We start from the raw sequence: 54,875 nt of genomic DNA, 5'->3' as shown, positions 1-54,875 counted from the left end.
GCACACCGAGGGCCCCGCCCCCCGCTTCGAGGACGAGTGGCACCCGCACGACCGGCTCTACGCGCCGATGTACGCGCCCAGCGTGCGCACCTCCCACCCGGGCGGCTCCGGAGGCTCCGGCGCGGGCTCCGGCCGCGAGCTGCTCGGCGTCATCTCCGTCGACCGCCCGCGCAACGGCCGCCACCCCGGCCCCTGGGGCTGCGAGGCGCTCCAGATGTACGCCTCCCAGGCCGCCATCGCGATCAGCAACGCGCGCCTGCGCTCCAACATGCAGCGCGCCCTCATCCGTCTGGAGCGCGAGCAGCAGGCCCTGCGGGCCAGCGAGGAGTCCTTCCGGCAGGCGTTCGAGTACGCGCCCTCCGGCATGGCCATCGCCGAGATGGGCGGCGACCAGCACGGCCGCCTCCTCCGCACCAACGACGCCCTGTGCCGGCTTCTCGGCCGCCCCGCCTCCGTCATGCGCCGCTACAGCTTCGCCGACCTCGTCCACCCCGAGGACATAGGCACCCTGCTCCGCACCTCCGCCGAGGGCGGCCGGGCCGAGCTGCGCCTCGCCCGCCGCGACGGCACCTACGTCTGGGTGTCCCTCCGCAACTCCGTCGTCGCCGACACCGCCGACGGCCCCCGCTTCCTCCTCACCCACGTCGAGGACATCGAGGAGCGCAAGCGGCACGAGCTCCAGCTCGCCCACCGCGCCTCGCACGACGCCCTCACCGGCCTCCCCAACAGCGCCGAGCTCCGCTCCCGGCTCTCCGCCCGGATCTGCGAGCGCCCCTTCGCCGGCGCGGGCGACACCGCCCCCGGACCGCGCGAGGCCGTGTACGAGCCCGCTCACGACGGCGAGCACGGGTCCGAGTACGGGAACGACTACGGGACGGACTACGGGTACGACCACGAGCACGGTTTCGGCTTCTCCCCGGTCGGCGGCGCCGGCGGCGCGTACGACCACCACGTGCACACCGTCGCCCCCACCGGCGGCGAGGTCGACGACGGGACCAAGGGCCTCGCCGTCCTCTTCTGCGACCTCGACGGCTTCAAGTCGATCAACGACCGCTTCGGCCACCACACCGGCGACGCCGTCCTCATCGAGGTCGCCCGCCGGCTCACCACGGGCGTACGGGACGGGGACACGGTCGCCCGGCTCGGCGGCGACGAGTTCGTCGTCCTCGCCGACGGCCTGGGCGCGGCCGACGCCGCCGACCTCGCCGTGCGGCTGCGCAACGCGATCATCCCGCCGATCCGGGTGGACGGGCGGGCCGTGCGCGTCGGGGCCAGCTTCGGCATCGGCTGGGCGGAGTGCGGCATGACGGTGGAAGAGGTCCTGAACAGCGCCGACCAGCGGATGTACATCGAGAAGCGGTCGCGCTCGAAGGTGCACCGCAGGGCCGGTTGAGAGTCCGCCGAACACCGCGCCGCGGGTTCGTTCACCGCTCGTACACACGCCACCAGACCGGCCGGAGGGCCGTTCGAGGTAGGCTCGGCCGGTCGGCGACGGCTGGCGAGCAGGGAAAAGGAGTGAGACCCGGATGGCTGCCGGTAACGACGGCGCGAAGACGCCCGAGGACGACGATCCGTTCGGTTATCTGTACGCGGACGGACAGGCGGCGGGAGCCCAGCCGCCTCAGGGCGGCGGTTACGGCTACCCGGGTCCGGCGGCACAGCCGGGCGTTCCCCGCACCTCGTACAACCAGGTCCGCGCGGTCGGCGAGCGTCAGTACGGCGGCCACGCGCACGCCGCCCAGGCGCACGTGCCGCAGCAGCAGGCGTACGGGCAGCAGCCGGGCGGCTACGGCCAGCCGCACCCGCAGTACGCGGCCCCCGAGACCTACCCCGGCGGCTCCCCGACCCGTCCGACACCGCCGGTCCCGGCCGGGCGCGGTGGCTCCGGCCGCGGCCCCAACACCAAGGGCCTGCTCATCGGCGCGGTGGCGGTCCTCGCGGTCGTCGTGATCGGCATCGCCGCGGCCGTGATCACCAACACCGGTGACGAGAACGCCACCACGGGCGCGAACGGCACGCCGACGGGCTCCCCGACCCAGGTCTCCGAGTCCCCCTCGACCGACCCGAGCCCCTCCTCGCAGGCCCCGCAGGAGCTGCCGAAGCAGGACGCGGCGACGCTGAAGCTGGGCGGTTCGGCGGCGCTCGCCAAGGACATCAAGGGCGCGGAGGGCGCGGACGGCGCCTACGTCACCGGGTTCAACGCGATCGGCTCCTCGGTGACCTGGCAGGCGAACGTGACGACGGCCGGCAGCTACCGGCTGTACGTGCGCTACGCGATTCCCGCCGTGGACGCGAACGCGACCCTGACGGTCAACGACGAGGCGAACAGCAACCCGATAGGCCTGAAGAACTTCGTCCACTCCTCGGACCCGAACCTGGAGAAGAACTGGCAGACCACCTGGGCGCCGGTGACCCTCAAGGAGGGCATGAACACGATCAAGTTGTCGTGCGAGCAGGGCAACCAGTGCAACGCGATCTTCGACTGGCTGGAGATCCGCACCGGCTGAGCCGGGATCAGGCCCTGAGGCCCCGGAGGCGCGCGTCGCCTCCGGGGCCTTCGTCGTCCTCGGCCGACCGGGCTACGCCGCCGTCGCCGGCTCGTGCAGCCTGACGCGGGGGAGCAGGGCCTCGTACGCCGTCTCGTCGAACTCGCCCGCGACCGGGGAGAGTACGGTCGCCGCGGACAGGGCGACGGCGTGGGTGAGGCGGGTGGGCCAGTCGGCGCCGTCGACGAGACCGGCGAGGAGCGCGGCGACGGCCGAGTCGCCCGCGCCGGTCGGGTTGCCCTGGACGGGGGCGGGCGGGGCCGCCTGCCAGAGGCCGTCGGGGGTGGCGGCGAGCAGGCCCTCGGGGCCGAGCGAGGTGACGACCGCGTGGGCGCCGCGGCGGCGCGCGTCGCGGGTGGCGCGGTGGGGTTCGCGGGAGCCGGTGAGCTGGGCGAGTTCCTCGGCGTTGGGCTTGACGATGTCGGGGCGGGCGGCGATGCCGCGGCGCAGCGGTTCGCCGCTGGTGTCGAGCAGTACGGGGACGCCGGCGGCGCGGGCGAGCCGGACGAGTTCGGCGTAGGCGCCGACGTGGATGCCCGGCGGGAGGCTGCCGCACAGGGCCACCGCCCGGGCGCCGGCGAGGAGTTCGGTGAAGCGGGCGGTGAACGCGGCCCATTCGGCGGGGGTGATGGCCGGGCCGGGTTCGTTGAGCTGGGTGGTGTCGCCGCTGGCGGCGTCGACGACGGCGACGGTGCGGCGGGTGGCGCCGCGGGTCGGCACCAGGGCGTCGCGGACCCGGCCGGGCAGGTCGGCGGCGGTGGCGGCGAGCAGGCCGCGCAGCACGTCACCGGTGGGGCCGCCGGCGAAGCCGGTGACGACGGTCTCGTGGCCGAGCGCGGCGAGCACGCGGGCGACGTTCAGGCCCTTGCCGCCGGGGCGTTCGATGACCTGGGTGACGCGGTGGGAGGCGTGCGGGACGAGGGCGGGCACCCGGTAGGTGAGGTCGAGTGCCGTGTTGAGGGTGACTGTGAGGATCACCTGGTCCACCCCTGTCGTGTCGTCCCGGCTGTTCACCGGCTGTCTTGGCGCCCCGATCATGCCAAACAGAAGGCGGTTGGCCCAGACCCGGGACCAACCGCCTTGAGACAACCTGCCGCACGTCGTGCCGCTGTGCCTTCCGGGGGGACACCCCCGAGGCCCCTCAGCGCACTCGGGGATCGACCAGCCACTCGCCCTTGCGCATCACGCCCCTGACCTCGAACTCCGCGTCGAGGACGACGATGTCGGCGTCCTTGCCGGCCTCCAGGGAGCCCACCCGGTCGTACATGCCGAGCAGCTTCGCCGGGTTGGCGGAGACGGCCTGGACGACGGACTCGACGGGCAGTCCGTCGATGGTCACCGCGCGCTTGAACGCCCGGTCGAGCGTCAGGGTGGAGCCCGCGATGGAGCCGCCCTCGACGAGTCGCGCCACGCTGTCCTTCACCTCGACCTCCAGCGGGCCGAGCATGTAGCGGCCGTCGCCGAAGCCGGCCGCGTCCATGGCGTCGGTGATGAAGGCGACGCGCTCCGGGCCGGCGTGGTGGAAGGCCAGCTCCAGGGCGGCCGGGTGCAGGTGGGTGCCGTCGTTGATGAGCTCGACGGTGACCCGCTCGTCCTCCAGGAGCGCGGCGACGGGGCCGGGCGCGCGGTGGCCGAGGCCGGGCATCGCGTTGTAGAGGTGGGTGGCGACGGTGGCGCCGGCGTCGATGGCCGCCCGCGTCTGCTCGTACGTGGCGTCCGTGTGGCCGATCGCGGCGATCACGCCGTGCTCGGCGAGCAGCCGTACGGAGTCGAGGCCGCCGGGCAGTTCGGTGGCGAGGGTGACCATGCGGGCCTGGCCGCGGGCCGCGTCGACGAGCTTGCGGACCTCGGCCGGCTCGGGGTCGCGCAGCAGGGTCTCGTCGTGGGCGCCCTTGCGGCACGGGGAGATGAAGGGGCCCTCGAAGTGGATGCCGGCGATGTCGCCCTGCTCGGCGAGCTCGGAGAGCAGGCCCGCGCGGGCGGTGAGGAAGTCCATGTCGCCGGTGACGAAGGAGGCGACGACGGTGGTCGTGCCGTGCAGCCGGTGGGTGCGGACGCCGTGGAGGACCTCGTCGATGGTGCCGGAGGTGAAGGACGCGCCGCCGCCGCCGTGGTTGTGCAGGTCGACGAAGCCGGGCACGAGCCAGTGGCCGGAGAGGTCGACCGTGGGGGCTTCGGCAGGGGCTCCCCCAAGCTCTCGGCTTCGCTCGAGCAGGGAGGTACCCCCATCCACGACGCGGCCGTTCTCGACGATCACTCGTCCGTTCTCGACGACTCCGGTCGGCAGCACCACGCGGGCCCCGGCGAGAACTGTGGAAACGGCCATCAGGCGGATACCTCCGAGTCGGCGGACGAGGCCGGTGAGTGGGCGATCAGGTCCCAGGCGAGGAGGCCCGCGCCCAGGCATCCGGCGGTGTCCCCGAGGGCCGCCGGGACGATGGCGGGCAGCTTCTGGAACGTGACGCGCTCCTCCACGGCGGCCCGAAGGGGTGTGAACAACGTTTCCCCTGCTTCGGCGAGACCGCCACCGATGATGAGCGTGCGGGGGTCCAGCAGGGTGAGGGCCGTGACCAGGCCGTCGGCGAGGGCGTCGACGGCGTCCTGCCAGACCCTTACGGCGGCCGGGTCGCCGGACTCGACGGCCTTGGCGCAGTCGGCGGCGTCGGCGGCCGGGTCGCCGGAGGCGGCGGCCCAGGCGAGCGAGACGGCGGAGGCGGAGGCGTACCGCTCCAGGCAGCCGCGCTGGCCGCAGCCGCACTCCGTACCGCCGGGGCGGACCACGATGTGGCCGATCTCGCCGGCGTAGCCGTGGGCGCCGGCCTCGATGGCGCTGCCGATGCCGATGGCGCCCGCGATGCCGGTGCCGAGGGGGACGAAGAGGAAGCGGTCGGCGCCGTTGCCGGCGCCGATGCGGCCCTCGGCGAGGCCGCCGGTGCGCACGTCGTGGCCGAGGGCGACGGGGATGCCGCCGAGGCGCTCGCTGAGCAGGGCGCGCATGGGGACGTCGCGCCAGCCGAGGTTGGCGGCGTAGACGGCGATGCCGTTCGCGGCGTCGACGATGCCGGGCACGGCGACGCCGGCGGCCGCGGCGGGCCGGCCGTACCGCTCCTGGCCCAGCGCGCGCAGCTCCTCGGCGAAGCCCAGGATCGTCTCCACGACGGCCTCGGGGCCGCGTTCGCGTCCGGTGGCCCGCCGCGCCTCGTGGAGCAGGGTGCCGTCCGCCCCGACGAGGGCGGCCTTCATGCCGGTGCCGCCCACATCGAGGGCGATGACGTGTCTCACGGGAACAGTCTCGCGTGTAGGGATCGAAAGGTCTAGTCCACTGTGGAGGATTGTTGCGCGCGGATACAAATCCCTGGCCGCAGCGTGCGGCGGCTCCTCCCTGCGTTGCAGAAGCGATACGCAAGTGGTGTAGACCTCCGGTGCCTACCCGCGAGAAACTTGCGGCCGAACATTGCCTCGACGATGAGCAAAGGGTGGGTTACGGCTGTGCAGCGGCGACGATTCCTGGGACTGGCCGCGGCGGCCGGAGCACTCGGCCTGACGGCCGGCCTCACCGGCTGCTCCGGCCTCACCGGCGGCGACGGCGACGTCACCCTCAAGCTGGTGGCCGCCGACTACGACCTGACCGGCGGCGACACCACCAGGAAGTACTGGGCCGGCCTCGTCGCCGCCTTCGAGGCGAAGAACCCCGGCGTGAAGGTCCAGGTCCAGATCGAGTCCTGGAACGACGTCGACCGCAAGGTCGCCGAGCTGGTCGAGGCCGGGCAGGCCCCCGACCTCGCGCAGATCGGCGCCTACGCCGACTACGCGGCCGCCGACAAGCTCTACGCCGCCGACCAGCTGCTCTCCATCCCCGTGCAGGCCAACTTCCTCGCCCCGCTCGTCTCCGCCGGCGAGTACAAGCGCACCCAGTACGGCATGCCCTTCGTCGCCTCCACCCGGCTGCTCTTCTACAACAAGGAGCTGTTCGAGAAGGCCGGCATCGACGAGCCGCCGACCACCTGGGACGAGCTCGCGACCGCCGCCGGGAAGCTGAAGAAGAAGGGCGTCACCTACCCCTTCGCGCTCCCGCTCGGCCCCGAGGAGGCCCAGGCCGAGACCATGATGTGGCTGCTCAGCGGGGGCGGCGGCTACACCGACGGCACCGACCGCTACAAGCTCGACGCCGAGGCGAACGTCCGCACCTTCGACTGGCTGCGCACCCACCTCGTCGCCGAAGGCCTCACCGGCCCCGTCGCCCCCGGCAAGCTCAACCGCAAGGAGGCCTTCGCCGCCTTCGCGCGCGGCGAGGTCGGCATGCTCAACGGCCACCCGTCCCTCATGCAGGAGGCCGAGAAGCAGGGCGTCAAGGTCGGCAAGATCGCCCTGCCCGGCAGCGACGGCAAGGCCAAGGCCACCATGGGCGTCGCCGACTGGATCATGGGCTTCAAGCAGAACGGCCACCGCAAGGAGATCGGCGCCTTCCTCGACTTCGTCTTCAGCGACGAGAACGTGCTGCGCTTCGCGGGCGACAACGACCTGCTGCCCGCCACCATCACCGCCTCCCTCGCCATGCAGTCCGACCCGGAGCACGAGGACCTGCGCGAGTTCCTGGAGGCGCTGCCCGACTCCCAGCTGCCGCCCGTCGGCAAGACCTCCTGGGCGCAGGTCAGCGGCAGCGTCAAGGCCGGGATCGGCAAGGCGGTCGAGCCGGACGCCAAGCCCTCGGAGGTCCTCGGCCGGCTCGCGCGCGAGGCCACGACGGCGGAGAGCGCGGAGTGAACGGCGCGGCATAAGTTGGTCAGTATGACCAGTGAACTCGGGGAGCTCGGGGAGCGGGAGCGGGCCGTCCTGGCCATGGAGCGCCGCTCCTGGCCCGGCCCCGGCGCCAAGGAACGGGCGGTGCGCGAACAGCTCGGCCTCTCCGCCACCCGCTACTACCAGCTGCTCAACGCCCTCCTCGACGACCCGCGCGCCCTCGCCCACGACCCGGTGACCGTGAACCGGCTGCGCCGGGTGCGGGCCGAGCGCGCGGAGCGCCGCTGAGCCCCGGCCCGGCCGCGCCTTCGCCCCTTCGCCCCGCTGACGGGACGGGGATCCCTGGGTAGGGTCGGAAACATGGTCAGCAGCCCTCCGCACCCGACCACAGCCGCCGGCCGCGACGGACTCGCCGCGCTCCTCGCGCGGCCCGAGAAGGCCGTCGTGGCACTCGACTTCGACGGGACGCTCGCCGACATCGTCCCCGACCCCGAGCGCGCCCGCGCCCACCCCGGCGCCGTGCCCGCGCTCGCCGCCCTCGCCCCGCGGGTGGCCGCCGTCGCCGTGATCACCGGCCGGCCCGCCGGAGTGGCCGTACGGTACGGGGGCTTCGCCGGCGTCCCCGGCCTGGAGCACCTGGTCGTCCTCGGCCACTACGGCGCCGAGCGCTGGGACGCCGTCACCGGCACCGTCCACGCCGCCGCCCCGCACCCGGGCGTCGCCACGGTCCGCGCCGAGCTGCCCGGCTACCTCGACCGGCTCGGCGCCTGGCCCGGCATCTGGATCGAGGAGAAGGGCCGCGCGGTCGCCGTCCACACCCGCCGCGCCGCCGACCCCGACGGCGCCTACGAGGCCCTCAAGGGCCCCCTCGCCGACCTCGCCGCCGCCCACGGCCTCGTCCTCGAACCCGGCCGCCTGGTCCTCGAGCTCCGCCCCCCGGGCATGGACAAGGGCGTCGCCCTCGCCGACTACGTCCGCGAGATCGGCGCCTCCTCCGTCCTCTACGCGGGCGACGACCTCGGCGACCTGCCCGCCTACGCCGCCGTGGAGAAGCTCCGCTCCGACGGCACCCCCGGCCTCCTCGTCTGCTCCGCCGCCGAAGCCCGGGCCGTCCCCGACCTCGCCGACCGCGCCGACCTCACGGTGGCGGGGCCGGCGGCGGTGGTGGAGTTCCTGGCGGGGCTGGCCCGCGAGCTGGCGGCATGACAGAGGGGCCCCGGTCCGGGGCCCCTCGTCATAGCGGTGTCGTCAGGAGGCCGGATTGACCACGTTCACCGTCAGGTCGTCGCCCGCGTCGCCGGTGACCGTGACCTTCACGCCGTGGCCCGCGACCTTCACGCTGGCCTGGGGGGCCGTCGGGTCGTAGTAGGCGTTCGGGTCGGTGTCGTCGAAGACCGGGATGCCGGGGACGGACGGGGCGCAGGCGGCCTTCGTCTCGACGGTCTGGTTGCCGCCCTTGCCGGTCAGGACCTCCTTGTGGAGGCAGGTGGCGTCGGTGGGCTCCAGGCCGAAGGTGGCGTCGAAGGGCTGGCGGCGGTTGCTGGGCGCGGTGCCGTCGTCGTAGCGGAACGGGGCCGGGCGGGCGTCCACGACCATCGACGCGCCGCCGCCCGGGTGGGCGCTGACGTTGTTGTCGTCGTAGGAGCGGTCGACGTACCAGACCAGCATGCCGTTCTGGTACTTGAAGAACTCCACCCAGTCGGGGGCGGTGATGCCCTTGCTGAACTGGTACGGGCCCTCGGCGAGCAGCTTGTCGCTGCCGACGTACTCGCGGTTCTCCACCAGGTAGTAGCGCGGCGAGGTGGCCGTCTCGGTGCCGGTGGAGATCTTCCACAGGCCCTGCGCGGTCCAGCCGTTCGCGCCCTGTTCGACGTCGTCGGTCAGCAGCGTGGTGCCGCCGGAGGACAGCGTGAGGTCGTCGAGGAACGAGCCCGCGAAGTGCACGCCGCCGTCGCTCTGGTAGCGGAAGCGGAAGAGGGACGGCTTGCCCTGGGCGTCGTAGGAGTAGCGCAGGGTGGTCCACTTGCCGCCGGAGGAGCCGGAGACGGACGCGCCGGCGCGCTGCCAGGTGGCGCCGCCGTCGAGGGAGTACTCGGCGAAGAGGTAGTCGAAGTCGGCCTCGATCTCGTACCAGGCGCTCGCCTTGACGGTCACGCGCGGGGCGGCGGGCACCGAGCGGGTGAGGGACTGGTTGAGGCCGTCGGCCGAGCCGGTCCACCAGGCGTGCGTGCCCGAGGCGGGCGTCGCGTAGACGGTGCTGCTGGTCTTGTCGGGGAGCGCGACCCGGAGGGCCTGCTTCTTGCCGGTGACCTGCAGCTGGGCGGGGTTCAGGGTGTACGTGCCGGAGGCGCCGAGCGGCGCGTCGGCGTAGTCCAGCCAGCCGAGGAACAGCTTCTCCTCGGCGCCCATCAGGCCCGGGTGGGTGCCGATGCCCTCGTTCGCGGCGGCGCCGTGGCTGAGCCAGGAGCCGGAGCTCATGAGGGTCCAGAAGGCGGTGGAGTTCTCGCCGCCGTCGGTGTCGTAGTAGTCCGGCAGGCCGAGGTCGTGGCCGAACTCGTGGCAGAAGACGCCGAGTCCGCCGTTCTCGCCCTCGGTGGTGTAGTCGCCGAGCCAGTACTTCGACTGTCCGATGCGGGCGCCGCCCTGCTTGTTCTGGCTGCCGGAGACGTCGGGGCCGGTCAGGCCGTAGGCGTCGCCGTTGACGTACCAGCGGTGCGACCAGATGGCGTCCTCGCCCTGCGCGCCGCCGCCGGCGTCCTCGCCCATGCCGGCGTGGACGGCCTGGAAGTGGTCGATGTAGCCGTCGGGCTCGTCGAAGTTGCCGTCGTGGTCGTAGTCGTTGCGGTCCCAGACGTCGAACTGGGCGAGGTACGCGTCGATCTCGGCGGGCGTCTTGCCGGCCGCGAGCTGGGCGTTCCACCAGGCGTCGCCGGTGTCCTGGATGAAGGCCCAGGAGCCGCCCTTGTCCTCGACGGCGTTGTCGCCGTAGTAGGACTCGTTGTAGGGGACCTTGACCCAGTCCTCGACGGTGTTGCCCACCGAGTAGCGCCCGTTGGACAGGTTCTCGTAGTAGGTCTTCATCGACTCGCCGGAGCCGTTGAACCTGTTCTCGTAGTACGCCTTGGAGAAGTCGGCCGTCCAGGCGTTGGAGTTGTCGGTGGTGCGGTCCGGCTGCGGGATCCGGTTGTGCAGCGGGCCGGGGACCGTGCCGTACTTGCCGGCGCTCTGGTCGCCGAACTCGGAGAGGATCGTGAAGATCTTCTCCTGGCGGACGGCGGTGGTGGTCGTCGTCTCGACGAACTTTCCGGGCGCGACCTGGACGACTCCCTTGGCGTTCGCCTTCGCCTTGCCCTTGGCGATCAGGTCGATCGCCTTCTCGCGCAGCTGGGTGCGCTGCCTCGTGAGCGGTCCGGGCCGGTTGTCCGGCCGCGCCGCGGGGGCGGCGGCGGGGCCGGTGGCCGGGTCCCGGGCCTCCTGCGCGGCGGCGGGGGTGAGCCCCGCGGCGAGGAGGGCGGTGAGCGCCGACCCTAGGGTCATGCCCACGACAATCTTTTTCACGTACGCGATCCTTCCGTAAGCCGTTCAGGGGGTTACGGATCGCCTGGGGGAACGATCGGCGCAGAGTCTGGCACGGAGTGACGGCCCGTGAGGAGAGGGCGACCCCGAGGAATGTCCGGTCCCGATACAGGGGCGGGGGGAGGGGTGGGGCAGGGTCGCGACGAGCGCCGCCCGCCCCGCCGGTCCGGTGGGACCTGGCCGGGGCGGGCGGTCGGGAGTGCGTCGGTCGGGCGGGTCAGCTCAGCTTGACCACCTTGTGCATGCCCTCGAAGGCGTGCGGGATGCCGGCCTCGTCGTCCGGGACGAAGCAGAGCAGGACGTAGGTGCCGGCCGGCAGGTCCTTCGCCTGGACGATGGCGGTGTGGTCGGGCGAGATGGCCCCCAGGCCGCTGGGCGCGCCGGTGAACGGGGACGGCGGCGGCTGCTGGCCGTGGGCGATCGCGTCGAAGTAGGCCTGGACGTCGGCGTCCGTGGTGCCCGGCTTGACCGGCTGGATCTCCATCTCGTGGATCTCGTCGGACCCGTTGTGCACCAGGATCGGAGCGCCGGCCCGGTTCAGGTCCTCGGTCTTGAAGCGCGGGCCCGCGGCCTGCTCCTCGGTGATCACGATGCCCTTGGGGAAGGGCGCCAGACCCTTGTCCTTGTCTCCGTCGCACAGCTCGAGGGACTTGAGGACGGGGTGCGCGGGGTCGGCGAGGAAGGCGCCGAAGTCGAGCAGGTAGACGGTGCCGTCCGAGATCGGCTCGGTGACGTCGACCGGAACCTTCGGCGACGCGAAACCGCCGCCCAGCGCCTCCGCGTCGGCGTTGAACGCGTTGATGCCGGCCGCCGCGTTCGCCGGGTCGGTCTCGTCGATCGCCTTGGTCAGGTCGGCGAGCACCTTGTCCACCGACACGCCCTTGTGCGGACGGAAGACCTGGAGCTGGCGGCCCTGTGGGTCGTCGGTGCTGATGTGGAAGTGGACGAGTCCGCCCTCGGCGGCGTCGGGCGCCTCGATGCCGTGCGCGGTGAGCCTGACGTCGACCGCCTCGTGCCGGTCCTTGTCCTTCGGCGTCGCGGCCTGGGCCGTGCCGACGCAGGTCAGCGCGGTGGCGCAGGTGAGGGCGACGGCTGCTGCCGCTCCCAGCCCGCGTCTCGGCGGAGCAGTACGCATGGAAGTCCTTTCGACGGGGTCCCCCGGCGCCAGGGCACCACGGGCTCGCCGGGCATCCCGTCAGCCACGCGGTCGGCACGCCCGTTCGGGCCCCGTCGATCGCCCGACCGCCCTACCGCCCCCGCAGCGCGTCCAGCTGGTTCAGGAACCACTGCCGCGGCGGCAGCGCCGTCGCCGCCGCGGCGAGCCGCTTCGTGCGGTCCGCGCGGTCCGGCGCCGGCATCGAGAGGGCCTCGTGCAGGGCGTCGGCCGTCTCCGTCACGTCGTACGGGTTGATCGTGAGGGCGTCGGCGCGCAGCTCCTCGTACGCGCCGGCCTCGCGGGAGAGGACCAGGGCGCAGCCCGCGTCGGAGACGACCGGGATCTCCTTGGCGACCAGGTTCATGCCGTCGCGGACGGGGTTGACCAGGGCGACGTCGGCGAGGCGGTAGGCGGCGAGGGAGCGGGTGAAGTCGTCCTGGACGGAGAGGAGGACGGGCTGCCAGTCGGCCGTGCCGAACTCGGCGTTGACCGCCTCGGCGAGTTCGGTGACCGAGGCGGTGTAGGAGCGGTAGACCTCCAGGTCCTGGCGGGACGGGTAGGCGGAGGCGAGGTGGACGACGCGGCCGCGCCATTCGGGGCGGGTGGTGAGCAGCTCGCGGTAGGCGAGCAGGCCGCGCACGATGTTCTTGGACAGCTCGGTGCGGTCGACACGGACGATCGTCTTCCGGTCCGCGCCCACCTCCTCCCGGAGCCGGGCCAGCCGCTCGTCGACCTCGGGCCGGCGCGCGAGCGCGCGCAGGTCGTCGCCGTCCACGCCGAGCGGATGCGTACGGACCCGGGTCTCGCCGATCGAGCGCGCCACGCGCGGATCGGCGAGGAAGGCGTCCGCCCAGGCCCGGGTGTGGAAGCCGACCTCGTCGGCGCCGAGCATGCCCGCGACCAGCTCCTCGTGGATGTCCTCCGGCAGCATCCGCAGATAGTGCGGGTGCGCCCACGGGGTGTGCGTGAAGTGCCCGATCCGCAGGTCGGGGCGGAGCTCCCGCAGCTGCCCCGGCACGAGCGCCAGGTGGTAGTCCTGCACCAGGACCGCCGCGCCCTCGTCCGCCGCCTCCGCGAGCGCCTCGGCGAAGGCCCGGTTGTAGGCGCGGTAGGACTCCCAGCGGCGCCGGAAGGCGGCGTCGAAGACGGGCTCGCGCGGGATCTCGTAGAGGTGGTGGTGGAGGAACCACAGCACCGAGTTCGCGATGCCGTTGTAGGCGTCGGAGTACACCTCCGGGTCGATGTCCAGCATCCGCACGCCCGGCTCGGCCACCCCGCGCCGCACCGCCTCGCGGTCCCCCTCGCCGAGCGCCGCGCACACCCACACGCCCGACGACACCGCGCTGAGGCCCGACACGAGGCCGCCACCGCCCCGCCGGGTGTCCAGTGAGCCGTCGGGGCGGACGGTGTACGAGACCGGGCCGCGGTTCGATGCCACGAGGACAGAAGCCATACGGCGAACCTAGCCCGTCCCGTAAACGCTCAAACGTACGGATTCCAGACAGGACGATTTCGAGACGGCCGGCTCACGGATCGAGACGGCGGCCGTCATGCCGCCGGCGCGTGCGGCGCGCCACGCCGTCACGCCACGCGGCGCCGCTCCGCGTACTCCGCCACCTCGACCATCGGCGGCCGCTCCTCCGTGTCCACCTCGTAGGTGTGAGGCGTGAACCCCTCCTCGGCCCGCTCGAACTGGGTGAGCCGCGGCCGTACGAGGTGCCCGCGCGACAGCCGCAGCTGCGCCGTGCGGTAGATCGCCGCCGCCATCCGGCCCAGCGCCTGGCCGTCCTGGTGGCGGTGCTTGCGCACCCCTACGTCCACCTGTGCGAGCGCGTCGAGGCCCACGGTGTGCAGCGCGTCCACGAGCAGACCCAGCTCCACTCCGTAACCGACCGGGAACGGCAGGCGTTCGAGCAGCGAGCGGCGTGCCGCGTACTCGCCGCCCAGCGGCTGGACGAACCCGGCGAGCTGCGGCCAGTGCAGATTGAGCAGCGGGCGCGCCACCAGCTCCGTCACCCGACCGCCCTGACCTGGGGCGTCGCCGAGCGGGCGGTCGTACATCGCCTTCACGAAGTCCACGTCCGGGTCGGTCAGGAGCGGCCCGACGATGCCGGAGACGAAGTCCGCCGAGAAGTCCCTCAGGTCCGCGTCCACGAAGCAGACCACGTCCCCGCTCGTCACCATCAGTGACCGCCACAGGACCTCGCCCTTGCCCGGCAGCGCCGGTATCCGGGGCAGGATCGCGTCGCGCGCCACCACCCGCGCGCCGGCCGCCGCGGCGACCTGGGCCGTACGGTCGGTGGAGCCCGAGTCGACCACCACCAGCTCGTCCACCAGCGGCACCGCCTCCGTCATCAGCTCGCGGCGGATCACCGAGACGATCGTGCCGACCGTGGCCTCCTCGTTCAGCGCGGGCAGCACCACGCTGACCTTCGTACCGCGCTTGGCGGCGAGGATCCGCTCCAGCGGACGGTCGGCCACGGACCAGGACCGCCGGGCGAGCCAGCGCTCCACTTCTTCCAGCAAGGTGATCTCCATCTCGCGGATCGGACGACCCTCTCAGGCTCCGAAGGCTTCGGTTACAGTCTTGAACAACGCGGATGCCCGATGCATGTCGGGGTGCCGACCGCGTTCCACAATCGAATACCGCTCATCCAGAGGGGCAGAGGGATACGGCCCGTTGAAGCCCCGGCAACCCTCCAGTCGGTTTGTCTCGTCCTCCAGCGAGGCCCCCGGCTAGGGAAGGTGCCAAATCCGTCTCATGGCGAAATGCGTCATGAGGAAGATGAGGAGAAAGGGCCTCGCCTCCATGGCTGTTCAGACCGTCGCATCCGCGACCACCTCCGTCGACCTCGGTCCCGCGTCCGGGCTCTCCTGTCGCGAATGCGGTGAGACCTTCCCGCTCGGCCCGATCTTCGCCTGCGAGCTGTGCTTCGGCCCCCTCGAAGTGGCCTACGACCTGCCGACCGGCGACCCCGAGGAGCTGCGCAAGCGCATCGAGGCCGGCCCGGCCAACGTCTGGCGCTACGCCCCGCTCCTGCCCGTCCCGGCCGACGTCGCCGAGAAGCCGAACCTGAACCCCGGCTGGACCCCGCTCGTCCAGGCCGACAACCTGGCCCGCGAGCTCGGTGTCGAGCCCGGCAAGCTGTTCGTCAAGGACGACTCCGGCAACCCGACCCACTCCTTCAAGGACCGGGTCGTCGCCCAGGCCATCGAGGCCGCCCGCGCCTTCGGCTTCACCACCCTCTCCTGCTCCTCCACCGGCAACCTGGCCGGCGCCGTCGGCGCCGCCGCCGCCCGGGCCGGCTTCCGCTCCTGCGTGTTCATCCCGCACGACCTGGAGCAGGGCAAGGTCGTCATGGCCGGCGTCTACGGCGGCGACCTCGTCGCCATCGAGGGCAACTACGACGACGTCAACCGCTTCTGCTCGGAGCTCATCGGCGACCCGCTCGGCGAGGGCTGGGGCTTCGTCAACGTCAACCTCCGCCCGTACTACGGCGAGGGCTCCAAGACGCTGGCGTACGAGATCTGCGAGCAGCTCGGCTGGGTCATCCCGGACCAGCTGGTCATCCCGATCGCCTCCGGCTCCCAGCTCACCAAGATCGACAAGGGTCTGCAGGAGCTCATCAAGCTGGGCCTGGTCGAGGACAAGCCGTACAAGATCTTCGGCGCCCAGGCCGAGGGCTGCTCCCCGGTCTCCGCCGCCTTCAAGGCCGGCCACGACGTCGTGCGGCCCCAGAAGCCGAACACCATCGCCAAGTCGCTCGCCATCGGCAACCCGGCCGACGGCCCGTACGTGCTCGACATCGCCCGCCGGACCGGCGGCGCCGTGGAGGACGTCAACGACGAGCAGATCGTCGACGCCATCAAGCTGCTCGCCCGCACCGAGGGCGTCTTCGCCGAGACCGCGGGCGGCGTGACCGTCGGCGTGACGCGGAAGCTCGTCGAGAACGGCGTCATCGACCCGTCGAAGACCACCGTCGTCCTCAACACCGGTGACGGACTCAAGACCCTGGACGCCGTGGCCGACACCTCTCAGGCGACCGCCACCATCCGCCCGAGCCTCGACGCGTTCCGCGACGCCGGCCTGGCCCACTGACCGCTCCGAGAAAGGCACGCACCGACATGGCCGTGAACGTCCGCATCCCCACCATCCTCCGCACCTACACCGGCGGCCAGTCCGAGGTCGCCGCCGAGGGCGCGACCCTCGCCGAGGTCATCGCCGACCTGGAGAAGAACCACGCGGGCATCGCCGCCCGCGTCCTCGACGACCAGGGCAAGCTGCGTCGCTTCGTCAACGTGTACGTGAACGACGACGACGTGCGATTCGAGCAGGGTCTGGAGACGGCCACGCCGGACGGTGCCGGCGTCTCCATCATTCCGGCCGTCGCCGGCGGCTGACCTTCAACACAGGGCCGGCGGCTGCTGAGCCTTACCCGCGGTCCTACCCGCGGGTACCGAAGTTCCCTGAATTGCCCCTTCCGCAGCAAGAAGCGGAAGGGGCAATTCTGCATGGTTGAGCGCGGTAGAGTTGGGGAAGTCCCCTCCGCTGCGCATGCCAGACGCATATGAGAATGCGCCTCGGCACGACAAGAAGCAGCCAAAGTGCCCGTGCCTTGTGTACCTTCTGCGCACTTTGCCGGGCCCGACTTGCCCCGGAATTCAGCGTAATCTCCCCAATTCCCCTTTCCGGCGTGCCCAGAATTCTCGTCCGATTGACCTGTTGCAGAGGGCAGTTGGGCAGATACATTCAGCCGCGGTCGACGCGTTCCGGCGCAGGGTCTGACCCGGGTCCGCGAAGTGCGGATCCGCGCAAGGGCCAGTAATAGGGGAGTTAGGCATGGCTCAGGGCACCGTCAAGTGGTTCAACGCGGAGAAGGGCTACGGCTTCATCGCGGTCGACGGTGGTGCGGATGTTTTCGTCCACTACAGCGCGATCCAGATGGACGGCTACCGCACCCTTGAAGAAGGGCAGCGGGTCGAGTTCGAGATCTCGCAGGGCCAGAAGGGTCCGCAGGCGGACATGGTCAAGCTCGCCACCGCCTGAGCGCGGCGCGATCGGCCACCGACGCACTTCCGTCGAGGGGCCCGCATCCTGACCGGGATGCGGGCCCCTCGCGCGTGCGCGGGCGCGTACGGGTTACGTGTACGGGTGCGCGTACGGGATCGGGAGCGCCGGTCGTGCGCCCGAGAGGTGGTCGATCCTCCGTAGTCGCTTGCACTCGCATGGGGCGAGTGCTAATCATTGGCGTTAGCACTCTCACGCTGAGAGTGCTTACGAGGATCGGGCAGACGAGGCCGCCGACCGCGTGGGGCAAGGAACCACGAGGACGCGCCGGCCGTCCGTCGCGGGCGTCGGCGCGGTCCTGGAGCGTTATCCACCCCATGTCCGGGAGGACCACTTCACATGGCCAAGATCATCGCGTTCGACGAGGAGGCCCGGCGCGGTCTCGAGCGCGGCATGAACCAGCTCGCTGACGCCGTCAAGGTCACCCTCGGCCCCAAGGGCCGCAACGTCGTCCTCGAGAAGAAGTGGGGCGCCCCCACGATCACCAACGATGGTGTCTCCATCGCCAAGGAGATCGAGCTCGAGGACCCGTACGAGAAGATCGGCGCCGAGCTGGTCAAGGAAGTCGCCAAGAAGACGGACGACGTCGCCGGCGACGGTACGACCACCGCCACCGTTCTCGCCCAGGCCCTGGTCCGTGAGGGCCTGCGCAACGTCGCCGCGGGTGCCAACCCGATGGCCCTCAAGCGCGGCATCGAGAAGGCCGTCGAGGCCGTCTCCGGTGCGCTGCTCGACCAGGCGAAGGAGGTCGAGACGAAGGAGCAGATCGCCTCCACCGCCTCCATCTCCGCCGCCGACACCCAGATCGGCGAGCTCATCGCCGAGGCCATGGACAAGGTCGGCAAGGAAGGCGTCATCACCGTCGAGGAGTCCCAGACCTTCGGTCTGGAGCTGGAGCTCACCGAGGGTATGCGCTTCGACAAGGGCTACATCTCGGCGTACTTCGCGACCGACATGGAGCGCATGGAGGCCGCGCTCGAGGACCCGTACATCCTCATCGTCAACTCCAAGATCTCCTCCGTGAAGGACCTGCTCCCGCTCCTGGAGAAGGTCATGCAGTCGGGCAAGCCGCTGCTGATCATCGCCGAGGACGTCGAGGGCGAGGCCCTGTCGACCCTGGTCGTCAACAAGATCCGCGGCACCTTCAAGTCCGTCGCGGTCAAGGCTCCGGGCTTCGGCGACCGTCGCAAGGCCATGCTGAACGACATCGCCATCCTCACCGGCGGCACGGTCATCTCCGAGGAGGTCGGCCTCAAGCTGGAGAACGCCGGTCTCGACCTCCTGGGCCGCGCCCGCAAGGTCGTCATCACCAAGGACGAGACGACCATCGTCGACGGTGCCGGTGACAGCGAGCAGGTCGCGGGCCGCGTGAACCAGATCCGCGCCGAGATCGAGAACTCCGACTCGGACTACGACCGCGAGAAGCTCCAGGAGCGCCTGGCGAAGCTCGCCGGTGGCGTCGCCGTCATCAAGGCCGGTGCCGCGACCGAGGTCGAGCTCAAGGAGCGCAAGCACCGCATCGAGGACGCCGTCCGCAACGCGAAGGCCGCCGTCGAGGAGGGCATCGTCGCCGGTGGTGGCGTGGCCCTGCTGCAGGCCTCCGCGGTCTTCGAGAAGCTGGAGCTGGACGGCGACGAGGCCACCGGTGCCAACATCGTCAAGCTGGCCCTGGAGGCCCCGCTGAAGCAGATCGCCGTCAACGGTGGTCTCGAGGGCGGCGTCATCGTCGAGAAGGTGCGCAACCTGCCCGTCGGCCACGGCCTGAACGCCGCGACCGGTGAGTACGTCGACATGATCGCCGAGGGCATCATCGACCCCGCCAAGGTGACCCGTTCCGCGCTGCAGAACGCGTCCTCCATCGCGGCCCTGTTCCTCACCACCGAGGCCGTCATCGCCGACAAGCCGGAGAAGGCCGCCGCGCCGGCCGGCGGCGGCATGCCGGGCGGTGACATGGACTTCTGATCCTGACGGATCGGACGTTCACGGCTTCATCGCTTCATCGCTGAACGCGACCGAGGGCGGCACCCCCACTGGGGGTGCCGCCCTCGGGCTTTGCCGGGCCGTCGGTCAGCGCACGTCGACGTAGTCGTTGTACGCGGCCGGCGCGTTGAAGTGCGTGCCGTCACCGCTGTGCCGGATGGTGTACGAACCGTCCACCGTCGCCGTCGTCCGGAAGGTCACGGCGCCGTTCGCCGCGGTGCGGCCGGTCGCCAGCTGCTTCCACGCCGTGGAGCCGCGCGCCTGGAACCACAGGGTCACGGGAGCGTTCCCGTATCCCTTCCACACGCCGCCGACCGCCTGCTGGAGCGTGCCGGTCACGGTCATGGCCGCGCCCTTGCGCACCGGTTCGGGGTTGGCGTTGACGCCGATGATCCGGGTGGCGGTGCGGGTGACGTAGAACGGCTTGCTGACGGAGTCCGCGTAGTAGTCCGACTCCAGGTGGTGCAGCCGGAACCAGCCGCCCCGGGTCCACACGGCGACGCCGAACGCCACGCGCGGGCTGGAGTAGTAGTTCGTCGAGCCGATCCTGCGCCAGCCGGTCCGCCCGTCCGGGGACCACTCCAGATCGGTGGTCTGCTGGGACGAGGTGCCGTTCCACCACTCGTACGGGGAGCGGAGCTCGCCGTACACCGAGAGCCTGGCGTCGGCGCCGAGCCGGTAGCCGAGGACGGTGGTGCGCGAGTCCTGCGGCAGCGCGAGCGGGCCGTGCGGGTAGCCGAAGCCCTGGAACGGGGTGGCCGGCTCGATCGACCAGCCCTCGCCGTTCCGGGTGGGCGCGGCGACGAGCCGCACGGAGAAGCGGCCGTCGGCGTCGGTGTTCACGGTCCTGGGCAGACCGCCGCCGAGGCGCGCCTTGATCGGCTCGTTCGGGATCGGGGCGCCGTTCGCCGCCGGGTCGGTGAGCCGGCCGCTGATCGTGACGGTCTGGCCGCTCGCCGCGCGCGCCCGGTCGGCGGCGGCGGTGAGCGTCATCGGCTTGGCCGACGCCTGACCGGAGGTCCACTGGTTGGTGCTGCCGTGGACGGTGGCGCTGTTCTCGCTGTAGGTGGCGTAGAGCCACGCGTAGCTGCCGGTCGCCGGGATCGGCTCGCCCGCGAAGTTGCCCTCGGCGTCGGAGACGGCGCTGCCGGCCGGCTCGCCGTCCGGGCCGCCCTGCTGGTACGAGACGGTGCGGCCGGACAGCGGCACCTCGTCGCCGGAGCCGGGCTGGATGCCGTACACCTTGCCCTGCGGCCGCCAGTTGGGGTCCTCCCAGGTGGCGGACTTGATCGTGAACGGCCAGAGCACCGGGCGCAGCGTGAAGTCGAGCGTGCCCGCGTTCGGCCGGGTGACGGCGTGGCCGAGCGAGTCGGTGGCGGTCACGTCGATCGTGTACGTGCCGAGGTCCGGGATGGTGCCGCCGTCCTCGGTGAGCTTGAGCGTGGCCTCGTCGGGGACGACGAAGCTGCCCGGGCTCTGCGGGTTCGGGACCAGCTTCGGGATGTCGGCGAGGACGGTGTCGCCCTGCCGGACCTTGGCGGACACCTCGGTGACGGTGGCCTGCGGCGCGTCCGTCCAGGCCGTCACGCGGAAGCTGCCGCGCTGGGCGTCGTTGGTGACGGCGCGGCCGATGCCGACGGTGGGCGCCGGGGCCGGGTCCTCGGCGAGGGCCGGAGTCGCGGCGGCGCCGAGCGCGAGCGCCGTGACGAGCGAGACGGCGGAGATCCGGCGGAGCTCGGAGCGCCGGCGGAGGTCAGAGCGCATCAACGTAGATGTCCTTCGACTCGCTGTAGAAGAAGCCGGCCTTGGACTGCAGGTACAGGCCCCAGGTGCCGTCGCCGTAGTTGGTGGTGCTGAAGCTGAAGTTGCCGTACGTGTTCGTCGGGACGTCCTTCTTCACCCAGTACCACTGCCGGTCGCCCTTGGGCTTGTAGACCAGCGTCACGCGCGCGCCGGGCAGCGCCTTCCACACGCCGTTGACCCTCTGCTGCACCGTGCCCTTGACGGTCATCTTGCCGTTGGTGCGCGGCCGGCTCGGGCTGATGACGAAGTTGATGATCCGGGTGGGCGTGCGGGCCAGGCGGACGTTGGTGCTCGGCTTGGCGACGAAGCGGTCCGACTCGGCGTGCCAGACGCGGTAGAGGGCGTTGGTGTAGCCCCAGGTCGAGATGGTGTACGAGCACCAGTCGGAGGCGAAGGCGCCCTTGAGGACGGTCCAGGTGCGCCCGTTGTCGAGCGAGGCCTGGAGCGTGAGCCAGTCGCCGCGCGCGCCGCAGCTGACGGTGCCGTTGCCGAGGCTGCCGGTGGCGGTGACCTTGCCGAACTCGTCGAGCGTCGTGCGGGCGTTGGTGAACGCGAACTGCTGCGGGACCGCGATGGCGGCCTTGTCGTACGTCCGGCCGGCGCCCTCGCCGAAGTACACGGAGGGACGCAGGCTGGTGTAGACGCCGGTGGTCGAGTAGCGGGGCCGGACCGGGTACGAGAAGGAGCCGTCGGCCGCCGTCGTGCCGGAGCCGATCGCGTCGACCAGGCTGGTGTCCCAGCTGTGCGGCTCGGTGCCGGTGGAGACCACCGGGGCGCCGCCGAAGCTCTGCCAGCCGTCGGCCGTCAGGCGCTCGGCGCGGCCGGTGACCTGGACGTCGGTGCCCGCGTTGACGCGGTACTTCGCGAGGTCCGAGGTGATCCGGTAGGTCAGCCGCTCCACGCCGACGGCGGGCAGCTTGCGGGCGTCGTCCGGGTCGACGTCGGGCGTGGCGGGCTGGACCTCGGCCCTGCCGCCGGAGATCTCGGCGTCCGGGGTGTACGGGAGCGAGAAGGTGCCGTCGGCGGCGGTGGTGGCCGTGGCGGTGGCGGTCCTCGCCTGGGCGAAGGCGTCCTTCAGGTCGAACGTGACCTTCACCGTGGTGCCGGCGGCGGCCGGGGTGCGCTCACCGGTCGCCGGGTTCCAGGTGGTGGCCGTGCCGGAGAGGACGACGTCGCGCTGGTCGTAGCTGGTGGTCGTGCGGTCGAAGGCGACCTTGGTGACACCGGTGTGCAGCTTGTAGCCGTACGAGCCGCCGGTCCAGTGCTCGACGACGCCGTTCGGCAGCCGGTAGTCGACGGCGACCGGGTAGTCGCCGAGGGCGGTGCCCTCGGGGAGCCTGACCGTCTCGTCGGTGGTCCAGGTGTCGTAGCCGGAGGCGGAGAGCGCGTCGGTCGACGCGAGCACGGCGGCGTCCGGGGCGGTGGAGGCGAGCACGCTCACCTTCACCCAGAGCGCGTTGACGGGCAGGCCGCGCAGGGCCAGCCGGCCGTCGTCGAGCGTGGTGGTGCTGCTGACGGTGACCGCGTACGCGGTCGGCGCCGCGACGACGGCGGGCAGGGCGACGCCCGCCGACAGCGCGAATACGGTTGCCGCGCGCACGAGGGCGCGCGGCAGCGTGCGCGTAGAGCGCATGAAAGGGACCCCCCACAGGTCATAAAGGGGCGGCGCGCGTGGTCGGTGCTGAGGTGGCGCCGCGTCGTAGGCACGATAGCGCTTGATCGTTGAACGTGTTCACTGGATTGCCGGGCGCGCGGTGGGCGGCCGTCGGGGCGATCCTGGTGGGAGGGGTGTGGTGGCCGAGGCGGGAGGCGAAAGAACGTCATGATCACGCTGCTGACCACTCCTGCGGACCGCGAGCTGGTCATCACCCGCACCTTCGACGCCCCCGTCGGGCGCGTCTGGGAGGCGTGGACGCGTCCCGAGCACGTACGCCAGTGGTACGGCGTCGCCGCGATGACCATGTCGGTCTGCGACATCGACCTGCGCCCGGGCGGCGCCTGGCGCTGGGGCCAGCGCACCCCCGACGGCCAGGAGATCGTCTTCTCCGGCAGGTACGAGGAGGTCGTCCCGACCGAGCGCCTCGTCTACACCGAGCTCTTCGAGCAGATGCCGGACGCCGCGCCGGTCCGCGTCACCCTCACCTTCGACGCCACCCCCACCGGCGGCACCGCCCTGACCAGCACCTCCTTCTGGCCGTCGTCGGAGGTCCGGGACCAGGCGCTGGCGGCGGGGATGGAGGCGGGTGTGCGGGAGCAGTACGACAGGCTGGCGGAGTACTTGAGGGCGATGGCTCAGGAGACGTAGTCCTTGAGCTTGTCGGTGTCGAGGGTGATGTCGACGGGGGCGGGGAGGGGGACGGCGGTGCCGAAGGGGTAGGACTCCTCGGCGCGGTAGGCGCCGCGTTCGGGCTCGGTGAAGACGTGGAGCGTGGTCGTCTCGCGGTCGACGAGGAGGTAGACGGGGATGCCGGAGGCGGCGTAGCCGTCGCGCTTGTCGACAAGGTCGCGGTTCCGGGCCTCGGCGCCGGGAGGCGTGACCTCGACGACCATGAGCACGCCTTCGGGGTCGCCCCACATGTCCGGGCTCGCGACGAAGTGGTCGAGCGGCGCGAGCGCGCCGTCCGCGATGGCCCTGCCGTTGCGGTAGGTGTCCACCTTCAGCTCCTGCTCCGGGTAGAACATGAGCTCGGGCCGCTGTTGCATGCAGACGCGCAACAGCCACATGACGATGGCCTTGTGGAGTTGGTCCGGCAACGGCTTGACCTTCAGCTTCCCCTTGATGAGTTCGAGCTTGACGCCGTCGGGCGCGACCCCGGCGAGCTCCTCGAAGTCCTCGACGGACATGTCCGGGCGGTTGTCAGCGGGTGCGTCAGTGGGCGCATCGGCAGGGCTGGGGGTCATGGCGTCGCCTCCTTCCCTCCATCGTGCCCCGCAGTGAGGTCGGACGAGCTGAACCGTCATGTGCGGGTCTCCTTCATCTCCTGGCGGATGGCGGCGACCCTGGCGCGGACGTCGGCCTCGGGCAGGTAGGCGCTCTGGGGCGCGGCGGGCGTGCCGCGGCAGGGGGCGCAGTGGCCGTCGACGAGGGAGTCGGTGTAGTCGGGGGCGCCGCACTCGGCGCATTCGAGCATGCGGCGGGGGATCTGGTCGCGGCGGATCGGCTCCGGCGGGAGCTTGTCGGTCAGCCGGCGCCGGGCGAGCGCGGCCGGGTGGTGGACGGGCGTCGGCAGGCCGCTGAGCAGCGCGTGTACGACGTCGTCCGCCTCGGCGTCGCGGGCGAACCACTCCTCGACGAGCGGCGCGAGGGACTGGCAGTCGGCGTGCGAGAGGGACATGGCGGAGTTCGTGCGCCCGAGCGCGGCGAGCAGGATGTACGCCCGCGACCGCGTCGTACGTTTCGGCTCGCGCGGTACGTCCCCGCGCCGGTACGCCGCCCACCAGACGTGGTCACGAGCCGTACGGGTGAACCACGTTCGGGTGATCCAGCGCCCGTCCAGGCACTCGCGTCCGCGCCGCAGATGCCCGGCCCGCTGGATGCGGTTGAGCGCGGTGCGCAGCGCGCACTGCCCGTACGGCAGGTGCTTGGCCAGCGTCTTCACCGAGATGTCGCTGCCGTCGGGCAGCCGGTCGATGTACGCGGCGATGGCCGCCTCGCGCGGCGGCAGGTGCGCGAAGTCGGCGGCGGCGCGAGGGTGTTCGTACCCGGTGGAGCGCTTGCCGTAGCCGGGGTTGGCGAGGGGATGGCGGGGAGCACTAAGCTCGGCATCAACCATGGTCGAGGGCCTAACTCGATTCGGTGGTGAGACCCCCTCCAGGTGTTGGCGCACCTGCTGGGGGTCGTTTGCGTTATGCACGACTATCGGACGCCACCGTAGAGGCATATGACGCTGCGTGGCAAGTCGGTCGCGAAGCGTCAACTCGCAGGGTGGGTGGGCGGGTTCATCCAGACCCGATCCCCTTCCGAAGTAACAGGGCCCGAATCTCGGTACTTGAGCTTCGGGCCGGTAGCCCGGGCCGTCAGCAGGGCCCCTCGCTGACGGAGGTGTGGAGCAGCCGCTGCGCGTAGACCTCGCTGACGGGATCCTTCTCGATCAGCGTCGCCGTGACCCGCATGCAGAACTTCGCCTCGGTGTCGGCGGTGCCGATCTCGTACCGGCCGTCCCCCTCCTCGCGGACGTCGACCCCCCGGCCAGGGCCCGTGCCGCTCTTCTCGATCGCGTCCTGGATCTGACCGCTGATGGAGAAGTGCCGGTACGGGTCGTGAATGCCGCCGTCGAGGGTGCGGTTCGCCTTGTGTACGGCGTCACGCAGCTCGCCCTCGCTCCACGTCGACTCGAACTCGTGGATGATCAGGGCGCCGAGCGCGACGACGAGCGTGAGGGCGATGAGTGCGAGACCAACCGGGTTGTTGGGGTTGTACACGTACCGGTTGGTCCCCCACTTGCTCCGTATGAAGACGGGCTCGTCGTCGCTCAACGAGCCGTCCTCACCTCCGTGATGAACTCGCTCCAGGCGGCGGCCCGGAACACGAGCTTCGGGCCGTCGGGGTTCTTGGAGTCGCGGACGGGGACGATGCCGGGATGGTCGTCGGAGACTTCGAGGCAGTTGCTGCCGTCGCCGGCGCTGTACGAGGACTTGCGCCAGGTGGCGACCTCGACGCAGTCGCTGCCGTCACCCGCGCTGTGGCTCGACTTGAACCACGTTGCCGTCGTCAGGTCGTACTCAAGAGCCGTGATCTTCATGGGCGTAATCCTCCATCGCGGACTCCATCAAGGCCAGAGACTCGCGCGGAGGCAACGCCGCAGCCGTGATGAGATCGCAGGTGAGCGTGTGGCGCGCGACGGTGGCCGGGTCGTCTTCCAGGCGGCCCGAGCCGAGACCTTGCAGGTACGCCAGCGGTGGGGCGTCCTCGAAGGTCATCAACTTGAGCGGGCCGCCCAGTGACGCGTGTGCACCTGCCGAGAACGGGAGCACCTGCGCGATCAGGCGATTGTTGCGCGCGAGCGTCGCCACGTGGCGGAGTGCCTCTGCCATCACTTGCGCTCCTCCCACCTTCTGCCGCAGCGCCGCTTCGCCGAGCACCACCCACAACAGCGGGCTTGTTGGCTTGTCCAGCAGGCGACCACGTGCGATTCGCGCCTCCACGAACTCGTCACTGTCCGCCTCGGAGGCCGTCGGCCGGTAGGCACGGAAAAGTGCCCTGGCGTACGCAGGTGTTTGGATCAACCCCGGGATCAGCAGAGGTTCGAACTCCTTGATCGCCGTCGCCTCGGCTTCCGCCTCCGCCGCCTCCGCGAAGTGGTCCGGGTACTTCGACTTGTTCGCCGCCTTGCAGTTGCGCTCGAAGAAGCCGTTCGTGCCCAGCACCTCGTCCAGTTGGACCGCCATCTCCGGGCGGATGCGGCGCGTGCCCGCCTCCATCTGGCCCACGTACGACCCGCTCACGAAGACCTGCTCGCCGAGGGCCTCCTGGCTCATGGCCCTGCTCTCTCTCGCGTGGCGGAGCTCCGCGCCGATTATCGCCCTGGGAGACATCGACGGTTCCTTGTTCTTTCCGGCGTCAGCCATATCAACTCCCGCTTGGGCATCTGGGGTTGTTGGGGCGAAGTCACTGTTCCCCAGCATGCCTCCGGCCGACACTCTCCGTAAGGGAAATCGATACACAGAGTGGAAAGGCCGTTATCATGACCCCCTCGCCCGTTCAGCCCGTCCAGGACGTCGTCGCCCAGCTCAAGGCGGGGCTCGCCGCCCACGGCATCACGCTCCCCTCCCTCGGAGTGGACCCCGTCACCCTCGCCGCGTCCGGCGGCGGCTTCACCCACCCCCTCGTCGAGCTCGGGCGCTGCAACCTCGACACCGCGCAGCGGCTCGTCGTCGCGCTCGCGTGCACGCGGGAGGACGGCCGGTGAAGGAGGGGGGCTACGTCATCGACACCCGCGACGGGCGGATCGGCCAGGTCATGGGGCGGGAAGGGCCCTGTCTCCAGCTGCGGCCGCCAGGCGGCGGGCGGGAGTGGGACTGCCCGCCCGAGGCGCTGGCGCCCGCGCCGCCGGGCGAGGTGCTGCGGGCGCGCGTACGGGCGCTCAACCGGGAGACGCTTGCCGCTGCCTCTGGGGCAGGGCTGAGGCCGGCCGGCATGAACAGCGAGGGCGACGGCGACGGCGAGGGGAGCCCGCCGGCCTCACGCGGCTGAGCCCCCAGACGCCGAGGGCGCGGCGCGGCCCGTCAGGGCAGGTCGTAGCGGAGGAGGGCGCGCGCGACCGGCTCGCCGGTGCGGCGGGCGTACGCGGTGCGCTCCTTGACCTCACGAAGGGTGCGGGGCCGCCAGCCGGGCCCGCCGCAGCAGCTCTTGTGGAACGCGATCCCCGCGTTCAGGACGACGGACAGCGACCGCCAGGCGTTCTTGTCGCCTCGTCGGGGCGGCGCGAACGCCGACCCCGCGTGGATCATCACCCGCGCGCACCGCGGACAGCGCCGCTCCCGCCAGGCGTCGTAGGGCTGCTTGTACGAGGCCCGGCACGGCAGACACACGTACGAGGTCTTCGCGTGGCTCATGGGGGCAGGCTAGGTCCGGGGACGGGTGCGCGGCGACGGAATTCTCGGCGGGGCGCAGGCGGCATTCCTAGGCTGGGGCCCATGGAGCTCTCCGCGATCACCCTCGACTGCGCCGACCCGCTCGCGCTCGCCGACTTCTACCACCGGGCCACCGGCCTGCCCCCGCACCCCGCCAACCACGCCGACTTCGCCGGCCTCCAGCGCGAGGGCGACCTCCTCCTCGGCTTCCAGCGCGTCGACGACTACCGCCCGCCGCGCTGGCCAGGCCAGGACGCGCCGCAACAGGCCCACCTCGACTTCGACGTCGACGACCTCGCGGAGACCGAGGCCCGACTGCTGGCCCTGGGCGCCACGCGCCCGGAGCCGCAGCCGGACCCCGACCGTTTCCTGGTGCTCATCGACCCGGCAGGACACCCGTTCTGTCTGTGTCCGCGGCGGGCGGGCTGACGAACAGGCCCGTCCAGAGGAAGGGTTCGCCGAAGCTCGGGGAGTCGGACGGTTCGTCGTGCATGCGGCGGAGGGTGAGTTCCCCGAAGCCGGCCGTCTCGGTGAAGAGGGTCCTCAGGGCCTCGGCGGTGTAGGCGAGGCCGCCGTGGAGGGAGCGGTCGCGGTAGAAGGCGGGGTCGGGGAGTTCGGAGCCCATGCCGCCTGGGCCGGCGGCGAAGCAGGTGAGGGCGAAGTGGGCGCCGGGGGCGAGGTGGCGGGTGAGGAAGGCGAGGTAGGTGGGGCGGCGGTGGGGCGGGAGGTGGTGGAAGCAGCCGGAGTCGTAGATCAGGTCGTACGGGCCGCGGTCGCCGATCGCGTCGAGGGTGAAGGCGTCGCCGTGCAGGTAGCGGACGCGGGTGTCCCCGGTGCGTTCTCTCGCCCACTCCAGCGCGTCGGCGGACAGGTCCACCGCGTCGACCTCGTAGCCGCGGGCGGCGAGCAGGCGCGCGTTGCGGCCGTGGCCGCAGCCGAGGTCGAGGGCGCGGGCGCCGCTGCGGCCGCCGGGGAGCAGGCCGCTGTCGAGGTGATCGACGAGGTTCTCGTCCGGCTTGTCGACGAAGAACGGCACCGGGCGGGAGCGGTCGCCGTAGAAGCCCTGCCACTTGTCGGCGTCGGCGGCGAACAGGCCGTCCAGAAGCCGGAGTACGTCCTCGGAGGTGCGGGTGGTGCGGTCCACTGCGGATCCCCTTCCGTGTCAGGGAAACGCTACGGGAGTTGAGGGCAAAAGCCCAGGTCAGAGGTGGTGTGACGAGGCTCTGCGCGGGGGCTGGCGGGGCTCCGGGGGAGGGGGTGGCCGCCCCGGTCCCGGGGGTGCGGGGCAGGGGCGGGAAGGCGGCACGGAGCGGCGCCTCAGGGCCTTTCCGGAAGGAGGCCGGGCACCATTCTCCAGGTGTTCCGGCGGGCCCACGGGCCGAGTTGGGCGACGCCCCACGCCACCTCGACGGTCAGGAACAGCCACACCACCGAGGCCGCCCCGTGCGCCAGCGCGTACGCCTGCCAGCTCGCGAACAGTGCGCGCGCGACCCCGTCGAGCAGGCCGTACAGCGGGAGCGGCCGCAGGACGCGCAGGAGGGACCAGACCAGCACCACGGAGCCCATCAGGTTCGCGTACAGGACCGTCAGCCGGTCGACGGGGTCGCCCAGCGCCAGGGCGTCGTGCACCAGCCGGTACGTCCAGGGGGTCGCGAAGCCGGCCGTGACGACGATGTCGTACCAGGCGCCGGCGCGCACGATCCGTGCGTAGGAGGAAGAAAGGACCATGCCGGCGACGCTAAACAGTGGACCGCACTCCAAGGTCAAGTCCCCTGAGGAGACGCATGCTCATCGGCGAACTCGCCGCCGCCACCGGCCTGGCCCGCGACACCATCCGCTTCTACGAGAAGCGCGGCCTCGTCACCGGAGAGCGGCGCCCCAACGGCTACCGTGACTTCCCGCCCGAGACCGTGCCCTGGCTCCAGTACGTGCGCACGGCCCAGGCCCTCGGCTTCTCCCTCGCCGAGATCGCCCGCATCGGTGAGGAGCTGCGGGACGCGCCCGACAGCGCGCAGCGGCTCTCCGCGCTGTTCGCGGAGAAGCTGCGGCTGGTCGACGCCCGGATGGCCGAACTGGCCGTGCTGCGCGCGGAGCTGGCGGCCAGGGTGGAGGCGAACTGTCCGCTGCGGCGGTTCGGCGCCGAGCAGGACGACTGACCCGTGGCCGGCGCCGTCGCCGCGGACCCCGCCCCCACCGGTCCGGCTCAGGCCGGCAGGTCCGCCGGGCGCGCCACCAGCTTCGGGTCCTGGCCCGCCCGGCGCAGCGACTCCGCCACGAAACCGTTCGCCTTCAGCTCCTCCACCGTCGCCCGCAGGAACGCCACCGTCTCCGCCGAGCGCCCGACCGTCGTCCCGACCGCCTGGCGGATCTCCATGAACCGCTCGTCGAGCAGCCGCACCTCCGGGTGCGCCGCCGCGTACGCCGCCATCGGCTGCCGGATCCCCGCGCCCGCCTCCAGCTTCCGCTCCGCGAAGGTGTCGACGCCCTCCTCGCCCCGTACGAGCTCCGCGTGCCGCAGGGTGCGGGTGAGGAAGAGGTCGTACGCCGAGCCCGCCTTCACCCCGATCCGCACGCCCGGCGCGTCCACGTCCGCCGGCGTGCGGAGCGCGGAGTCGCGCGGGACGGCGTACACGCCCTCGATGACGACGTACGGCGCCGTGAACGCCACCTCCGCCTCGCGGGCCGGCTCGACCGCGAGGAAGCACAGGTCGGCCTCGCCCGACGCCATCGCCTCGTACGACTTGCGCGCCGCGTCGAAGCAGAGCAGCTCCACGGGCAGGCCGAGGCGCGCGCCGATCTCGCGCGCCAGGTCCACCGTGATGCCGGACGGGGCATCCGGGGTGCCCTGGGCGAGGACCGGGTTGCCCAGGTTGATGGAGGCGCGCAGGGTCCCGGTGGGGGCGAGGTCGGCGGCGATGCCGCTGGTCGCGGCATCGGTCGTGGCGTCGGTGGCTGCGTCGGTCGTGGTGTCGGTCGTGGCGTCGGTCATGGTCGGAGTCTAGGCAGCGGCCCGCCGGTGCGCGGCGTCGAGCAGGGCCAGCTCGTCGGCGGTCAGCGCGATCGAGCCCGCTGCCACGTTGGCCGCGAGGTGGGCGGGGTCGCCCGTGCCCGGGATGGCGAGGAGGTGGGGGCCCTGGTGGAGGGTCCAGGCGAGGCGGATCTGCGCCGGGCTCGCGTCGTGCGCGCGGGCGACGGTCAGGATCTCCTCGGGCTCGGCGGCCGTGGCTCCGTTCTCCCGTCCGGCCGCGGCGATCGCGTAGAAGGGGACGAACGCGATGCCCTGCTCGCCGCAGTCGCGCACGAAGTCGGCGTACTCCGGGCGGACCCCGATCCCGTACATGTTCTGCACGCAGACGACGGGCGCGATCCGCAGCGCCTCCTCCAGGTGCGCCGGGACGATGTTGGAGAGGCCGAGGTGGCGGATGAGGCCGGCCTCGCGGAGTTCGGCGAGCGCGCCGAAGCGCTCGGCGATCGAATCGGTGCCGAGGACCCGGAGGTTGACGACGTCCAGGTGGTCGCGGCCGAGCTGGCGCAGGTTCTCCTCGACCTGGGCGCGCAGCGCCCGCGGGGTGCGGGCGTGCTCGGCCCAGGCGCCGGAGGCGTCACGGGCGGGGCCGACCTTGGTGGTGATGACGAGGCCGTCGGGGTAGCGGCCGGCGGGGGAGGCGAGGGCGCTGTTGATGAGCTCGTTGGCGGAGCGGAGGGAGGAGAAGTAGAAGGCGGCGGTGTCGAGGTGGTTGACGCCCAGCTCGACCGCCTTGCGCAGCACGGTGATCGCCTGGTCGCGGTCCCTCGGGACGGCGTGCTCGACGAGCGCTTCGCCGGTCTGCGGCAGGCGCATCGTGCCGAAGCCGACACGGTTGACGGTGAGGTCGCCGAGGGTCCAGGTGCCGGCGGCGGAGGCGTGAGGGTGCGTCTGGGTGGTGGTTGGCATCCCGGGATGATCTCCCGGAGGGGCGGACGGGGCAACCGGGGGGCTAGCCCCACCCCGTACCCGCATGCCTGCCGGATGGGTAGCTGACACCAGATCAACAAGGCTGTGAGCATGAAGACTTACGCAGGATTCGCCCTCGCCGCAGCCGCCCTGACCGCCGCCACCCTGACCGTCCCCGCGACCCCGGCAGCCGCCGCGACCGAGGCCGCGGCCGAGACCTCAGCCCTCGCCTGGACCCCGTGCGGCGCCGCCGACCTCAACCAGGAGTGCGCGACCCTCTCCGTCCCCCTCGACTACGCCGATCCCGACGGCCGCCAGGTCTCCCTCGCCGTCTCCCGCATCCGCAGCGCCGACCCCGCCGCCCGCCGCGGCACCCTCCTCGTCGTGCCCGGCGGCCCCGGCAGCTCCGGGGTGCAGCTGCTCGGATCGCGGGGCAAGCGGCTCAAGGGCGCGCTGGGCGAGGCGTACGACCTGGTGGCGTTCGATCCGCGGGGCGTCGGCGGCAGTTCGAAGGCGGACTGCGGGATCGACGAGGCGGACCGCCACCTCACGACCCTGCGCGCCTGGCCCACCGCTGACGGCTCGATCGAGGAGAACGTCGCCCGCGCCCGCCGTGTCGCCGAAGCCTGCGCCCGCAACGGCGGCCCGGAGCTGCGCGGCCTCACCACCGCCAACGAGGTCCGCGACATGGACCGGCTGCGGGAGGTCCTCGGCGAGGAGAAGGTCTCGGTGTGGGGCACCTCGTACGGCACGTACGTCACCGCGCAGTACGCCCAGAAGTTCCCGCGGCGCACCGACCGGATCGTCCTCGACAGCAGCGCCGACCCGAACCCGAAGTACGTCGCCCGTGGCTGGCTGCGTGACATGGCGGCCGCCGCCGACATCCGCTTCCCCGACTTCGCGGCCTGGGCGTCCCACCCGGACCGCGCCGCCGAGGGCCTGCGCCTCGCCGAACGCCCCGAGGACGTCCGCCCGCTCTTCCTCGACCTCGCCGCCCGCCTCGACCGCGCGCCCAAGCGGACGACCACGCCCGGGGTGCCGCTCACCGGCAACATGCTGCGGCAGGCCCTGCAGATGGCCCTCTACTCCGACTCCCAGTTCCCGTCCGTCGCCCGGCTGATCGCCCAGGCCCGCACCGACGGCGAGACGCCCGTCCTGCCGGGCGCGCTGGCCGGCCCGATGCCCGACGCGGACGCGACCATCACCGTCGGCGTCATCTGCAACGACGTGAAGTGGCCCCGGTCCGTCCCCTCGTACGAGCGCGCCGTCGCCGCCGACCGCGTCGCCCACCCGCTGACCGCCGGCATGCCCGTCAACGTCACGCCCTGCGCCTTCTGGAAGGGCGGCCCCGTCGAGAAGCCCACCCGCATCACCGACGCCGGCCCCTCCAACATCCTCATGATCCAGGGCCTGCGCGACCCCTCCACCCCGCACTTCGCCGGCCTGAAGATGCGCGAGGCCCTCGGCGCCCGCGCCCGCCTCGTCTCCGTCGACCACGGCGGCCACGGCATGTACCTGAGCAACGGCAACGCGTGCGGCGACGCGACGGTCACCCGCTTCCTGCTGACGGGGGAGCGGCCGGCCGCCGATGTGACCTGCCGCTAGAGCTCGCGCCGCCAGGCCTCGGCGGGCTCGGGCCGGGCCTCCGGGGACGGGCCGGCTGCAGCGCCCGCGCGGGGGGCCGGCGACTCCGCATCCGCCTCCGTGTCCACGTCGAACTCCTCGATCAGCTCCTTGCTCAGCCCGAAGAAGTAGGTGGCCAGGAAGCCCGCCACGTATCCGACGAGCAGCCCGCCCGCGTAGATCGCGAGCGTCGTGCCGAGGCCCCTGTCGCCGTCGAGGAGCGGGAAGAGGGCCCAGCCGGAGGGGCCGATGGCGGTGGAGCCGACCTTGTCGCCGAGCATGCTGAAGAGGCCGACGAAGCCGCCGCCGAACGCGCCGCCGACGCAGGCGGTGACGAAGGGGCGGCCGAGGGGGAGGGAGACGCCGTAGATGAGGGGTTCGCCTACGCCGAGGAGGCCGGCCGGGAGGGCGGACCTGATGGTGCGGCGCAGTGAGCGGTTGTGGGGGAGCCGGAGGTAGACGGCCATGGCCGCGCCGACCTGGCCCGCGCCCGCCATCGCGAGGATCGGGAGGAGGGCGGTGTAGCCCTGCTGCTCGATGAGGGTGGTGTGGATGGGGATGAGGGCCTGGTGCAGGCCGAGCATCACGAGCGGGAGGAAGAGGCCGCCGAGGACGAAGCCGGCGCCGGCGCCCGCGTGCGCGAGCAGCCAGTTCGCGAAGTCGCCGATCGCCCGGGAGACCTCGCCGGCCACGAACATCAGGCCGAAGACGGTGACCAGGCCGGAGACGAGCACGGTGAGGGTCGGGGTGACCAGGACGTCCAGGGACTCCGGCACCCGGCGGCGGCACCACCTCTCCACGTACACGGCGAGGACCGCCGCGCCCAGCGCGCCGAGGACACCGCCCTGGCCGGGGGACAGGGCCCGGCCGAAGACCTCGACCCTGCCGACGCCCGCGAAGACGATGACGGAGGCGACCGCGCCGCCGAGGACGGGCGTACCGCCGAACTCCTTGGCCGTGTTGTAGCCGACGAAGACCGCGATCAGGGCCATGAAGCCGCTGGCGACGGCGGCGAGCGCCGGGGTGACGCCGGGCAGCCATCCGAGGTTGACCAGCAGGCCGTTGAGACCGGCGATGATGCCGCAGCCGATGAGGGCGGGGATCAGCGGGACGAAGACGTCCGCGATGCGGCGCAGGAGCTGCTTGAAGGGGGTGGCGTTCCTCGCCTTACGGGCGTCTCTGATGGCCGCGCCCCGTTCGGCGAGGGTCTTCGGGCCCTCCGCTGCCAGCGTCTCGAACTCGGGAGCCACGCGGGCGACCGTGCCAGGACCGAGGACGATCTGGTACGTGTCGTCCTCCACCACCCCGAGCACGGCCGGCAGTGCCTTCAGTGCCTCGTCCTGGACGAGCGAGCGGTCCCGCAGACCCAGCCGGAGCCGGGTCATGCAGTGGGCCACGGAGCCGATGTTCGCGGGCCCGCCGACGAGGGGGAGGATCGCGGCGGCGATGGCGCGGTTCTTGTCGTCTGTGCTCACTCCCCGAGTGTCACGGCGTGGGCTCCGTGGCGTGCAGCGCCGCGCGCAGGTGGCCGCGGGAGTTCGCCAGCCGCCGCTCGGCGGTCTTGGCGTCGACGTCGGCGAGGATCATCAGGATCGCGGTCTTCGCCTCCCCGTCGGCGGCGGCGAGGGCGGACTCGATCTGCTCGTCCGGCGCGCCCGTGGCGAGCGCCACGATCCGGCGCGAGCGGGCCTGCAGCTTGTCGTTGGAGGCGCGAACGTCGACCATCAGGTTTCCGTATGTCTTGCCGAGCCGGATCATGGTGATCGTCGAGATCATGTTGAGGACGAGCTTCTGGGCCGTGCCGGCCTTCAGCCGGGTCGAGCCGGTGAGGAGTTCGGGGCCCGTGACGACCTCGATGCCGTGCTCGGCGGCCGCGGCGAGCGCGCTGTCCGCGTTGCAGGACAGGCCGATGGTGAGCGCGCCGAGCGCGCGGGCGTGTTCGACGGCGCCGATGGCGTACGGGGTGCGGCCGGATGCGGAGATGCCGACCACGGTGTCGGCGGCGGTGAGCCCGAGCGCGGCCAGGTCGGCGGCGGCGAGCTGCGCCGAGTCCTCGGCGCCCTCGACGGCCTCCACCATGGCGGCGGGGCCGCCCGCGATGCGGCCGACGACCTCGGACGGGTCGGTGTTGAAGGTGGGCGGGCACTCGCTGGCGTCCAGGACGCCGAGCCGGCCGGCCGTACCGGCGCCCATGTAGACGAGCCGGCCGCCGCGGGCCATCCGTTCGGCCGTCGCGTCGATGGCGGCGGCGATGGCGGGGAGCTGCTCGGCCACGGCGGCGGGGACGGTCTGGTCCTCCTGGTTCATGAGCGCGGCGATCTCGGCGGTGGGCAGCCGGTCGATCTCGGCGAGCTCGGGCCGGTACGCCTCGGTGGCGAGGGTGGCGAGCTGGGCGCGCAGTTCGGAGTACGTGGCGGACACGGGTGGCTCTTTTCGGCGGTCGGCGTCGGCGGTCGGCGTTCGGCGTTCGGCGTTCGGAGGCGAGCGTTCGGCTTTCGGCGGTCGGCGTTCAGAGACGAGCGTTCGGCGTTCGGCTTTCGGCGGCGAGCGGTCAGCGTCGGCGGTCGCGTTCGGCTTTCGGATGAGCGGTCGGCGGCCGGAGGAGAGCCGAGCGGTCGGCCGTCAGCGGTGGCGAGGGGCGTGGCGGTGGGCCAGGGCTTCGTACGAGGCCGCGAGGGCCGGGGCCGCCGTCTCGTACGTGCGCTGTGTGACGCAGGTGAACAGGCAGTCGACGACCAGGAGTTGGCTGGTGCGGGACGACATGGCCGCCGGGCGCAGCTCGCTCTCGCGGGCGGTGGAGGTGGTCAGCACGTGGTCGGCGTACTGCGCGACCGGTCCGTCCGGGCGGCCCGTGATGGCGACGGTGGTGGCGCCGTGGTCGAAGGCCACGCGCAGCGGTTCTATGACGTCGCCGGTCGAGCCGGAGTGGGTGATGGCGATGGCGACGTCGCCGGAGCGGAGTTGCACGGCGTTGGTGACGGCGAGGTGCGGGTCGCTGTGGGCGTGCGCGATCAGGCCGATGCGGAGCAGCTTCTGGCCGAGGTCCTGGGCGACCAGGCCGGAGGCGCCGACGCCGTAGATGTCGACGCGGCGGGCGGTGGCGAGGGCGGCGACGGCGGCGCCGAGCTGCACGGTGTCGAGCCCGGCCGCGGTGTCGGCGAGGGTCTGCTGCTCGTCGTACGCGAGCTTGGCGACCACGTCGGCGACGGGATCGTCGACGGCGATGTCGGCGGTGACGGAGGGCGCCCGGCCGGACTGCTGCTGGGCGGCGAGGCCGGCGAGGGCGAGCCGCAGGTCGCGGTAGCCCGGGTAGCCGAGGAGGCGGGCGGTGCGCACGACGGTCGCCTCGCTGGTGCCGGTGAGCTCGGCGAGGCCGGTGACCGTGAGGGCGGCGCAGCCGGCCGGGTCGCCGGCGACGGCCTCGGCGACCCGCTGCATGGAGCGGGTCATGGAGGGGGCGAGGGTCCGCACCTTGGCCGCGAGGGCGGCGGGCGCGGGCGGGGCGGGCGCGCGCGGGGCCGGTGCGGGCCCGGGCCCGAGGGCGCCGATGAAACTTTCCTTCACATCATGGGTCACAATTGAAAGATATTTTCGGCCGGAGAGGCCGTCAAGAAGGGCGACAATATGAACATGGACGACATCGACCCCGTGGAGCAGTCTCTTCATGCCGCCCGCGCTCTGGTTCTCGCCGACCTGGTGGCCCGCGATGTCGCCATGGCCGAGGTCGTCTCGATGGTGGAGGACGCCGTCGCGCACCGTCGCTGGTGGGTCGAGCAGTGGCCCGAGGGGCGGGGCTTCGTCGCCGGCCTCGTCGCCCAGGACGTCCAGGACGCCCTGCTCGAACGGTACGGCCGCTGGCCCCTCTGCCCGGTCTGCTCCTCGGGCGACCCGCACGCCCTCGACGTCGAGCCGGAGATGGGCCCCGACCCGCACTGGGTCTGCGGCAAACAGGGAGTGGTGGTCGCCCCGGTCGGCGGTCTGACGTGACCCGGGCGTACGGGACGGGCCGGGCCGACGTGACCCGGGCGTACGGGACGGGAGCGCGGCCGTGACCCTCTACATCGACCCGCCCACCTGGCCGGGTCACGGCCGCATGTGGTCGCACCTGGTCAGCGACGTCTCCTTCGAGGAGCTGCACGCCTTCGCGGCCGCCATCGGCTGTCCGCCCCGCGCCTTCGAGCGCGACCACTACGACGTCCCGTCCGACCACTACGCCTCCGCCGTGGCGGCGGGCGCGGTCGAGGTCGGCTCGAAGGAACTGCTGCGCCGCCTCACGGAGGCGGGTCTGCGCCGGCCGAAGGGCCGGCCGGCGCTCTGACGGCCTACCGGTCGGACAGGTCGGCGACGGCCGCCGTACGTACGTCGCTCCTGGCCACGACCTGGCTGACCGACCCCCGGGTGAGCCGCAGCGACACCGTGACCGCGGCCAGGCCGAGCAGGGTCATCGCGGCGCCCGCCCAGGCCGGGGAGGCGTAGCCGAGGTCCGCGTCGATGACGGTGCCGCCGAGCCAGGGGCCGCCGGTGTTGCCGAGGTTGAAGGCGGCGGTGGTGGTGGCGCCGGCGAGGGTGGGGGCGGCGCCGGCCACGTTGAACATGCGGGCGTTGAGGGCGGGGGCCGTGTAGAAGGCCGAGACGCCGAGCAGGAAGGTCAGGACGACCGTGGCGACGGGGCTGGAGGCCAGTAGGGCGAGGGCCACCAGGATGACGGTGGAGGCGGTGATGCCGCTGAGGAGGACGCCGAAGAGGTGGGCGTCGGCGACCCGGCCGCCGATGTACGTACCGATGAGCGCGCCGATGCCGAAGAGCGCGAGCACGCCGGAGACCCAGCCCGCGTCGAGGCCGGCGACGTCGGTGAGCAGCGGCGCGAGGTAGGAGAAGGCGCAGAAGACGCCGCCCGCGGCGAGCGCGGTGGTCAGGACGGAGAGCAGCACCTGCCGGTCGCGGTAGATGACCAGCTCGCCCTTGAGGCGGGGGCGCCGCTCGGGCAGCGGGATGTGCGGGATCCGGGTGAGCACGCCGACGAGCGCGATCGCCGAGGCGGCGGCGACGGCCCAGAACGCGGAGCGCCAGCCGAGGTGCTCGCCGAGGAAGGCGCCGGCGGGCACGCCGAGGACGTTGGCTATGGAGAGGCCGCCGATCATCACGGCCATGGCCCGCGCCCGCGCCCCGACCGGCACCATCGCGATGGCGACGGCGGCCCCGACCGCCCAGAACCCGGCGCACGCCAGGGCGCTCACCACGCGGGACGCGAACAGCACGGCGTAGTTCGGCGCGAGCGCGCCCGCGACCTGGCCCAGGCCGAAGACGCTGATCAGCGCGACCAGGGTGGTCTTGCGCGGCAGCCGCAGGGTCGCGGCGGCGAGCAGCGGGGCGCCGACGACCATGCCGATGGCGAAGGCGGAGATGAGCAGTCCGGCGCGGGGGATGGAGACGTTCATGTCGTCGGCGATGGGCGGCAGGAGGCCGGACAGCATGAACTCGCTCGTGCCGAGCGCGAAGACGGAGAGGCCGAGGATGTAGACGGCCAGGGGCATGCGGGTGGGGGAGGCGGGGGTGACAGGTGACGACGGCATGACATGGGCAACCCGGGGTTCGTACCTGTCATTCCTCTCACGGCGAACATCTCGCGATCCGGGACGGCGGCCGTGAGGTGGCGCACCGATAACTCGGTGGCGTGCGGCGGCCGTTGGGGTGAGCATGCGACCCATGACGACCGATGACACCACCCGCTGGACCCAGGCGACCGTCTACCCCGACATGTGGGCGGACCCCGACGACGACCCCCGCAACAGTGACGGCCCCAGCCCGGACGGCGAGCTCGGCACGCTCCTCGACTGCCTGACGAACTACCGCCTGACCCTGCGCATGAAGTGCGAGGGCCTCGACGCGGAGCAGCTCGCCCGCCGTTCCGTGCCGCCGTCGACGATGTCGCTGCTCGGCCTCGTACGCCACCTCGCCGAGGTCGAGCGCGGCTGGCGCGGCTGGATCAGCGCCGACGGCGAGCGGCCGTCGAAGCTGTACGGCGCGCGGGACGCCGACTTCGACGGCGCCGTGGCGGACCCGGCCGTGGTCGAGGCCGCCTTCCGCGACCTGGAACGCGAACAGGCCGAGACCGACGCCGCCCTGGCCGCCTTCGCCGACCTGGGTGAGCGGGTCGGCAAGGACGGCATCGCGGTCCGCGAGCTCCACGTCCACCGCATCGACGAGTACGCCCGCCACTGCGGCCACGCGGACCTGCTGCGCGAGTGCGTGGACGGGCGCGTGGGGCAGTAGGCGGCAGCACCGGGCCCCGCGCCGCCGGCCCGTCAGCTGCCCAGTTCCCCCAGTTCCCGCTCCATGTTGGTCCGCGCCCGCTCCTCCCACACCGCCGCCCCGTACGGCGTGCGGAACAGCCTCGGCAGCGCGAGGAGATGACGCAGGACGGCGGCGCGGCCCTCGCGGAAGGCGTCTTCGGGGACGAAGGCGTATTCCTCGCGGACCGCTGACGTATACCCCCTGTAGGTATCCGGGTCGGAGGCCAGGATCGCCAGGTCCGCGTCGCACAGCGCCTCGCCGTTGAGGTCGCCGGGGGACGGGTCGTGGGTGGTGGTGAGGCGGACGAGGCGGGCGACCTCGGTGACCTCGTGCGGGGTGAGGCCCGCCTCGGTGAGGGCCTTTTCGGCCAGGGCGGCGGAGCGTTCCTCGTTCTCGGAGCGGTCGGGGCGGTAGACCGCGTCGTGGAACCAGGCGGCGAGGCGGACGAGCTCCAACTCCCCGCCCTCGCCGCCCTGGTCGGCCAGTTCGTCGATGCGGTCGAGGACCGCGCGCAGGTGCTCGGCGGTGTGGTAGCGGCGCTGCGGCTCGTTCCAGCGGGACAGCAGGTTCCGGCCGTACGGGAGCGGGTCCGGGCCCTCGCGGCCCGACCGGGCCGCCAGCAGGGTCGAGGTCCAGCGGGCCAGGAGCTCCTGCTCCTGTGGCGTGGTCGGCTCGGTCGTCGGCTCAGTGGTCATGGGCGCATTCTGCCGCTCCGGCCCCGTTCCGACGCCGTACGACGTCCACGGAAGCGTGCCTTCATCTCACTCTTACATACCCCCCATGGGTATGCTACGGTGCTCCACGCAGGTACCCCCCAGGGGTATGTCGTCGCGATCGAAGGGCAGGGCAGATGTCAACCGTCAACCCCCGGCGCTGGTGGGCACTTGCCGTGCTCGCCGCCGCCCAGTTCATGGTCATCATGGACACCTCCATCATTGGAGTCGCGCTCCCCGAGATGCAGAAGGACCTGGGCTTCTCGCAGAGCGAGCTCCAGTGGATCTTCAACGCCTACGTGATCGTCTTCGGCGGTCTGCTGCTCCTCGGCGGCCGGCTCTCCGACCTCGTCGGCGCCCGCAAGATCTTCGTCTCCGGCTGGGCGATCATGATCGCCGGATCGATCGTCGCCGCCGCCGCGCAGACCGCCTGGGTCGAGATCGCCGGCCGCGCCGTGCAGGGCGTCGGCGGTGCGCTCATCGCGCCGTCCGCCATGACGCTGCTGATGATGCTCTTCATGCACGACCCGCGTGAGCTCGGCAAGGCGATGGCCCTCTACGGCGCCGCGGCCCCGGCCGGCGGTACCGCGGGCGTGTTCCTCGGCGGTGTGTTCACCGAGTGGGCCTGGTGGCAGCTGTGCTTCGTCATCTACGTCCCGATCGGCCTCGCGACCCTCGCCGCGACCAAGCTCCTCCCGAACGTCGAGTCCCGCCGCGGCTCCGTCGACGTCCTCGGTGCCGTCGCCGTCACCGCCGGTCTCGCCCTCGGTGTCTTCGCCGTCGTCCGTGCCCCCGAGGTCGGCTGGGGCGCCACCGCCACGGTCCTCGAACTCATCGGCGCCGTCGTCCTCATCGGTCTCTTCTTCGTGATCCAGAACTCCATCCGCGAGCCGCTCATGCCGCTCAGCGTGTGGCGGGTCCCGCGCCTCGGCTCGGCCAACCTGGCGATGACGCTGCTCGGTGCCGCCTGGATCCCGATGTGGTACTTCCTCAACCTGTACCTCCAGCAGGTCCTCCACTACGGCGCCTTCGAGTCCGGCGCGGCGCTGCTCCCGATGACCGTGCTCCTCATGATCTTCATGACGGCCATCACCGCCCGCCTCATGGCCAAGGTCGGCGCCAAGCCGCTCATCGGCATCGGGCTGCTCGTCCTCGCCGCCGGCCTGGTCTGGCTGGCCGCCGTCGAGCCCACCGGCACCTTCCTGGTCGACGTCCTGCCGGCCTCGCTGGTCGCCGCGCTCGGCATGTCCCTCGCCTACATCCCGACCATGATCGCCGCGATGTCCGGCGCTCCGCAGGAGCAGGCCGGTCTCGCCTCCGGCATCGTCAACACCACCTACAACGTCGGCTCCGCGCTCGGTCTCGCCGCGCTCACCGCGGTCGCCATGTCGCAGGGCGCCGACCAGCTCGGCAACCTGCCGAAGCTGACCGACGGCTTCTCGGCCGCCTTCATCGGCGCCGCGATCATCGCCGCCGTCGGCGGTGTCGTCACCCTCCTGGTGATGAAGAGCGACAAGGCGCTCGCCGCCGGCGCCGCCGCCGACTCCGCCCCGCAGCAGCAGGGCGACAAGGTCGCTGCCTGACACGCAGCCCGCACGGGGCCGCCCGACGTTCCTCCCCTGGACGTCGGTCGGCCCCTTTTCCATTCCACCCGCTCTCTGCGGTTCCTCCATTACCGCGCGAAATCTTTTCGCCTCGGAAGGAAAGAATTCATGGACCTTTTCACCCGCGCCGTGCATGTCTCCAACCCGCCGCTGCCCGACGCCAGTCGGCCGCTGTCCGTCCCCCTCGTCCAGTCCTCCGCCTTCGCCTTCTCCTCCGCCGACGAACTCGCCGAGGCCATGGCCGGACCCGACGGGCAGTACGTCTACAGCCGGCGCGGCAACCCGACCGTACGCGCCCTGGAGCAGACCCTCACCGGGCTCGAAGGCGGCGCCGGCGCCATCGCGTTCGCGTCCGGAATGGGCGCCATCAGCGGGGTGCTGCTCGCGCTGCTCAAGCCCGGCGACCGGGTGGTGGCGCAGAGGTGCCTGTACGGCGGGACCTTCAGCGTCCTGTCGGACCTCGCCGCGCGGTACGGCATCCACGTCACGTACATCTCCGGCGACGACACGGCCGAGTTCGAGCAGGCGGCGCAGCATCCGGCCACCCGGCTCCTCGTCCTGGAGACCGTCGCCAACCCCACCGGCCAGGTCGCCGACCTGCCCGGACTGCTCGCCGCGGCCCGGCGGACCGGCGTGACCAGCGTCGTCGACAACTCGCTCGCCTCGCCCGTCCTGTGCCGTCCGCTCGAACTCGGCGCGGACGTAGTGGTGCACTCCACCACCAAGTACCTCTCCGGTCACTCCGACGTGCTCGGCGGCGCCGCCGTCTTCGCCGACGACGCCCTGCGCCGGTCCGTCTGGCCCCGTACGGTCGAACTCGGCGCCTGCGCCGACCCGTTCGCCGCCTGGCTGACCCTGCGCGGGATACCGACGCTGCCGCTGCGGATGCGCGAGCACTGCGCCAACGCGGCCGTGCTCGCCGAGCGCCTCGCCGCCCGGGACGACATAGCGAAGGTCCACTACCCGTGGCTCGTCGGCCACCCCTCGTACGACACCGCCCGCAAGGTGCTCTCGGCCGGCGGCGGGCTGCTCTCCTTCGAGCTCGCGGGCGGTCGGGAGGCGGGCCGGGCGTTCATCGAGGGCGTGCGGGTCGCACGGCTCGCGCTGTCGCTCGGTGGCGTGGAATCGCTGGTCACCCACCCCGCCTCCACCTCCCATCGCGAGCTCGGCGCGGAGGCCCTCGCGGCGGCCGGCATCGCGCCCGGGCTGGTCCGGATGTCCGTCGGGATCGAGTCGGCCGAGGACCTGTGGGCCGACATCGAGCAGGCCCTCGAACGGGCCCGCGGCTAGCGGGAGTTTGAGCCAGGAAAAGCGGCTCTCCCTCCTTCTTTTGGGTTGACAAAATAAATGACTGATTCGTAGATTAGGTGATGCCAGGGAACGACCACTCCTAGGTCAAGGGGGGCGCGAGATGCGCTACTTCGAGGACTTCCGGCCCGGCGACGTCCACCAGCTGGGCACCGTCACCGTCACGGCGGAGGAGGTGCTGGAGTTCGGCAAGCGCTTCGATCCGCAGCCCTTCCACACGGACCCCGAGCTCGCCAAGGACTCCCAGTTCGGCGGGCTGATCGCCAGCGGTTTCCACACCCAGTCGATGTTCATGCGCCGCTACGTCGACGGACTGCTCGCCTACAGCGCCTGTATGGGCTCGCCCGGCATCGACGAGGTCCGCTACCTGCGGCCCGTGCGCCCCGGGGACGTCCTCACCGCACGCGTGGAGATCCTTGGCGTCACGCCGTCGCCGTTCAACCCCACCACCGGCACCGTCAAGCCGCGGTGCACGCTGGTGGCCGCCGACGGGACGGCCGTGTTCAGCATGATCCTGCACAGCATCTTCCGGCGCCGTCCCGCCGGATCCGAGGCCGGTCGTCTGTCGTCGATGCCCGCGGCCGCGGACCCGTCCGGATGCTGCCGCTCCGCCCAGCGGAGCGCCCCCACCAGCGCCGAAGCCGGCGTCGTGGAGAACGAGCCCGCAGTGGCCATGAGTGCCTGACCAGGCACGGCTCTGAGCACGGCCGTCCGAAACCTTTCCATCCATCACCGAAGGGGGACCTCCTGTGGAGGCCGTATCCCGCACCGCCCAGTGGACCGCCGCCGCGCGCGCCCTGGAGACCGAGCGCGAGGACCGGCTGTTCGCCGATCCGTACGCGCGCACGGTCGCCGACCAGATCGGCTTCGAACTGCTCGAGCGCTACGACGGGGGCGGCATCGTGCCGTTCCTCGCCATCCGCACCACCTACCTGGACCGCGCCATCGTCAAGGCGGTGGAGGAGCGCGGCATCCGCCAGGTCGTCTTCCTCGCCGCCGGCATGGACACCCGCTTCTTCCGGCTGCCCTGGCCCGACGGCGTCACCGTCTACGAGCTCGACCGCCCGGCCCTCCTGGAGGCCAAGGCCGAGATGCTCGCCCAGGAGCCCGCGCCCGCCGGCCGCACCCGGATCACCGTCCCGGTCGACCTGACCCAGGACTGGACCGGCCCGCTCAAGGAGGCGGGATGGAAGAGCGACGAGCCCGTCCTGTGGGTCGTCGAGGGCCTGCTGTTCTTCCTGCCCGAGCAGGCCGTCCGGACCCTGATCTCGCTGCTCGCCGCGCACGCGGCGCCCGGCTCCGTGCTGCTCGGCGACGTCATCTCCAAGGCCGCCCTGGAGAACCCGCTGGCCCGCTCCTTCATGAACGCGCTGGCGGAGGACGGCAACCCGTGGCTCTTCGGCACCGAGGAGCCCGAGGCGCTGCTCGCCGACTGCGGCTGGGACGTGCGCGAGGTCAAGATGCCGGGTGAGCCCGGCGCCCACTTCGACCGCTGGCCGTACCCGGTCCCGGCGCGCTCCGTCCCGCGCGTGCCCCGCTCCTTCCTCTTCACCTGTGACCTCCCCACCAGCCAGCAGGAGGTGGCCGCGTGAGCGCCCACGACTTCCACCAGAAGGTCATCACCGACGCCGGCGCGGCCGTGCGCGGTCTGACCGTCGCCCTCGGCGAGCGCCTCGGCCTCTACAAGGCCCTCGCGGAGCACGGCGCCCTCACCGCCGGCCAGCTCGCCGAGAAGACCGGCACCAACGAGCGGTACATCGAGGAGTGGCTGCACGCCCAGCTCTCCGCCGGGTACGTGGAGCGGCACCCGAGCTCCCTCACGTACACCCTGCCCGCCGACCACGTCGAGGTGCTCGCCGACCCGACCGCCGTCACCTTCGCGGCCGGCTTCTTCACCGCCCTCAAGGCGCTGTACGCCACCGAGGACCTGCTCGTCGAGGCGTACAAGTCCGGCGACGGCGTCGGCTGGGCCGAGCACGACGCGGCGCTCGACACCGGCATGGGCTCCTTCTTCCAGCCGACGTACGAGCACAAGCTCGTCCCGGACTGGCTGCCGGCCCTGGAGCAGGTCACCGACAAGCTGAACGCCGGCGGCACCGTCGCGGACGTCGGCTGCGGCGTCGGCCACACCACGCTGCTGATCGCGAAGGCGTTCCCGAACGCCACCGTCCACGGCTTCGACTACTCCGAAGAGGCCATCTCCATCGCCCGCCAGCTCGCCGAGGAGGCCGGCCTGTCCGACCGCGTCGTCTTCGACGTCGCCTCGGCCGACGACTACCCGGGCTCCGGCTACGACCTGGTCTGCTTCTTCAACGCCCTGCACGACATGGGCGACCCGGTCGCCGCCGCGCAGCACGTGCACAAGTCGCTCGACGCGGACGGCACCTGGATGCTCGTCGAGTCGAACGTCTCGCCCGCCGACATCGACACGCAGACGCCCGCCGCCCGCATGTTCATGGCCCTGTCCGCCGTGATGTGCCTGCCGGTCGCGGTCGCCCAGCGCGGCCCGCACGCCCTCGGCAACCACTCCGGCGAGAAGGCGTTCCGCGCCATCGCCGAGGAGGCCGGCTTCACCCGCTGGCGGCGCGCCACCGAGACCCCGGTGAACGCGGTCTACGAGGTCCGTCCGTAACCCCACCGCCTGCCAGCGAGGAGTCACCGCAATGAGCACCGCCGCCCTGCCCGTCACCGACCGGTTCATGGAGGTCCTGGAGCGCCTCAGCGAGCGCTCCGTCGAGGACTACTACAACCCGTACCAGACCTTCCAGTGGCCCGAGACCCTGGAGGAGAACCGGTACTGGATGACGCCGGAGCTGCTCACCGTCTACGGCACCGAGCACTTCGACACCCTCGGCGAGGAAACGCTTCAGCGCCTGTCGAAGTGGGAGTCCGTCAACTTCTACAGCCTCAATGTGCACGGCATCCGCGAGCTCCTCATCGAGGTCGTCGGCCGCATCCACATGCCCGGCTTCGAGGTCCCCTCGGACTTCTTCCACCACTTCATCGGCGAGGAGAACGAACACATGTGGTTCTTCTCCGAGTTCTGCCGGCGCTACGGCCACAAGATCTACGGCTCCACCGGCATGCGCGCCGACGCCGCCTGGGAGCCCGAGGTCGAGAACTTCCTGGTCTTCACCCGCATCCTGTTCTTCGAGGAGCTGGTCGACCACTACAACTCCCGGATGGCCAAGGACGCCGACCTCTGTCACACCATCCGCGAGGTCAACCGCATCCACCACCAGGACGAGTCCCGGCACATCGCCTTCGGCCGCGAGCTGGTCTCGCTGCTCTTCCAGCGCATGACCGAGGCCGTCCCCGCCGAGCGGGTCCGCGAGGTCGAGGCGTACCTCAAGCGCTACGTCGTCTACAGCATCAACTCGCTCTACAACCCGCACGTCTACAAGGACGCCGGCATCGCCGACCCGCTGGCCCTGCGCAACTCGCTGATCGCCGACGAGCGCCGCCGTGCCCACGAGCGCAAGGCGATCCGCAAGCCGCTCTCCTTCTTCCTGAAGACCGGGATCTTCTCCGACGACAGCCTCCCCGTCCTCTGAGATCCGGTCCTGAGCGCGCGAACCCACCCTGAGAGGTGAACCGACCATGACCGTGACAACCCCCGCGAACGCGACCGTCGGGGCGAGCACCGGGACGACCGGGGCGACCAGGGGCCTGCCCACGCTCGGCCCGGAGGGGACCCGCCTGCTGCGGCTCCTCGACGACACCTTCGAGGGCTGGGGGGTGACCGCGGGCGCCCGCACCATGACGATGCCCCCGCTGCTCCCGGCCGCCGACCTGGCCCGGCTCGACTACTACGACAACTTCCCCCACCAGGCCGTCGTCGCCGCCCCGCTCGACCTGGAGCGACGCGCGACCGCGCCCTTCTCCACCGACACCGGCCGCTTCCCGACCGAGGCGCTCCAGCCGGCCGAGCTCGGACTGCCCTCGGCGTCCTGCTACGCCGTCTACCTGACCCACCAGGGCACCCAGGTCGCCGACGACCACCTGGTGACCATCTGCTCCTGGTGCTTCCGCAAGGAGACGCACTACGAGGGCATGCGGCGCCAGCTCGGCTTCCGCATGCGGGAGATCGTGGCCATCGGCGGGCAGAGCCACGCCGAGAACCACCTCGCGGACTTCACCGCCCGCATCCACGCCTTCGCCGCGGCACTCGACCTGCCGCTGCGCAAGGAGGCCGCCTGCGACCCGTTCTTCGACAAGGGCGGTTCGAAGGCGCTGCTCCAGCGGCTCACGCCGGTGAAGCACGAGTTCCTGTACGAGGACCTGGCGATCGCCTCGGTCAACACGCACCGGAACTTCTTCGGCGACCGCTGCGACATCACCCTGGAGTCGACCGGTGGACCGGCCTTCACCAGCTGTGTCGCCTTCGGTCTGGAGCGCTGGCTGTCGGCGCTCACCCGCCGCCACGGCAGCTGGGAGACCGCCACCGAGGCGGTCCTCGACGCGAACGCCCGCATGCGCGCCGATGCGAGTCTCGCGGCCGGGCCGGTGATCTGACGTGCCGGCCCGTCCCGTCGCCCCGCCGGCGGGCGGCCTGGGCTGGGCGAACCTCGGCATGGACATCGTGTCCGTCAACCGCGTGCGGAGGCTCCTCGCGCAGTACGGCGAGAAGTTCTTCGAGCGGATGCTCACCCCCGGCGAACTCGACGACTGCCGCACCGCCAGCGGGCTCGACGTCCTGAGCCTGTGCGGCCGGATCGCGGCCAAGGAAGCGGCGTTCAAGACCTTACGGGTCAGGGGCAGATTCCTGCCCTGGCCGGACATCGTCGTACGGCGCTCCGAGGGCGGCTGGCCGCTCGTGGAGCTGCGCGGTCCCGCCGCGGAGATGGCCCAGGAGTCCGGCATCTCCGAGATCACCGTGTCCATCAGCCACGACGTGGACTACGCGGTCGCGGTCGCCGCGCCGATCATCGCCCCCACCCCTTCCGCAAGCAGCAGCATCTAAAAGGAGAAGCATCATGGCCGACGGCCTGCAGACGGTGAAGAACTGGATCCTCGAGCGTCACCCCGAGCGCGACGACATCGCCGCCGACCTCGACCTGATCGAGAACCGCCTCATCGACTCGCTGTCCTTCGTCGAGTTCGTCTTCCTGCTGGAGCAGGAGAGCGGCACCTCGATCCAGATGGAGACCCTGGAGGTCGACTCCATCCGGACGCTGGGCGCCATCGAGCAGCACTTCTTCGCGAACGACAAGGTGGAGGTCCAGGCATGAGCCGCCGCCTGTTCACCTCGGAGTCCGTGACCGAGGGCCACCCCGACAAGATCGCCGACCGGATCAGCGACACCGTCCTGGACGCCCTGCTCGCCCAGGACCCGCACTCCCGCGTCGCCGTCGAGACCCTGATCACCACCGGTCAGGTGCACATCGCCGGCGAGGTCACCACCTCCGCGTACGCGCCGATAGCCCAGCTGGTGCGCGACGCCGTGCTCGACATCGGCTACGACTCCTCCGCGAAGGGCTTCGACGGCGCCTCCTGCGGCGTGTCGGTGTCCATCGGCGCCCAGTCGCCGGACATCGCGCAGGGTGTCGACACCGCCCACGAGGCCCGCGTCGAGGGCGTGGAGGACGAGCTGGCGGCCCAGGGCGCCGGCGACCAGGGCCTGATGTTCGGCTACGCCTGTGACGACACGGCCGAGCTGATGCCGCTGCCGATCGCGCTGGCGCACCGCCTGTCGCGCCGGCTGACGGAGGTCCGCAAGAACGGGACCGTTCCGTACCTGCGGCCCGACGGCAAGACCCAGGTCACCATCGAGTACGACGGCGACCGGCCGGTCCGCCTCGACACCGTGGTCGTCTCCTCGCAGCACGCCGCCGACATCTCCGTCGAGGGCCTGCTCACCCCCGACATCCGCGAGTACGTCGTCGAGCACGTCCTCAAGGAGCTCGTCGAGGAGGGCGTGACCCTGGAGTCCGACGGCTACCGGCTCCTGGTCAACCCGACCGGGCGCTTCGAGATCGGCGGCCCGATGGGCGACGCCGGCCTCACCGGCCGGAAGATCATCATCGACACGTACGGCGGCATGGCCCGGCACGGCGGTGGCGCGTTCTCCGGCAAGGACCCGTCGAAGGTGGACCGCTCGGCCGCCTACGCGATGCGCTGGGTGGCGAAGAACATCGTCGCCGCCGGGCTCGCCCGCCGCGCCGAGGTACAGGTCGCGTACGCGATCGGCAAGGCGGAGCCGGTCGGTCTCTTCGTCGAGACCTTCGGCACCGGCACCCTCCCGGACGAGACGATCCAGGAGGCCGTGTCCCGGGTCTTCGACCTGCGGCCGGCCGCGATCATCCGCGACCTGGACCTGAAGCGCCCGATCTACGCGGCCACGGCGGCGTACGGGCACTTCGGCCGGGAGCTGCCGGAGTTCACCTGGGAGAGGACCGACCGGGCCGACGCTCTCAAGAAGGCCGCGCGAGAGGTCACGGGGGTCTGATCCATGCGAATCGCTGTCACCGGATCCATCGCGACCGACCATCTGATGACCTTCCCCGGCTGGTTCAGCGAGCAGTTGATCGCCGACCGGCTCGACAAGGTCTCCCTGTCGTTCCTCGCCGACAACCTGGAGGTCAGGCGCGGCGGAGTGGCAGCGAACATCGCCTTCGGACTCGGTGTGCTCGGCCTGCGCCCCGTCCTCGTGGGCGCGGTCGGCGCCGACTTCGAGCCGTACCGGATCTGGCTCAAGGACCACGGTGTGGACACCGACTCGGTGCGCGTCAGCGAGTCGCTCCACACCGCCCGGTTCGTCTGTACCACCGACCGGGCGCAGAACCAGATCGCCACGTTCTACGCCGGCGCGATGAGCGAGGCCCGCGAGATCGACCTGCGGGACGTCGTCGCCCGGACCGGGCGTCTGGAACTCGTCCTGGTCTCCCCGGACGACCCCGAGGCCATGCTGCGGCACTCCCGCACCTGCCGCGAGCTCGGGATCCCGTTCGCCGCCGACCCGTCGCAGCAGCTGGCGCGGCTCGACGGCGGGCAGGTGCGGGACCTGGTGGACGGGGCGCGGTTCCTGTTCACCAACGAGTACGAGACCGCCCTGCTGCAGGAGAAGACCGGCTGGACCGAGGCGGACGTGCTGCGCCGCGTCGGAACGTGGGTCACCACCCACGGCGAGGCCGGGGTGCGGATCCGCGGCGAGGACCGCGCGCCGCTCGCGGTGCCGGCGGTGCCGGTCGCCGGCGTGGTCGACCCGACGGGCGTCGGTGACGCCTTCCGGGCCGGTTTCCTCGCCGGGACGCTCTGGGGCGTGCCGGAGAAGTGCGCGGCCCAGCTGGGCTGCGCGGTGGCGGCCACCGTCCTCGACTACGTGGGCACGCAGGAGTACCGGCTGCACCGGGACACGCTCCTGGACCGCATCCGCACGACGTACGGGGTGGGCTGCACGGCCACGCTCATGACGCATCTGAGGCACCTGACATGAATGGGGCTGACGTGACGAAGCACGCCAGGCGCTCGCTCCGCGAGGAGTTCGCCACCCGGGTCGTGGTGGCCGACGGGGCGATGGGCACCATGCTCCAGGCCGCCGACCCCACCATGGACGACTTCACGGGTCTGGAGGGCTGCAACGAGATCCTCAACCTGACCCGTCCCGACATCGTCGCCTCTGTGCACGACGCCTACTTCTCGGTGGGCGTGGACGCGGTGGAGACCAACACGTTCGGCGCCAACCTGGCGGCGCTCGCCGAGTACGGCATCGAGCACCGCGTGTACGAGCTGTCGGAGGCCGGCGCGCGCATCGCCCGCTCCGCCGCCGACGCCCACACGGCCGTCGACGGCCGGCCCCGCTGGGTGCTCGGCTCGATGGGACCGGGCACCAAGCTGCCGACCCTCGGGCACGTCACGTACGAGCCGCTGCGCGACGCCTTCCAGCAGAACGCGGAGGGCCTGCTGCGGGGCGGGGCGGACGCGCTGCTCATCGAGACCTCGCAGGACCTGCTCCAGACGAAGGCGGCCGTCATCGGCGCCCGCCGGGCCCTGGACTTCCTCGGCCTCGACCTGCCCGTGATCGTGCAGGTGACCGTCGAGACGACGGGCACCATGCTGCTCGGCTCCGAGATCGGTGCCGCGCTCACGGCCCTGGAGCCGCTGGGCATCGACATGATCGGCCTCAACTGCGCCACCGGCCCGGCGGAGATGGCGGAGCACCTGCGCCATCTGTCCCGGCACGCCCGGATCCCGGTCTCGGTGATGCCGAACGCCGGCCTGCCGGTGCTGACCTCGGACGGCGCGCACTACCCGCTGTCGCCCGCCGAACTCGCCGACGCGCAGGAGGCGTTCGTACGGGACTACGGCCCCGCGCTGGTCGGCGGCTGCTGCGGCACGACGCCCGAGCACCTGCGCGCCATCGTGGAGCGGGTGCGCGGCGCGGCCGTGCGGGGCCGAACGCCGGTCGTCGAGCCGGGTGCGTCGTCGCTCTACAGCCATGTGCCGTTCCGCCAGGACACCTCGTACCTGGCGATCGGCGAGCGGACGAACGCCAACGGTTCGAAGAAGTTCCGCGAGGCGATGCTGGAGGGCCGCTGGGACGACTGCGTCGAGATGGCGCGCGACCAGATCCGCGAGGGCGCGCACATGCTCGACCTGTGCGTGGACTACGTGGGCCGCGACGGCGTCGCCGACATGGCGGAGCTCGCGGGGCGCTTCGCGACGGCCTCGACGCTGCCGATCGTGCTCGACTCGACCGAGGTGGCGGTGCTGCGGGCCGGCCTGGAGAAGCTGGGCGGCCGCGCGGTCGTCAACTCGGTCAACTACGAGGACGGCGACGGCCCGGAGTCGCGGTTCGCACAGGTCGCGGGCCTGGCGCGGGAGCACGGCGCGGCGCTGATGGCGCTGACGATCGACGAGGAGGGGCAGGCCCGCACGGTCGAGAAGAAGGTCGCGATCGCCGAGCGGCTGATCGCCGACCTGAGCGGGAACTGGGGGATCAGGGAGTCGGACATCCTGATCGACACCCTCACGTTCACCATCTGCACGGGCCAGGAGGAGTCCCGCAAGGACGGCATCGCCACCATCGAGGCGATCCGCGAGCTGAAGCGGCGCCACCCGGACGTCCAGACCACCCTGGGCCTCTCGAACATCTCCTTCGGTCTCAACCCGGCCGCCCGGATCGTGCTGAACTCGGTCTTCCTCGACGAGTGCGTCAAGGCCGGGCTCGACTCGGCGATCGTGCACGCGTCGAAGATCCTGCCGATCGCGCGCCTGGAGCCGGAGCAGGTGCAGGTCGCGCTCGACCTGATCTACGACCGGCGCCGTGAGGGCTACGACCCGCTGCAGCGCCTGCTCGAACTCTTCGAGGGCGCGACGGCGAAGTCCCTGAAGGCCGGCAAGGCGGAGGAGCTGCTCGCGCTTCCGCTGGAGGAGCGCCTCAAGCGGCGGATCATCGACGGCGAGAAGAACGGCCTGGAGGCTGATCTGGACTCCGCCCTGGAGACCACTCCGGCGCTGGAGATCGTCAACGAGATCCTGCTCGACGGCATGAAGACGGTCGGCGAACTGTTCGGCTCCGGCCAGATGCAGCTGCCGTTCGTGCTCCAGTCCGCCGAGGTCATGAAGACGGCCGTGGCCCACCTCGAACCCCACATGGAGAAGTCGGATGCCGACGGCAAGGGCACGATCGTCCTGGCGACTGTGCGCGGTGACGTCCACGACATCGGCAAGAACCTCGTCGACATCATCCTCTCCAACAACGGCTACAACGTGGTCAACATCGGCATCAAGCAACCGGTGTCGGCGATCCTGGAGGCCGCCGAGGAGCACGCCGCCGACGTGATCGGCATGTCCGGTCTGCTGGTGAAGTCCACGGTGATCATGAAGGAGAACCTGGAGGAGCTGAACGGCCGCGGCCTGGCCGCCAGGTATCCGGTGATCCTCGGCGGCGCGGCCCTGACCAGGGCGTACGTCGAGCAGGACCTGCACGAGATCTACCAGGGCGAGGTCCGCTACGCCCGCGACGCCTTCGAGGGCCTGCGCCTGATGGACGCCCTCATGGCGGTCAAGCGGGGCGTGCCGGGCGCGACCCTGCCGGAGCTCAAGCAGCGCCGGGTGCCGAAGCGGGACACCCCCGTCCTGGCGGTACGGGAGCCCGAGCCGGCCGGCCGTTCCGACGTGGCCGCCGACAACGTCGTACCGGAACCGCCGTTCCTCGGCACGAAGGTCGTCAAGGGCATCCAGCTCGCCGAGTACGCGAGCTGGCTGGACGAGGGCGCCCTGTTCAAGGGCCAGTGGGGCCTGAAGGACAAGGAGACCGTCGAGTCGGAGGGCCGGCCGCGGCTGCGCGGCTGGCTGGACCGGCTCCAGACGGACCACCTCCTCGAAGCGGCCGTGGTGTACGGCTACTTCCCCTGTGTGTCCAAGGGCGACGACCTGATCGTCCTGGACGAGGACGGAGGCGAGCGGACCCGCTTCTCCTTCCCCCGGCAACAGCGGGGCCGCCGCCTCTGCCTGGCCGACTTCTTCCGCTCCGAGGAGTCCGGCGAGATCGACGTCATCGGCCTGCAGGTCGTCACCGTCGGCTCCCGGATCGGCGAGGAGACGGCGAAGCTGTTCGCCGCCGACGCCTACCGCGACTACCTCGAACTGCACGGTCTGTCCGTGCAGTTGGCCGAGGCGCTGGCCGAGTACTGGCACGGCCGGGTGCGCCAGGAGTGGGGCATCGCGGGGAACGACCCGGACGGCATCGAGGGCATGCTGCGCACCGAGTACCAGGGCTGCCGCTACTCGCTCGGCTACCCGGCCTGCCCCGACCTGGAGGACCGGGCGAAGATCGCCGAGCTCCTGCGGCCGGAGCGGATCGGCGTGGAGCTGTCGGAGGAGTACCAGCTGCACCCCGAGCAGTCGACCGACGCCTTCGTGGTCCACCACCCCGAGGCCAGCTACTTCAACGCGGGAGGCCGACGCCTGTGAATCCGACCTTCTCGTTCGAGTTCTTCCCGCCGAAGACCGACAAGGGCGAGCAGACCCTGTGGGACGCGATCCGCCGCGTGGAGGCGCTCGCGCCGGACTTCGTCTCCGTGACGTACGGCGCGGGCGGCTCCTCCCGGGACCGCACCATCGACGTCACCAAGCGGATCGTCACCGAGACCACCCTGCGGCCCGTCGCGCATCTGACGGCCGTCGGCCACTCGGTCGCCGAGCTGCGCGCGATCATCGGCGCCTACGCGGACGCCGGCGTCCGGGACGTCCTCGTGCTGCGCGGCGACCCGCCGGGCGACCCGCGCGGCGCCTGGACCGCACACCCGGACGGCTTCACCTATGCGTACGAACTCGTCGAGCTCGTAAGGTCGTTGGGGGATTTCCGGATCGGCGTTGCGGCCTTCCCTGAGGGCCACCCGCGCTCCGCGAGCCCCGAGAGCGACCTCGCGCACTTCGTGGCCAAGTGCCGGGCGGGCGCCGACTACGCCATCACCCAGATGTTCTTCGACCCGGAGGACTATCTGCGGCTGCGCGACCGGGTCGCGGCGGCCGGCTGCGACACCCCGATCATCCCGGAGATCATGCCGGCGACCGACGTCCGGCAGATCCGCCGCTTCGCCGAGCTGTCCGACGCGGCCTTCCCCGAGGACCTGGCCCACCGCCTGGAGGCGGCGAAGGACGACCCCGCCGCCGCGTACCGCATCGGCGTCGAGCACGCGACCCGGATGGGGCTGCGGCTGCTCGACGAGGGCGCGCCGGGCCTGCACTACATCACGCTCAACAAGAGCACAGCGGCCCTCGAAATCCACAGATCGATCCAAGCCTCAAGGAGCCTCGCACGTGTCTGAGTTCACCGACTTCAAGGTCGCCGACATCGGTCTGGCGGAGTTCGGCCGCAAGGAGATCACCCTCGCCGAGCACGAGATGCCGGGGCTCATGGCGATCCGCCGCGAGTACGCCGAGCAGCAGCCGCTGGCCGGCGCCCGGATCACCGGCTCGCTGCACATGACCGTGCAGACCGCCGTCCTGAT

56 protein-coding genes and 1 riboswitch (1 of these 57 running past the window's edge) are annotated in these 54,875 nt (G+C 71.8%); of the genes, 32 read left to right on the top strand and 24 right to left on the bottom strand.

Annotation, left to right across the window (positions count from 1 at the left end; translation table 11 throughout):
* On the top strand, positions 1–1,393 hold the 3' portion of the coding sequence (cdgB, locus tag ACWEV0_RS14285; protein ID WP_453149517.1) for a diguanylate cyclase CdgB. 353 nt of this gene lie to the left of the window's left edge; the window shows 1,393 of its 1,746 coding nt (coding positions 354–1,746); its start codon lies beyond the left edge, outside the window; its stop codon occupies positions 1,391–1,393.
* A 133-nt stretch (positions 1,394–1,526) separates the two neighbouring features.
* Entirely contained in the window at positions 1,527–2,507 is a 981-nt protein-coding gene (locus ACWEV0_RS14280; protein WP_453149515.1) for a CBM35 domain-containing protein, read from the top strand.
* A 72-nt stretch (positions 2,508–2,579) separates the two neighbouring features.
* On the opposite strand, the gene ACWEV0_RS14275 is transcribed toward ACWEV0_RS14280, so the two are convergent.
* From ACWEV0_RS14275 to ACWEV0_RS14265, 3 genes are all read right to left on the bottom strand, one after another.
* Entirely contained in the window at positions 2,580–3,524 is a 945-nt protein-coding gene (locus tag ACWEV0_RS14275) for a 1-phosphofructokinase family hexose kinase (protein ID WP_453149514.1), read from the bottom strand.
* 163 nt (positions 3,525–3,687) lie between these two features.
* Positions 3,688–4,872 (bottom strand): N-acetylglucosamine-6-phosphate deacetylase, encoded by a 1,185-nt coding sequence (gene nagA / locus ACWEV0_RS14270; protein WP_453149512.1) that lies wholly within the window; start codon positions 4,870–4,872, stop codon positions 3,688–3,690.
* Entirely contained in the window at positions 4,872–5,828 is a 957-nt protein-coding gene (locus tag ACWEV0_RS14265; RefSeq protein ID WP_453149511.1) for an ROK family protein, read from the bottom strand. Before ACWEV0_RS14265 ends, nagA begins: the two co-directional genes overlap by 1 nt.
* Positions 5,829–6,011: 183 nt before the next feature.
* Here ACWEV0_RS14265 and ACWEV0_RS14260 point away from each other — a divergent pair, with 183 nt between their 5' ends.
* The 3 genes from ACWEV0_RS14260 (at position 6,012) to otsB (ending at position 8,492) form a co-directional block, all read left to right on the top strand.
* Positions 6,012–7,310 (top strand): extracellular solute-binding protein, encoded by a 1,299-nt coding sequence (locus ACWEV0_RS14260; protein ID WP_453149509.1) that lies wholly within the window; start codon positions 6,012–6,014, stop codon positions 7,308–7,310.
* Positions 7,311–7,334: 24 nt separating this feature from the next.
* Positions 7,335–7,574, top strand: coding sequence for a DUF3263 domain-containing protein (locus tag ACWEV0_RS14255; RefSeq protein ID WP_403799771.1), 240 nt, complete (start codon positions 7,335–7,337; stop codon positions 7,572–7,574).
* A gap of 72 nt (positions 7,575–7,646) precedes the next feature.
* Positions 7,647–8,492, top strand: a complete 846-nt coding sequence (gene otsB, locus ACWEV0_RS14250) for a trehalose-phosphatase (RefSeq protein WP_453149507.1) — start codon at positions 7,647–7,649, stop codon at positions 8,490–8,492.
* 42 nt (positions 8,493–8,534) lie between these two features.
* Here the strand turns inward: otsB and ACWEV0_RS14245 are convergent, their stop codons facing one another.
* The 4 genes from ACWEV0_RS14245 to ACWEV0_RS14230 all read right to left on the bottom strand — a co-directional run bounded on the left by ACWEV0_RS14245 (position 8,535) and on the right by ACWEV0_RS14230 (position 14,544).
* Positions 8,535–10,823: an immune inhibitor A domain-containing protein gene (locus tag ACWEV0_RS14245; protein WP_453149505.1), complete on the bottom strand. Its 2,289-nt coding sequence runs from the start codon at positions 10,821–10,823 to the stop codon at positions 8,535–8,537.
* Positions 10,824–11,079: 256 nt separating this feature from the next.
* Positions 11,080–11,997, bottom strand: coding sequence for a hypothetical protein (locus ACWEV0_RS14240; RefSeq protein WP_453149503.1), 918 nt, complete (start codon positions 11,995–11,997; stop codon positions 11,080–11,082).
* A gap of 112 nt (positions 11,998–12,109) precedes the next feature.
* The gene (locus ACWEV0_RS14235; RefSeq protein ID WP_453149501.1) at positions 12,110–13,471 is read right to left on the bottom strand and encodes an alpha,alpha-trehalose-phosphate synthase (UDP-forming); all 1,362 of its coding nucleotides are present in this window, start codon (positions 13,469–13,471) and stop codon (positions 12,110–12,112) included.
* 128 nt (positions 13,472–13,599) lie between these two features.
* A complete protein-coding gene (locus tag ACWEV0_RS14230) occupies positions 13,600–14,544 on the bottom strand; it encodes a glucosyl-3-phosphoglycerate synthase (protein ID WP_453149557.1) in 945 nt (314 codons plus the stop codon).
* A gap of 121 nt (positions 14,545–14,665) precedes the next feature.
* Positions 14,666–14,810: riboswitch (SAM riboswitch) on the top strand.
* Here ACWEV0_RS14230 and thrC point away from each other — a divergent pair.
* The 4 genes from thrC to groL all read left to right on the top strand — a co-directional run bounded on the left by thrC (position 14,804) and on the right by groL (position 19,048).
* Complete coding sequence (gene thrC / locus ACWEV0_RS14225; protein ID WP_453149499.1) at positions 14,804–16,117, top strand: threonine synthase; 1,314 nt, start codon at positions 14,804–14,806, stop codon at positions 16,115–16,117. Its footprint overlaps the riboswitch before it by 7 nt.
* A gap of 26 nt (positions 16,118–16,143) precedes the next feature.
* Positions 16,144–16,419 carry a MoaD/ThiS family protein gene (locus ACWEV0_RS14220; protein WP_453149497.1) on the top strand — a complete coding sequence of 92 codons (276 nt, stop codon included), beginning with the start codon at positions 16,144–16,146 and terminating at the stop codon, positions 16,417–16,419.
* 439 nt (positions 16,420–16,858) lie between these two features.
* Positions 16,859–17,065, top strand: a complete 207-nt coding sequence (locus ACWEV0_RS14215; protein WP_046911137.1) for a cold-shock protein — start codon at positions 16,859–16,861, stop codon at positions 17,063–17,065.
* A gap of 360 nt (positions 17,066–17,425) precedes the next feature.
* Positions 17,426–19,048 carry a chaperonin GroEL gene (gene groL, locus ACWEV0_RS14210; protein WP_403799759.1) on the top strand — a complete coding sequence of 541 codons (1,623 nt, stop codon included), beginning with the start codon at positions 17,426–17,428 and terminating at the stop codon, positions 19,046–19,048.
* 105 nt (positions 19,049–19,153) lie between these two features.
* Here the strand turns inward: groL and ACWEV0_RS14205 are convergent, their stop codons facing one another.
* Entirely contained in the window at positions 19,154–20,830 is a 1,677-nt protein-coding gene (locus tag ACWEV0_RS14205; protein ID WP_453149494.1) for a carboxypeptidase-like regulatory domain-containing protein, read from the bottom strand.
* Positions 20,820–22,502 carry a hypothetical protein gene (locus tag ACWEV0_RS14200; protein WP_453149492.1) on the bottom strand — a complete coding sequence of 561 codons (1,683 nt, stop codon included), beginning with the start codon at positions 22,500–22,502 and terminating at the stop codon, positions 20,820–20,822. Before ACWEV0_RS14200 ends, ACWEV0_RS14205 begins: the two co-directional genes overlap by 11 nt.
* A 189-nt stretch (positions 22,503–22,691) precedes the next feature.
* Between ACWEV0_RS14200 and ACWEV0_RS14195 the strand changes: the two genes are divergently transcribed.
* Positions 22,692–23,174 (top strand): SRPBCC family protein, encoded by a 483-nt coding sequence (locus ACWEV0_RS14195; protein WP_453149490.1) that lies wholly within the window; start codon positions 22,692–22,694, stop codon positions 23,172–23,174.
* Here the strand turns inward: ACWEV0_RS14195 and ACWEV0_RS14190 are convergent.
* The 5 genes from ACWEV0_RS14190 to ACWEV0_RS14170 form a co-directional block, all read right to left on the bottom strand.
* Positions 23,162–23,770, bottom strand: coding sequence for a Uma2 family endonuclease (locus ACWEV0_RS14190; RefSeq protein WP_453149489.1), 609 nt, complete (start codon positions 23,768–23,770; stop codon positions 23,162–23,164). The genes ACWEV0_RS14195 and ACWEV0_RS14190 overlap by 13 nt on opposite strands.
* Positions 23,771–23,826: 56 nt before the next feature.
* Positions 23,827–24,642: a hypothetical protein gene (locus ACWEV0_RS14185; RefSeq protein ID WP_453149487.1), complete on the bottom strand. Its 816-nt coding sequence runs from the start codon at positions 24,640–24,642 to the stop codon at positions 23,827–23,829.
* A gap of 244 nt (positions 24,643–24,886) precedes the next feature.
* Positions 24,887–25,345 (bottom strand): hypothetical protein, encoded by a 459-nt coding sequence (locus ACWEV0_RS14180; protein WP_453149485.1) that lies wholly within the window; start codon positions 25,343–25,345, stop codon positions 24,887–24,889.
* Positions 25,342–25,611, bottom strand: coding sequence for a DUF397 domain-containing protein (locus ACWEV0_RS14175; RefSeq protein ID WP_453149483.1), 270 nt, complete (start codon positions 25,609–25,611; stop codon positions 25,342–25,344). Before ACWEV0_RS14175 ends, ACWEV0_RS14180 begins: the two co-directional genes overlap by 4 nt.
* Positions 25,592–26,437, bottom strand: a complete 846-nt coding sequence (locus tag ACWEV0_RS14170) for a helix-turn-helix domain-containing protein (protein ID WP_453149481.1) — start codon at positions 26,435–26,437, stop codon at positions 25,592–25,594. Before ACWEV0_RS14170 ends, ACWEV0_RS14175 begins: the two co-directional genes overlap by 20 nt.
* A 116-nt stretch (positions 26,438–26,553) precedes the next feature.
* On the opposite strand from ACWEV0_RS14170, the gene ACWEV0_RS14165 reads away from it, so the two are divergent.
* Together ACWEV0_RS14165 and ACWEV0_RS14160 are read left to right on the top strand one after the other, a co-directional pair.
* Positions 26,554–26,778: a hypothetical protein gene (locus ACWEV0_RS14165; protein WP_453149479.1), complete on the top strand. Its 225-nt coding sequence runs from the start codon at positions 26,554–26,556 to the stop codon at positions 26,776–26,778.
* Positions 26,775–27,062 (top strand): hypothetical protein, encoded by a 288-nt coding sequence (locus tag ACWEV0_RS14160; RefSeq protein ID WP_453149561.1) that lies wholly within the window; start codon positions 26,775–26,777, stop codon positions 27,060–27,062. The genes ACWEV0_RS14165 and ACWEV0_RS14160 overlap by 4 nt, the downstream gene beginning before the upstream one ends.
* A 32-nt stretch (positions 27,063–27,094) precedes the next feature.
* On the opposite strand, the gene ACWEV0_RS14155 is transcribed toward ACWEV0_RS14160, so the two are convergent.
* Entirely contained in the window at positions 27,095–27,424 is a 330-nt protein-coding gene (locus ACWEV0_RS14155) for a deoxyxylulose-5-phosphate synthase (protein ID WP_453149477.1), read from the bottom strand.
* A gap of 81 nt (positions 27,425–27,505) precedes the next feature.
* Between ACWEV0_RS14155 and ACWEV0_RS14150 the strand changes: the two genes are divergently transcribed.
* Positions 27,506–27,871 (top strand): VOC family protein, encoded by a 366-nt coding sequence (locus ACWEV0_RS14150; protein WP_453149475.1) that lies wholly within the window; start codon positions 27,506–27,508, stop codon positions 27,869–27,871.
* On the opposite strand, the gene ACWEV0_RS14145 is transcribed toward ACWEV0_RS14150, so the two are convergent.
* Together ACWEV0_RS14145 and ACWEV0_RS14140 are read right to left on the bottom strand one after the other, a co-directional pair.
* Positions 27,819–28,586, bottom strand: coding sequence for a class I SAM-dependent methyltransferase (locus ACWEV0_RS14145; protein WP_453149473.1), 768 nt, complete (start codon positions 28,584–28,586; stop codon positions 27,819–27,821). The genes ACWEV0_RS14150 and ACWEV0_RS14145 overlap by 53 nt on opposite strands.
* A 173-nt stretch (positions 28,587–28,759) precedes the next feature.
* Positions 28,760–29,170, bottom strand: coding sequence for a hypothetical protein (locus ACWEV0_RS14140; protein ID WP_453149471.1), 411 nt, complete (start codon positions 29,168–29,170; stop codon positions 28,760–28,762).
* Positions 29,171–29,226: 56 nt separating this feature from the next.
* On the opposite strand from ACWEV0_RS14140, the gene ACWEV0_RS14135 reads away from it, so the two are divergent.
* Positions 29,227–29,598, top strand: a complete 372-nt coding sequence (locus ACWEV0_RS14135; protein ID WP_453149469.1) for a MerR family transcriptional regulator — start codon at positions 29,227–29,229, stop codon at positions 29,596–29,598.
* Between the two features lie 47 nt (positions 29,599–29,645).
* On the opposite strand, the gene ACWEV0_RS14130 is transcribed toward ACWEV0_RS14135, so the two are convergent.
* Together ACWEV0_RS14130 and ACWEV0_RS14125 are read right to left on the bottom strand one after the other, a co-directional pair.
* Positions 29,646–30,431: a transporter substrate-binding domain-containing protein gene (locus tag ACWEV0_RS14130; protein ID WP_453149468.1), complete on the bottom strand. Its 786-nt coding sequence runs from the start codon at positions 30,429–30,431 to the stop codon at positions 29,646–29,648.
* A 9-nt stretch (positions 30,432–30,440) separates the two neighbouring features.
* Positions 30,441–31,376, bottom strand: a complete 936-nt coding sequence (locus tag ACWEV0_RS14125) for an aldo/keto reductase (protein WP_453149466.1) — start codon at positions 31,374–31,376, stop codon at positions 30,441–30,443.
* A gap of 111 nt (positions 31,377–31,487) precedes the next feature.
* On the opposite strand from ACWEV0_RS14125, the gene ACWEV0_RS14120 reads away from it, so the two are divergent.
* Complete coding sequence (locus ACWEV0_RS14120) at positions 31,488–32,981, top strand: alpha/beta hydrolase (RefSeq protein WP_453149464.1); 1,494 nt, start codon at positions 31,488–31,490, stop codon at positions 32,979–32,981.
* Here ACWEV0_RS14120 and ACWEV0_RS14115 read toward each other — a convergent pair.
* The 3 genes from ACWEV0_RS14115 to ACWEV0_RS14105 form a co-directional block, all read right to left on the bottom strand.
* Positions 32,978–34,474, bottom strand: coding sequence for a PTS transporter subunit EIIC (locus tag ACWEV0_RS14115; RefSeq protein ID WP_453149462.1), 1,497 nt, complete (start codon positions 34,472–34,474; stop codon positions 32,978–32,980). The genes ACWEV0_RS14120 and ACWEV0_RS14115 overlap by 4 nt on opposite strands.
* Before the next feature lie 10 nt (positions 34,475–34,484).
* Entirely contained in the window at positions 34,485–35,420 is a 936-nt protein-coding gene (gene murQ / locus ACWEV0_RS14110; RefSeq protein WP_453149460.1) for an N-acetylmuramic acid 6-phosphate etherase, read from the bottom strand.
* 201 nt (positions 35,421–35,621) lie between these two features.
* Entirely contained in the window at positions 35,622–36,575 is a 954-nt protein-coding gene (locus ACWEV0_RS14105) for a MurR/RpiR family transcriptional regulator (RefSeq protein WP_453149458.1), read from the bottom strand.
* 54 nt (positions 36,576–36,629) lie between these two features.
* Between ACWEV0_RS14105 and ACWEV0_RS14100 the strand changes: the two genes are divergently transcribed.
* Both ACWEV0_RS14100 and ACWEV0_RS14095 read left to right on the top strand, forming a co-directional pair.
* Positions 36,630–36,986: a hypothetical protein gene (locus tag ACWEV0_RS14100; RefSeq protein WP_453149456.1), complete on the top strand. Its 357-nt coding sequence runs from the start codon at positions 36,630–36,632 to the stop codon at positions 36,984–36,986.
* 61 nt (positions 36,987–37,047) lie between these two features.
* Positions 37,048–37,317, top strand: a complete 270-nt coding sequence (locus ACWEV0_RS14095; RefSeq protein ID WP_453149454.1) for a DUF4031 domain-containing protein — start codon at positions 37,048–37,050, stop codon at positions 37,315–37,317.
* Positions 37,318–37,321: 4 nt separating this feature from the next.
* Here ACWEV0_RS14095 and ACWEV0_RS14090 read toward each other — a convergent pair whose 3' ends face one another.
* Positions 37,322–38,533 (bottom strand): Cmx/CmrA family chloramphenicol efflux MFS transporter, encoded by a 1,212-nt coding sequence (locus ACWEV0_RS14090; protein ID WP_453149555.1) that lies wholly within the window; start codon positions 38,531–38,533, stop codon positions 37,322–37,324.
* Positions 38,534–38,696: 163 nt separating this feature from the next.
* Between ACWEV0_RS14090 and ACWEV0_RS14085 the strand changes: the two genes are divergently transcribed.
* The gene (locus tag ACWEV0_RS14085; RefSeq protein WP_453149452.1) at positions 38,697–39,272 is read left to right on the top strand and encodes a DinB family protein; all 576 of its coding nucleotides are present in this window, start codon (positions 38,697–38,699) and stop codon (positions 39,270–39,272) included.
* Between the two features lie 32 nt (positions 39,273–39,304).
* Here ACWEV0_RS14085 and ACWEV0_RS14080 read toward each other — a convergent pair whose 3' ends face one another.
* Entirely contained in the window at positions 39,305–39,988 is a 684-nt protein-coding gene (locus tag ACWEV0_RS14080; RefSeq protein ID WP_453149451.1) for an HD domain-containing protein, read from the bottom strand.
* A 155-nt stretch (positions 39,989–40,143) separates the two neighbouring features.
* Here ACWEV0_RS14080 and ACWEV0_RS14075 point away from each other — a divergent pair, with 155 nt between their 5' ends.
* The 14 genes from ACWEV0_RS14075 to ACWEV0_RS14010 form a co-directional block, all read left to right on the top strand.
* Positions 40,144–41,589 (top strand): MFS transporter, encoded by a 1,446-nt coding sequence (locus ACWEV0_RS14075; RefSeq protein ID WP_453149449.1) that lies wholly within the window; start codon positions 40,144–40,146, stop codon positions 41,587–41,589.
* Positions 41,590–41,718: 129 nt separating this feature from the next.
* A complete protein-coding gene (locus tag ACWEV0_RS14070; protein WP_453149447.1) occupies positions 41,719–42,900 on the top strand; it encodes a trans-sulfuration enzyme family protein in 1,182 nt (393 codons plus the stop codon).
* Between the two features lie 121 nt (positions 42,901–43,021).
* Positions 43,022–43,603 carry a MaoC family dehydratase gene (locus ACWEV0_RS14065; RefSeq protein WP_453149445.1) on the top strand — a complete coding sequence of 194 codons (582 nt, stop codon included), beginning with the start codon at positions 43,022–43,024 and terminating at the stop codon, positions 43,601–43,603.
* A 64-nt stretch (positions 43,604–43,667) separates the two neighbouring features.
* A complete protein-coding gene (locus ACWEV0_RS14060; RefSeq protein ID WP_453149443.1) occupies positions 43,668–44,510 on the top strand; it encodes a class I SAM-dependent methyltransferase in 843 nt (280 codons plus the stop codon).
* Complete coding sequence (locus ACWEV0_RS14055) at positions 44,507–45,550, top strand: class I SAM-dependent methyltransferase (RefSeq protein WP_453149442.1); 1,044 nt, start codon at positions 44,507–44,509, stop codon at positions 45,548–45,550. The genes ACWEV0_RS14060 and ACWEV0_RS14055 overlap by 4 nt, the downstream gene beginning before the upstream one ends.
* A gap of 31 nt (positions 45,551–45,581) precedes the next feature.
* Positions 45,582–46,472, top strand: a complete 891-nt coding sequence (locus tag ACWEV0_RS14050) for a diiron oxygenase (RefSeq protein ID WP_453149440.1) — start codon at positions 45,582–45,584, stop codon at positions 46,470–46,472.
* Between the two features lie 46 nt (positions 46,473–46,518).
* Positions 46,519–47,433: a hypothetical protein gene (locus tag ACWEV0_RS14045; RefSeq protein ID WP_453149438.1), complete on the top strand. Its 915-nt coding sequence runs from the start codon at positions 46,519–46,521 to the stop codon at positions 47,431–47,433.
* 1 nt (position 47,434) lies between these two features.
* The gene (gene acpS / locus ACWEV0_RS14040) at positions 47,435–47,881 is read left to right on the top strand and encodes a holo-ACP synthase (protein ID WP_453149436.1); all 447 of its coding nucleotides are present in this window, start codon (positions 47,435–47,437) and stop codon (positions 47,879–47,881) included.
* 13 nt (positions 47,882–47,894) lie between these two features.
* On the top strand, positions 47,895–48,149 hold the full coding sequence (locus tag ACWEV0_RS14035; protein ID WP_403799652.1) for a phosphopantetheine-binding protein: 255 nt from the start codon (positions 47,895–47,897) through the stop codon (positions 48,147–48,149).
* The gene (metK, locus tag ACWEV0_RS14030) at positions 48,146–49,366 is read left to right on the top strand and encodes a methionine adenosyltransferase (protein ID WP_453149434.1); all 1,221 of its coding nucleotides are present in this window, start codon (positions 48,146–48,148) and stop codon (positions 49,364–49,366) included. Before ACWEV0_RS14035 ends, metK begins: the two co-directional genes overlap by 4 nt.
* Positions 49,367–49,369: 3 nt before the next feature.
* Positions 49,370–50,353, top strand: coding sequence for a carbohydrate kinase family protein (locus tag ACWEV0_RS14025; protein WP_453149432.1), 984 nt, complete (start codon positions 49,370–49,372; stop codon positions 50,351–50,353).
* Positions 50,354–50,364: 11 nt separating this feature from the next.
* On the top strand, positions 50,365–53,835 hold the full coding sequence (gene metH / locus ACWEV0_RS14020; protein ID WP_453149430.1) for a methionine synthase: 3,471 nt from the start codon (positions 50,365–50,367) through the stop codon (positions 53,833–53,835).
* Positions 53,832–54,692, top strand: coding sequence for a methylenetetrahydrofolate reductase [NAD(P)H] (metF, locus tag ACWEV0_RS14015; RefSeq protein ID WP_453149428.1), 861 nt, complete (start codon positions 53,832–53,834; stop codon positions 54,690–54,692). The genes metH and metF overlap by 4 nt, the downstream gene beginning before the upstream one ends.
* A partial coding sequence (locus tag ACWEV0_RS14010; RefSeq protein WP_453149427.1) for an adenosylhomocysteinase occupies positions 54,685–54,875 on the top strand: 191 nt, incomplete at its 3' end. The genes metF and ACWEV0_RS14010, both read left to right, overlap by 8 nt.

The sequence above is a fragment of the Streptomyces sp. NPDC003943 genome (genome assembly GCF_053605265.1).
The sequence above is the reverse complement of the archived record's forward strand: the minus strand, read 5'-3'. Positions and strand labels throughout refer to the sequence as shown.

What these genes read in the sequence shown, in the direction of transcription:
- ACWEV0_RS14280 (WP_453149515.1), top strand. Translation starts at nt 1,527, where the DNA reads ATGGCTGCCGGTAACGACGGCGCGAAGACGCCCGAGGACGACGATCCG.
- nagA (WP_453149512.1), bottom strand. Translation starts at nt 4,872, where the DNA reads ATGGCCGTTTCCACAGTTCTCGCCGGGGCCCGCGTGGTGCTGCCGACC.
- ACWEV0_RS14260 (WP_453149509.1), top strand. Translation starts at nt 6,012, where the DNA reads ATGAGCAAAGGGTGGGTTACGGCTGTGCAGCGGCGACGATTCCTGGGA.
- ACWEV0_RS14255 (WP_403799771.1), top strand. Translation starts at nt 7,335, where the DNA reads ATGACCAGTGAACTCGGGGAGCTCGGGGAGCGGGAGCGGGCCGTCCTG.
- otsB (WP_453149507.1), top strand. Translation starts at nt 7,647, where the DNA reads ATGGTCAGCAGCCCTCCGCACCCGACCACAGCCGCCGGCCGCGACGGA.
- ACWEV0_RS14245 (WP_453149505.1), bottom strand. Translation starts at nt 10,823, where the DNA reads ATGACCCTAGGGTCGGCGCTCACCGCCCTCCTCGCCGCGGGGCTCACC.
- ACWEV0_RS14240 (WP_453149503.1), bottom strand. Translation starts at nt 11,997, where the DNA reads ATGCGTACTGCTCCGCCGAGACGCGGGCTGGGAGCGGCAGCAGCCGTC.
- ACWEV0_RS14235 (WP_453149501.1), bottom strand. Translation starts at nt 13,471, where the DNA reads ATGGCTTCTGTCCTCGTGGCATCGAACCGCGGCCCGGTCTCGTACACC.
- thrC (WP_453149499.1), top strand. Translation starts at nt 14,804, where the DNA reads ATGAGGAGAAAGGGCCTCGCCTCCATGGCTGTTCAGACCGTCGCATCC.
- ACWEV0_RS14220 (WP_453149497.1), top strand. Translation starts at nt 16,144, where the DNA reads ATGGCCGTGAACGTCCGCATCCCCACCATCCTCCGCACCTACACCGGC.
- ACWEV0_RS14215 (WP_046911137.1), top strand. Translation starts at nt 16,859, where the DNA reads ATGGCTCAGGGCACCGTCAAGTGGTTCAACGCGGAGAAGGGCTACGGC.
- groL (WP_403799759.1), top strand. Translation starts at nt 17,426, where the DNA reads ATGGCCAAGATCATCGCGTTCGACGAGGAGGCCCGGCGCGGTCTCGAG.
- ACWEV0_RS14205 (WP_453149494.1), bottom strand. Translation starts at nt 20,830, where the DNA reads ATGCGCTCTGACCTCCGCCGGCGCTCCGAGCTCCGCCGGATCTCCGCC.
- ACWEV0_RS14200 (WP_453149492.1), bottom strand. Translation starts at nt 22,502, where the DNA reads ATGCGCTCTACGCGCACGCTGCCGCGCGCCCTCGTGCGCGCGGCAACC.
- ACWEV0_RS14195 (WP_453149490.1), top strand. Translation starts at nt 22,692, where the DNA reads ATGATCACGCTGCTGACCACTCCTGCGGACCGCGAGCTGGTCATCACC.
- ACWEV0_RS14190 (WP_453149489.1), bottom strand. Translation starts at nt 23,770, where the DNA reads ATGACCCCCAGCCCTGCCGATGCGCCCACTGACGCACCCGCTGACAAC.
- ACWEV0_RS14185 (WP_453149487.1), bottom strand. Translation starts at nt 24,642, where the DNA reads ATGGTTGATGCCGAGCTTAGTGCTCCCCGCCATCCCCTCGCCAACCCC.
- ACWEV0_RS14175 (WP_453149483.1), bottom strand. Translation starts at nt 25,611, where the DNA reads ATGAAGATCACGGCTCTTGAGTACGACCTGACGACGGCAACGTGGTTC.
- ACWEV0_RS14170 (WP_453149481.1), bottom strand. Translation starts at nt 26,437, where the DNA reads ATGGCTGACGCCGGAAAGAACAAGGAACCGTCGATGTCTCCCAGGGCG.
- ACWEV0_RS14165 (WP_453149479.1), top strand. Translation starts at nt 26,554, where the DNA reads ATGACCCCCTCGCCCGTTCAGCCCGTCCAGGACGTCGTCGCCCAGCTC.
- ACWEV0_RS14155 (WP_453149477.1), bottom strand. Translation starts at nt 27,424, where the DNA reads ATGAGCCACGCGAAGACCTCGTACGTGTGTCTGCCGTGCCGGGCCTCG.
- ACWEV0_RS14150 (WP_453149475.1), top strand. Translation starts at nt 27,506, where the DNA reads ATGGAGCTCTCCGCGATCACCCTCGACTGCGCCGACCCGCTCGCGCTC.
- ACWEV0_RS14140 (WP_453149471.1), bottom strand. Translation starts at nt 29,170, where the DNA reads ATGGTCCTTTCTTCCTCCTACGCACGGATCGTGCGCGCCGGCGCCTGG.
- ACWEV0_RS14135 (WP_453149469.1), top strand. Translation starts at nt 29,227, where the DNA reads ATGCTCATCGGCGAACTCGCCGCCGCCACCGGCCTGGCCCGCGACACC.
- ACWEV0_RS14130 (WP_453149468.1), bottom strand. Translation starts at nt 30,431, where the DNA reads ATGACCGACGCCACGACCGACACCACGACCGACGCAGCCACCGACGCC.
- ACWEV0_RS14125 (WP_453149466.1), bottom strand. Translation starts at nt 31,376, where the DNA reads ATGCCAACCACCACCCAGACGCACCCTCACGCCTCCGCCGCCGGCACC.
- ACWEV0_RS14120 (WP_453149464.1), top strand. Translation starts at nt 31,488, where the DNA reads ATGAAGACTTACGCAGGATTCGCCCTCGCCGCAGCCGCCCTGACCGCC.
- ACWEV0_RS14100 (WP_453149456.1), top strand. Translation starts at nt 36,630, where the DNA reads ATGGACGACATCGACCCCGTGGAGCAGTCTCTTCATGCCGCCCGCGCT.
- ACWEV0_RS14090 (WP_453149555.1), bottom strand. Translation starts at nt 38,533, where the DNA reads ATGCCCCTGGCCGTCTACATCCTCGGCCTCTCCGTCTTCGCGCTCGGC.
- ACWEV0_RS14085 (WP_453149452.1), top strand. Translation starts at nt 38,697, where the DNA reads ATGCGACCCATGACGACCGATGACACCACCCGCTGGACCCAGGCGACC.
- ACWEV0_RS14080 (WP_453149451.1), bottom strand. Translation starts at nt 39,988, where the DNA reads ATGACCACTGAGCCGACGACCGAGCCGACCACGCCACAGGAGCAGGAG.
- ACWEV0_RS14075 (WP_453149449.1), top strand. Translation starts at nt 40,144, where the DNA reads ATGTCAACCGTCAACCCCCGGCGCTGGTGGGCACTTGCCGTGCTCGCC.
- ACWEV0_RS14070 (WP_453149447.1), top strand. Translation starts at nt 41,719, where the DNA reads ATGGACCTTTTCACCCGCGCCGTGCATGTCTCCAACCCGCCGCTGCCC.
- ACWEV0_RS14065 (WP_453149445.1), top strand. Translation starts at nt 43,022, where the DNA reads ATGCGCTACTTCGAGGACTTCCGGCCCGGCGACGTCCACCAGCTGGGC.
- ACWEV0_RS14050 (WP_453149440.1), top strand. Translation starts at nt 45,582, where the DNA reads ATGAGCACCGCCGCCCTGCCCGTCACCGACCGGTTCATGGAGGTCCTG.
- ACWEV0_RS14045 (WP_453149438.1), top strand. Translation starts at nt 46,519, where the DNA reads ATGACCGTGACAACCCCCGCGAACGCGACCGTCGGGGCGAGCACCGGG.
- ACWEV0_RS14035 (WP_403799652.1), top strand. Translation starts at nt 47,895, where the DNA reads ATGGCCGACGGCCTGCAGACGGTGAAGAACTGGATCCTCGAGCGTCAC.
- metK (WP_453149434.1), top strand. Translation starts at nt 48,146, where the DNA reads ATGAGCCGCCGCCTGTTCACCTCGGAGTCCGTGACCGAGGGCCACCCC.
- ACWEV0_RS14025 (WP_453149432.1), top strand. Translation starts at nt 49,370, where the DNA reads ATGCGAATCGCTGTCACCGGATCCATCGCGACCGACCATCTGATGACC.